We start from the raw sequence: 55,069 nt of genomic DNA, 5'->3' as shown, positions 1-55,069 counted from the left end.
TGCGGCCTGTCCGAGACCATCTCGGCCGGCAACAGCGTCATCTACGCGCCGGTGTCGGGCGGCTTCGAGTCGATCACGAACTACTTCAACCAGGATGGCGTCCTGCACAAGATGACCGGCTCGCGCGGCAGCGTGTCGCTGACTTACTCGGCGCAGAACATCCCGATGTTGAAGTTCTCGTTCCAGGGCCTGTATTCGCCGGTAGTCGACGCGGCAGCGCCGACCGGCGTCGTGTTCACCGCCTACCAGCTGCCGCTGATCGTTAACAACGTCAACACCACCGGCCTGACCCTGCAGGGCTTCGCCGGCCTGGTGCTGTCCGACCTGTCGATCGACATCGCCAACTCGGTGGTATTCCGCTCCCTGGTAGGCGGCAGCGAGCAGGTTTTGATCACCGACCGCAAGCCGGCCGGCTCGATCACCTTCGAGGCCACCACGGTGGCGGCGAAGGACTGGTGGACCGCGGCGCGCAACGCCGCCACCGGCTCGCTGTCGATCACCCACGGCACCGTCGCCGGCAACAAGGTCAAGGTCGACGCGCCGCGCGCGCAGATCACCCAGCCGAACTACAGCGACAAAGACGGCATCGCCATGATCCAGGCCAGCCTGGTGCTGGTGCCGAACGCCGGCAACGACGAGCTCACGCTCACCTTCATGTAATACCCGGCCCCGCGCCGGCATACCGAGCACCGACCAGCCGCCGTCGCCTATCGCGGGCGCGGCGGCGGGCACGGGCACAACCACATCCTCCCGCGAAAAGGAAAACACCATGTTCATCGTCATCACCAACACCGAAGACAAAACCATCAACTGGCCGGTCAAGGTCGAAATCGCCGCCGACAACGGCAAGATCAACAAGTTCGAATTCACCGGTATCTTCAAGCTGCTCAACGACGACGCTCGCGATGCGCTGGCCGCCGAGGCCAAGCAGACCAACCCGGAAAACTTCGACGAGAACGAGCCGGCCAGCGCCTGGAAAGAGCGCGCGGTCGACAGCATACTCAAGACCATGGTCGGCTGGAAGGGCGTCGCCGACGAGAGCAAGACGCCGATCGAGTTCAACCGCGACAACCTGCTGGCCGCGGCGCGCAGCGCGCACGGCGTGAGCATCCTGCGCGCCATCAACACGGCCATGGCCGAGATCACCACCGGCGCCCGCGCAAAAAACTGAAGGAAGCCGCCGCGTTCTGGGCGCGCGGCGGCAAGCCAGATGGCCCCGGCGTGGACGACGACCTGGCGGTGCTGGGCATCGCCGTGCCCGAGCAGGCGAAGTGGGCCGGCGAAGACGACGAGGCGGAAGACTTCGAGATCTACGCCGAGAACGCCCAGTCGGTGTCCGTGTTCACGTCCATGGCCACCCAGTGGCAGTGGACCGGCGGCATGGAATCGCACCGCAGTGGCCTGAACCATGCGGTGCTGTTCATGCACATGGACAAGGTCGGCGTGTCGCGCAAGCGCAAGCGCCGCTTCGAGGTGATGGCCGACGTCCAGGTGATGGAGCGCGCGGCGCTCGACGTGTGGCATGAGGCCGCTGCAGCGCGGCAGGAAGAGCAGCGTCGCAAGGCGGGCAAGTAATCGATCCGCTTCGGCGGATTTTTTTTAGGGAATCCGCTATGCCATCAGGTGCAGTAACCGTCGGCGGCCTGGTCATCAACCTGGCCGCCGAGACCAGCGAACTCAAGACCGGCATGGCCGATGGCGTGCGCACGGTCGACGCCGGCGCCAAGGCCATGATCAACTCGATGGTCGGCGTCACCGAGTCGCACGGCCAGGCCACCCAGGCCGGCGCGCGCCTGGTGGCGCAGCTGCAGGAGGAGATCGCCACCTTCGGCATGACCAGCCAGCAGCTGACCCAGTACAAGGCCACGCTCAACGGCGTGGGCGGCGAGGTCGAGACGCTGATGGGGCGTCTGAACCAGATGAAGGCGGCGCAGGCCGGTTTCACCGACCAGTTGGCGGCCTCCGAAGCCCAGGCCACGGCGCGCATCCGCGACATGGTCGCCGCGTCGATGGCGGAAGCATCCACCCTGAACGATGTGACGACGGCCACCCAAGCCGCCACCAGCGCGCAGGCGGCGGCCGTCAACACCGGCCGCACGCTGGCCGAGACCCAGCGCCTGCAGATTCTCAACATGCAGGGCGTTGCCGCGTCCATGAAGGCGGTGCAGGACGGCACCGTCGCCATGTCCGCCGACACCCAGCGCATCCTGGCGCAGTACGACCCGCTCGGCGCCAAGCTGCGCGCGCTGCAGGCGGACCTGGCGCTGCTGCGCAAGGAAATGGGCAACAGCGTCGAGCCGGCCGCGATCAAGGCGTTCCAGGCGCTGGAAGACGAGATCGCCAAGACCCAGAAGCTGATGGCGCAGGCCGCGGCGCAGGCGACCGCAATGGGCGGCGCCACCAGCCAGCTGACGCTGACCCAGACCCAGCTGATCGACCGCTTCAAGCAGCAGGCTGACACGATCGGCATGACCCGGTCCCAGCTGATGGCCTACCAGGCGGCGCAGGCCGGCGTCACCGAGCAGACGCGGCAGGCGATCGCCGCGGTGAAGGCGCACGAGGACGCAATGAAGGCCGCCGCGAAGGCCAAGGAAGAAGAGAAGAACGCCACTACATTGCTGGCCGGCGGCATCCAGCTGCTGGCCGGCGCCTACGCCGCGCTGAAGGTGGGCGAGTACGTCAAGGACGCCACCATGATGGCGGCGCGCTACGAGACGCTCGACGTGGTGATGGGCGTGGTTGGGCGGACGGCTGGCTACACGAAAACGCAGATGGACGCCGCGTCGGAAGGCGTGGCGAAGCAGGGCATCACCATGACCGAGTCGCGCAACTCGGTTATCAAGCTGGTGCAGGCGCACATTGACCTGTCCAACGCGTCGGCACTGGCGCGCATTGCCCAGGACGCGGCCGTCATCGGCAACATCAATTCGTCCGAAGCCTTCGAGCGCCTGGTGAACGGCGTGGCGCGCGGCAACGTGCTGATCCTGCGCAACATCGGCATCAACGTCAATCTGCAGGCGGCCTACGCGCAGATGGCCGCCTCGCTCGGCAAGAGCACGTTGGAGCTGACCGAGAACGAGCGCGTGCAGGCGCGCCTGAACGCGGTGCTGGAACGCGGTACCGACATCGCCGGCACCTACGAGGCCGCGATGGACACGGCCAGCAAGCAGATCACCTCGATGAAGCGCTACACCGAGGACCTGAAAACCACCTTCGGTGAGGTGTTCAGCGAAACGCTGACGATTGCCGTGATGGCGCTGATCGACGGGCTCAAGGACACGAATGGCGAGATCAGTGAGCTGGCCAAGAACGGCCAGCTGGCGGATTGGGGGCGCGAGCTGACCAGCATATTCGTTGGCATCGCCAACACCGTCGGCAACGCCTACACGACGTTCCAGAAGCTCGATACCTTCGCGCGCCACCTGGACGCGCGCAAGGCTATCAACGCCGACGCGGACGCCCAGTCCAAGGCGGTCAGCGACAGCGGCAACGGCATGGCCGAGAAAGGCGCCGTCGAGCGTGTGCGCCGCATCGAGTCGGTGCGGCAGGCGGCGCTGGCGCAGGAAAACGCCGATTACGTGGCGCACCAGGCCGAGCTGAGCGGGAATTTCGACCGGTTCGAGCGCGCCGCCAACGAGCGTATGGCGGCGCGCCAGGCCAAGCAGAAGAAGGACGCCGACGAGCGCCTGAAGGTCGACCAGGATTACGCTGCCCGTTCGCAGGCGCTGCTGATCGCCAACGCTGGCAAGAGCATCGAGGTGCAGCAGGCTGCGCAGGCGAAGCTGGCAAAGGAGGTGTACCAGGGCACGCCAAACTTCCGCGACAGCGAACCGCGCGAGCGCAAGCCGAAAGTCGATCAGGCCGACAACACTCGCATGCAGGACAACCTCGCGCGCATCCAGCGGGAGGCTGCCGAGGCGAAGCAGGAAACTGAGTACCTGATGAAGCTCGACGACATGCGTCACCGTGCTGGCGAGCAGAGCGATGCGGAGTTCTACGAAAACCGGAAGAACAACCTGGACCTCCTGGCCGGCATCGAAATTGCCATGTACGACCAGGAGATCGCCGCGCTTCGTGCGCACCACAACTCGACCGAGGCCGAGCAGGAAAAGACGAACAAGGCGATCAACGACCTGCTCGGCAAGCAGCGGGCGGCCCGTCGGAAATTTCAGTACGACACCCTCACCGACGAGGAAGAAGCGCGCCTTCGCACGGAAAAGCTGTACCACGACGCCTACACGGCAACCCTCGGCGCCGGCGTTACCAGCATCAAGGCGCTGGATGACCAGATCGAAAAGCAGAAGGAGCACAACGCCGAAATCGGCAAGACCCCGGAGCAGATCGAGCTGGCGAAGCAGGCGCAAGTCGACCTGAACACGGCCCAGCTGAAAAGCGACGCGGATTACCTGCGCGATGGCCTGGTCAAGTGGGAACTTGACGACCAGTCGCGCGCGCTGTTCGAGATCAGGCTGAGCAACCTGGACGAGGAGATTGCACGCCGTAAGACGTTGTCCGGTTTGCTCGTCGACGGCGCAAATGCGGAAGCCGGCAGCAAGGCGGCAAAGGAGGTGGACAAGTATCTGGATCCGACGAAGGCGGACGCGTTCGGCAAATCGCTGAAGGGCGCTATCGGCGGTGCTGCGGACTCCATGGGCAAGCTGATCAAGGCGATGCAGTCGTACGGCGTCGAGCAGGCCAGGAACGACAAGGCGCGCGCCGAGGCTGAGGTGGCTTTCAAGAACAAGACGATCACCCAGGAGCAATATCTGGACGACCTCGACAAGATCAACAAGCGGAATACGCAAAACCAGATGGCCGGCTACGGCAACCTGGCCAGCGCCGCCGCCGGGTTCTTCGGCGAGCACAGCCGCGGCTATCAGAGCCTGATGGCGGTGTCGCAGGTGTTCCACGCTGCCGAGCTGGCGATGACGACGGCCGAGCTGGTGCCGAAAGCGATCAGTGCGGTGCTCAGCCAAGGCCAGGGCGACCCGTACACCGCGTTCGGCCGCATGGCCGCGATGGCGGCAGTGGTTGCCGGCCTGGGCGTGGCGATCGGTGGTGTGGGCGGCGCCAACTCCACCGCAGCCGACCGCCAGAAGTCGCAGGGCACCGGCTCGGTGCTGGGCGACAGCGACGCGAAATCGGAGTCGATCAAGAAGTCGCTCGACTTGGTCGAGAAGAACACCTACCAGGGTCTGGCGATCAGCAGCAGCATGCTGGCGTCGCTGCGCAACATCGAAAGCAGCGTGGCCAGCTTCGCCAGCCAGCTGGTGCGCAGCACCGACATCGCCAACCCGAGCGTGAACCTGAAGGCTGGCGCCGGCTCGACCACCCTGGCCAAGGCCGACATGGTCGCCACCGGCGCCGAGATCGGCCTGATGCTGGGCGCGCCGTTCGTCGGCGCCCTGGTCGGCGTCATCGCCAGCAAGATCCCGGCGGTGCAGAAGCTGTACACATCGGTGTTCGGCGGCAAGCAGAGCGTGTCCGATTCCGGTTTCAGTCTGAACGCGGCCAGCCTGCAGAGCATCCTGGCCGACGGCGCCAAGGCCTTCCAGTACGCCGACATCACGACGTCGGGTGGTTGGTTCCGCAAGGACAAGACCAGCACCCAGTCGAACCCGCTGGACGATGCGGCCAACCAGCAGTTCACGGCCATCATCACGTCCATGGCCGACAGTATCAAGGCAGCGGGCGCCGTGCTGGGCGTGTCCGGCGACAACTTCACCGCCAAGCTGAACAGCTTCGTGATCGACATCGGCCAAGTCAGCTTGAAAGGGCTGAGCGCGGACGAGATCCAGAAAGCCCTGGAATCAGTGTTCTCGAAGCTGGGCGACGACATGGCGCAGTTTGCCGTGGGCGGTCTGGACCAGTTCCAGGCGGTGGGCGAGGGCTACCTGGAAACGCTGGCGCGCATCGCCAGCGAATACCAGGCCGTCGACGTGGTGTTCGCCTCGTTCGACAAGACCTTCGACTTGGTCGGCATGTCGTCGATCGCGGCGCGCGACCGCCTGGTGCAAATGGCCGGTGGCCTGGACAAGTTCACCAGCCAGGGGCAGTACTTCCTGGAGAACTTCTTCAGCGCCGAGGAGCAGGCTGCTTCGCTGCAAAAGCGCATCGCCCCGATCCTGGCGCAGTACGGCCTGTCAGCGGCGGGCGAGGATGCCATGAAGACGTTCCGCGACTTCGTGGTCGGCCTGGACACCACCACCGAGGCGGGCGCCCAGGCGTACACCACCCTGATGACGGTAGCTCCGGCGCTGAAAACGATCGCCGACGCCAACAAGGATGCGCTGCAGGAGCAGAAGGATGCGCAGAAGGAGGTGCTGGACGAGCGCAAGGGCCTGCAGGACAAGCTCGACCAGCTGACCATGACATCGGTCCAGCTGAATGAGAAGGAGCGCGCCGCCCTGGACGAGAGCAACCGCGCCCTGTACGACCGGATTGCCGCACTCAACGCCGAGAAGGACGGCATGACGTATGTGCTGGGCAACCTGGACAACGCCTTGTCGGTGCTGAAGGAAGTAACGAAGCGCACCACCGACGAGCTGACGAAGCGGATCCAGCAGGAAAAGGCGCTGGCCGATGCGATCAAGTCGACGTTGGATAGCATCGACCCGCCCGGTAGCGACGAGGTCAACCGCAAGGATGCCCAGGCGCAGATCCAGGCGGCGCTGGCCACGGCCAAGGCAACCGGCGCGCTGCCAGATGCCGACAGCCTCAAGAAGGCGCTCAGCGTCCTGTCGAAGGATTCGGCGAGCCAGTTCAGCACGTACGCGGATTACATGAAGGATCTGCTGACGACGAAGAACGACCTGGCCGAGCTGGGCGGCCTGGCCGACGATTCGCTGTCGGTCGACCAGCAGCAGCTGGACAGCTTGAACGAGATGCTGGAGGCGCAGGAGCGGCAGATCGCCATCCTCAAGGGTATCGACAGCACCGGCTTGACCATCGCCCAGGCAATGGACGGCTTCAAGCTGGCGCTGGAAGGTGCCAAGGCGAATCCGCTGGTGGCCGCCACCTCGGCGATCAGTAGCGCGTACCAGACCAGTCTGGGGCGCGCGGCGGACGCCGGCGGCATGACGTACTGGCAGAACCAGGCCTTGGGCGGCGTGTCGATCGCGGACATCCAGGCGAGCATTGCTGGATCCACCGAGGCGCGCGTGCGGCAGCTGTACCAGGAGCTCCTGGGCCGGCCGGCCGATGCCGAGGGACTGCAGTACTACGTCGGCACCGGCGCGCCGATCGACACCATCCGCGACTCGATCAAGCAGTCAGCCGAGTACAAGGCGCTGCACCCGTTCGCGATCGGGACGAACTACATCCCAGAGGACATGCCCGCCATGGTCCACAAGGGAGAGCGGATCATCCCGGCAGCGGACAACCGCGCGCTGTTCGCGGCGCTGGCCAGCCCGGCCGGCAACGCGGAGGCGCTGGCTGCCGCGGTCGACCGGCTGACGGCGACCGTGGCGACGCAGCAGGCCACGATCGCGCAGCAGAGCGAAGACATCAAGCAGGCCCGGCGCGACACCAAGCGCATGGCCGACACGCTCGAGCGCGTCACGCGCGGCGGCAACAAGATGGTCACCACCACGGAGGCGAATTAAAGAATGGGATCAGCAGATTTTCGATTGATCCGGCCGGTACCGGTCGCCGGCGATGCCGTCGGCGCCGGGCCGGGCCTGGTGTCCTCGAGCGTGCCGATCAACGAGCCGCCCTACAGCGGCTCGGCGACGTACGGCAAGGGCGCCACGGTGTACGACCCGGCCACCTTCAAGACGTACCAGTCGCTCATCGCCAACAACACCGGCCGCGCCGTGACCGACGACACGGCCTGGACGCCGCTGGGCGCCACCAACCGGTGGCTGATGTTCGATAAGGCAGTGAACAGCCAGACCAGCGCGCCCGAGGCGGTTACCGTGGTGATCAGGCCTGGCGAACTGGTCAACACGGTGGGCCTGCTGAACGTGTCGGGCGCGCGCGCCACGCTGTCGCAGGCAGACAGCGGTTACAGCCAGACGAAGAACCTGCAGCGGCACGACGTGTTGACCTGGTACGACTGGTTCTACGAGGAGCCGATCCGCGAGGGCGACGTGATATTCGACGGCATCCCGCCATACATCGGGTCGAACCTGACCATCACGGTGGAGAGCGCTGGCGGCACGGCGGGCATCGGCTGTTGCATCTTGGGCAAGTCGCGCACGATCGGCCAGACCGCATGGGACTTTACGGGCGGCGTGCTGAGCTACTCCTCGCCCAGTACGGACACCTTCGGCAACGTCACCATGGTCCGGCGCGACAACGCCAAGACACTGAACTTCGAGATCTATATCCAGGCCGGCTTCGAATCCGAGGTCTACCGCCTGCTGCGGCAGTACACCGACGTCGAGATGATGATCATCGGCGCCGAGGATTATTCGATGACCTACTCCTACGGATTCCTGGCGCAGTGGAGCGTGCCGGTCACGAACAGCGGCAAAACCGCGCATATTGAATGGAAGGGACTTGTATGATCGATAATTTGCCGGCGGCGCCGGACCCCGCCAGCGACACCCCGCAGCAGTTCAACGCGAAAGCGGCAGCATTCGTTTTGGCACAAAAAGCCATGGTGGCTCAGATCAATGCCACCACTGCAAACCTGAATTCGATCGCAGCAGGCGGAGCATATGCTATTCCTCTCGTCGGGTGGGGTGACCCGAATACAGTAAAAGATGGTGTTGGCCGCTTTTCAATTCCGGGAGCGCAAAATTCCGTTAGCATTCTGTATTTCAATTCGTTGGATTCTCGTAACGGTAACTTGGCATATGTGCTGACTGAGCTATTTTCTACGGGGTGGTCAACTCCACGGCGGGGGTACATCACTTTTGTCGTATTAGGCGATCCAAGCCGCAGGGTTTCGTACCGTGTCAACGATTATGCAGAAGATGCTGCATACAGCCGACTTACCTTGAGCGTAACTTTTGTAAGCCAACAAGGAGCAGCAATCGCGGCCGGAGAATCGGTCCTGATGATGTGCTCACGAAACGGCGACAAGGGTGCCGCTGGTGACCTCATTGCCCCCATGATCCAGGTGCAGGAGCAAGCCGCCAGCGGAACGAATGCGGGAACCTACACCAACAACCAAAACCGCGCGCTCAACACGGTGCTTGTCAATAGCCTTTCAGGAGCATCGTTAGGTTCATATATCGTGACTATCCCGGCCGGCACTTACGATTTTGAAGGTTGGGCAACCGTGTACACCGGGTCGGTAAATTTCCGTTCTTTCTTACGAAACGTTACCAGTGGGGGCTCGTTCCCTGCAATTGGATCAAGCGAAACAAATAACGGTTCTGGTGCTTCGCTAAAATCTTTTTTCAAAGGGCGATTCACTCTATCCGCAAGCACTCAATTCGCTTTGGGTCTGGCCTTATCTGCAAATGCCAGCGGCGGGCAAGCGCTTAATAACGGAATGGTCGAAGTTTATAGCGAATTGATTTTCAAAAAGATCGGTTGATTATGGAAACCTACGTCACCTACCTGCCTGACGGATCGCTCGACGGCTGCTTTATTCAAGAGCCACCGGAAGAACACGCCGACCGCATGATCCCGGTTGAACCGGCCGTGGCCCTCAACTGGTGCACCTACCGCGCCAACGAAGCGCGCGACGGCGTCGAGCTGGCCCCGCCGGCACCGGCCGCGCCGCCCGAGGTGCTGGACTACACCGCCGCCGTCCAGGCCATGCTCGACGCGAAGCCGAAGGAGCGCCGCTACGACGGCATCCTGTCGGCCTGCACGTACGCCACCTCGACCGTGCCGCGGTTCAAGGCCGAGGGCCAGGCCTGCGTCGAGTGGCGCGACGCCGTGTGGGCGCGCTGCTACCAGCTGATGGCCGACGTCGAGGTCGGGAAGATGCCGCGCCCGACGGTCGACGAGTTGCTGGCCATGCTGCCCGAGTTGATGTGGCCGGAATGAGCCGCGCCTTCCAGATCGCCGTTGCGGTCGACCAGCTGGTCAATGCTGCGTGCGGCGGCTACGCCGACGAGACCATGTCGGCGCGCTGCTGGCGCCTGCGCGCTGTCCGCCCGTACGCCTGGCTGCGGCCGACCATCGACCGGGTGTTCTTCTGGCAGGTCGACCACTGCCGAAGCGCGTACGAATCGGAGCGAGCGCGCTCCCAGCTTCCCGCGGACTACCGCGACACCAACACCACCCGGCCCGCTGATGCGGGTTTTTTTACGCCCGCCCCGAAGGAGCCCGAATAGATGAACCCACAATGGAAAGAGGAGGCCGCGCGCCTCGGCGGCCCCGCCCTGGTGCAGGTACTGGCCGAGCTGCGCGATGGCCAGCTGGAGCTGATGGCGCGCGCCGACATCCTCGACGGCAAGGTGACGAAGCTGGACGCCTCGACCAACCGACTGTTGTCCGGCTTCCCCGCCAACGACGTCGAGGGTCACCGCCGCTACCACGAGTCCGTCATCGAATGGCGTGAGCTGCGCAACAAGCTGGTGCGCGAGGCGCTGACCAAGGCCGCCGGCGCCACGGTGATGGCCGGCCTGGGCTGGGTCCTGATGGCGCTGTGGCAGGCCGTCGTTACCACGGTGAACAAATGATCAATCCCTTCGAAAACAAGGTGCAATCCATGAAAGATCGAATCAAGGCCTGGCGGCAGTCCGCCGGCGTGTGGCTGAATGCCATGCTGCTGGTCGCGTTCCCGTACACCGACCAGATCCTGCAGGGCGTGAGCGACTACCTGCCGAGCTTGGCGCCGTACCTGCCGGCCAACGTCTACAAGTGGGTCGGCCTGGTCGTGGTGGTGGCAAACGTCGTGCGCGCCGCGCGCCGCGCGCGCCCGGCGGCGGCGAAGGAGGTGGCGCATGGCTGATCAAGCCCCGAAGCGTGCCGGCCGCCTGGCGCTCGCCGCGGCGCTGGCCACCGCACTCGCCGTGCCGGCCGAAGGCCTGCGCCAGGTCGCGTACCGCGATCCGCCGGGCGTGCTCACCGCGTGCTACGGCCATACCGGCAAGGACGTCCAGGCCGGCGTGGTGTATTCGCTTGAGCAGTGCAGCAAATGGCTGACGAACGACATGGGCGCCGCGATCAGCGCGGTCGACCGATGTGCGCCCGGCCTGCCCGAGCCGGTGCTGGCGGCGTTCGGTGACGCCGTGTTCAACATGGGGCCGACCATCGCCTGCGACACCAAGAACTCGACGGCCGCGCGCTACCTGCAGCAGTACAGCGCGACCACCTACCGCGACGCCAAGGCCGACGCGCTGATCCTGACGGCGGCCTGCAACCAGTTGCCGCGCTGGGACAACGCGCGCATCGCTGGCGTGCTGGTGCGCCTGCCCGGGCTGACGAAGCGCCGCGCCGCGGAGCGCGACGTGTGCCTGAAGGGGCTGCCGTGATCGCCGCCATACTGGCGCGCCTGGGCGTGTCGCGCTGGGCCGCCATATTGGCGCTGTGCGCCGCGGTCGCCGCCGGCGCGCTGGCATACCGCGCGCACCTGATCGGCGCCGGCATCGCCATGGAAGGGTCGCGCCGCGACGCGATCGACCGCCAACGCGACGCCCAGGCAAAGGCCGAGCTGGACCGCGTCAACGCGCTCGTGCGCGCCGCCCAGGTCGCGCTCGACGACGCCCTGGCGCACCTGGCCAAACTTCAATCGGAGCTGTCCCATGAAAAAGAACGTTCGACTGCTCTGCAGTCTGATCTTGCTGCTGGCCGTCGCCGGATGTCAGTCGCCGTCGCCAGCGCCTGTCCGGCTGCTGCGGCCGAGCAAGGTGAAGGTGCCGCCGCTGCCGGCGTGGATCCGGGAGGCCCGGTCCGAGTTGATCTCGACGGACGAGCTGCAGCAGATCTTGAATGGCTGCGGCAGACCCGGGACGGCGCCATCACTGGCCTGCAAGCCTGCATCGTCGCCTACGACGCCGTGAAAGCCGCAGCGGACGCCCAATAGTAAAAAGGCGTAAACTTCTGACTTATTGGCCATTCACAAATGATCGATGGAAATAGTTTCCCGAGCCGCAGCTCGCACGCAAGGCTTGAAGCGATACTTCACAGGTAGTCCATGCAAAAATGGGCATTTATCGGAACGTCTGGAGGTCAACGGAAGTTGTTGTGAGTGTGCGAGGCTGAGACAGCTTGCGAGATATCACGTGAATATCGAGGAAGAGCGCCGGAAGCAGAAGGTCCGGCGCGACTCAGACCCGAATGCCGCTACCAAGAAGAGGGAGCGCAGGGCTCGCCGTGATCCTGATTATGCCGATAAATCAGCATTTTCGCGGGCGGCGAATGAGGTGCGACGTCAGGCGGAGAGGCAAGGGGAGAGCCAGTATTTTACAGGGCGGCCCTGCGCCCATGGACATCTTGCTAACCGATTCACGAACGGCGGGAAATGCGTAGAGTGCAGCCGGCTCTCTTGCCTCAAGCGGTACAGGGAAAAGCCGATCGAGAGTTTATCCGTAATGCGATTTAGGCGCTCCATGGCCGAAATTAAGCACGCTATGGAACGTAGGATCGAAGAGCGAGCCGAGAAGGCGAGGCCTCGTCGCGAAGCGCATGCGGCCCGGCAATTTGCAATCCAAAGTGGGGCGCTCAAGTACAAAGGCACATCGTGTCTGCGCGGCCATAGCGGCATGCGGTACACGAAAAGTGGAAGTTGCGTTGACTGCTTTGCTGAGATTTCTATGTCAGTTGCAAAAAAGGTATATGACGCAAATTATGCTATCGTCAATCGATCAAAAATTCGAGAGCGGAAGCGTGGTTACCAAGATCGAACTTCCGAGCAACGATTGGCTACTGCCAAAGCCTGGGTCGCCAGGAATAAAGAGAAGGTGCGCGCCACCAAGAAAGCATATAAGGCGCGTCGACGACAGCGGGAGCTGGGCGGCGATCCAACTGCCATGATTTGCGCTTGGCAGCAGACCGCCCGAAAAGTTTGTTACTGGTGTGGCATTAAATGCCCAAAGCTGTACCACGTGGATCACTACGCTCCGTTGGCGAAAGGCGGTAAGCATGAGGTTCGCAATCTAGTCATCGCCTGCCGGAAATGCAATTTAAAGAAGAACGCTCGTGACCCTTATGAGTTCGCTGCGACTATGGGGCGATTGTTCTGAATCGCAGAGCGTCGATCATGCGCCGTTCCAGTGGCAGGGCCATCACCCGCGCCGCTACTTCCACCGGCACGCCGCTGGCAGCCAACATGCAGGACGCCTGCAGCCAGGTGATTGCCGGCAGGAGGATCAGGGCCAGGTCGACCCTGCTGGCGGTGATGAGGTCGGTGCGGGGTGTCATGGGCGCCATCGTACGCGAGGACAGGGCGCAGGATTTGCGCCCGGACAGGCTGCTATACTGGATGAATGTACAGCATAGTTAAGCGCCTTCGCACGGGCGGCGCGCGCCGGCCCGCCAACGAAATCACCGACGATCCAGGCTACGAGGGCGAGCTCCGCGTGGGCGCCACCGGCGCCGTCGTCACCGCGATCCTGATCGAGCAGGACGACGAGCACATGCGCCCGATCATCCCGCCGCTCGAGCATGCGCAGCTCACCGTCATGCGCGTCGACATGATGCTGTTCCACGGGATCGAGCGGGACAAGGAGACGGGCGCCGGTGTCGAGCAAGAATGGTCGGTCCAGATCATCGGATACTGAGCCAAAATCGTCTCCGCAACCACCCCATCAAATCAAGCGCTTCCGGGCAAAAATAATGGCGAAATCCAACTACTTACGGAAACGAAAACGATCCAAGTTATTGATTCTTAATTGATAAGTCTGTAGACTTGAAAACTGCCGACGGGGGAACCCGTTCGTGAGTTCGAATCTCACCGCTTCCGCCAGAATTTATCGATAAGCCCTTGTAAATCAAGGGCTTTTTTTGTTTTCCTTACATGCCAATTCCAGCATCACTCACATGATGCGGTGTCTCCGGCTATGGCACTGCTCGACGTTCGCCTTAGCGTTCGGGTAGGGTAGCGGCATAGTCGGCCAGGCGGCGATTAGCACTCGCAATCGCCGCATAATCTGCGGTAATCAACTCATACCGGGCTGTCGACCACAGCCCGACTCCGCTTGACGACACCGCCCGGTTCCCAAGCCCGCAACCCCTGATCCTTTTCCAGCCTGATGCGATGCACCTTCATCGCATCGATGACATCCTCCGTTCCCGGATCGGCCACCAGCAGCGGCAAGGTCTGCGACGCTTCCAGGAAGAACTGGCGGCGCTGCCCATCGCCCTGGCTCAGGAAGGCATCCTGCCACCATGCGCCGATGGCATCGCCGGCACGCTCCAGCGCCGCCTGCGTCACCAGCCGGTTCGATTTCTGATTGTTCACCTGCCGTGCAGCCGGCATCAGGTTCCACGCGTCCCCGCACGGCCAGGCGGCGAACGGAAAGCAATGGTCCACGTCATACTCGTCGCGCAGGCGCGCACCGGTCCACACGCAATACACCGGCTTGCCGGCAGCGCGCAGGCGCTCGACGGCGGCCCGGGCGAAACCGGTGTCGCGCGCCGGGTCCACCCACGCCAGCAGTACATGGGCGAGGGTGCGGATGTCGGGCCGTCCGTCGTTGCAATAGGCGTCGATCAGCCTGACCCATTCCGCCACCAGCACGGGTTCGATCCACACGTTGTAGTGCGTCAGCGCCTGCCAGATGTCGAGCGGGATGCGGAAGTCGCCCAGGCTCCACAGGAAGATGTCGTCGATCTGCAGCGGCGACGGCGTCGGGATCTGGCGCCGCCGCGTGACCTCGAAGATCGGCTTGTCGCTGGCGGGCCAGCGCAGATAGTTGGCGGGCATGTTGCGGATCACCTGCGCGATCTCGGACAGACTCTGGTGCAGGTGCTTCGCCGTCCGGTCGCGGAATACGGAGCCGATCCGCAGTTCGACCGCCGTCACGGCAAACAGCGAGGTGAAATTGTCGGTGACGAAGGCCGGGCGGCCGGCCGGCATCTGCGGCAGGCTGTGTTCGATGAGCGGCTTGAACATGCGCAGCCAGAACAGCGCGACCAGGCCCAGGGGGACGACCACCGACTCCGCCTCGTGGCGCGCCAGGCCCGCCGCGCTATCGGCGATGCGGGCCAGCACCCGCAGCAGCGCGATCTTGTAGGTCGACGACTTTTCGTCTACCAGGATCAGGTGGCGCAGCAAGGGCAGGGCGCCGAGGCCGTCGTCGGGCAGCCCCAGCACGACGTTGGTCCACCACACCTCGGTCCGTCCCAGCCGGTCCCGGCTGTCGCTGACGTGGACGGTGCGCAGGCCGAATTGCCGGGCAAGACTCGCCAGTTCCGGCAGCGAGACCGGGTGCATGGCGCGTTCGTCGTCGGGCGTGCCGAGCCGCAGGCTGATCGCGATCCGGCCTTGCGGCGCCAGCAGCGTGGCCAGCTTGCGCAGCGCACGCTGGCGCGCCGCCGGCGGGACGTGCATCCAGACTGCGGACAGCAGGATGAAGTCGAAGCGCAGGCCGAGGCGTCGGACGTTGGCGAGGTCGGGCAGGTCGTCCGAAAGCCACCGGATCCGGCTCGAAGGATGGCGTGACCGCGCCTGGGCAAGCATGGCGTCTGATGGTTCGACGGCCACCACATCGTAGCCTTGTGCGGCGAACCAGGCGGCATCGCGCCCGGAACCGGCGCCGACGTCGAGCACGGTGGCGCCCGGCGCCGGCAGCAGGTCGACGAGATTCGCGTGGACTTCCTCGAAGGCGAGCGACTCGTATTGTTCGGCCAGGCGGGCGGCGTGCTGTTCGTAGTAAGTGATGGGAAACATCGGCTGCTGTGCAGTGCTGTTAAGCCAACCCTTATTGTAGTATGGAATTGTTCAAAATCTTGGCTCCGGCACTGCCCAGGTCTGCGCACCGCGCCGGGCGTGATTGGACGACCACATAACTTTTTACTACAACAATTGTTTGTAGTATGGTTGCGTAATAAATAGTTATTGGAACATCTCAATGTCTTATCCAACCGCTCCTGGCAGCATCCCCGGCTTGTCGCGAAACTGGACATTCGTTCCGTCCCCGGTACCGCGCTGGCAGCATCGCCAACACATCGAGAAGTTCTTCCGCCACGCCCAGCGCAAGCCGCGCTGGCACGAAATCAAGCCGCTCGCACCGCGCGACCGATGGGCCGTCTACTTCATGTACTGCCCCGACGGCGTGCTGAGCGGCGTGCACGAATTCACCCTGTCGCGCCTGCGCGATATCGGCATGCCGCTGCTGGTAGTGTGCGCCAGCCCGAGCCCGGAACTGCTGCCGGCCAGGCTGGCCGGCTACTGCGACGCGCTGTTCTGGAAGGACGTGCCGGGCTACGATTTTTCCGCCTATGCGCTTGCGCTGAGCCGGATCAGCCGCGTGTCGCCGGGCGCCGACGTGTTCGTCATGAACGATTCGGTGTACGGCCCCTTCGCAGACCTGCGCGAGCTGCTGGCACAGTCGTCCTGGGACCTGACCGGCTTCACCGCGTCGAGCCAGGTGACCAACCACATCCAGTCGTATGCCTTCCTGCTCAAGGGCGTCGACCGCATGCGCATGGCGAAACTGGCGACCGTGTTCTTCCCGTTTACCGCCTTCAGCGATTCCGGTGTCGTCATCTCGCTGCAGGAAACCCGGTTGGCGCGGGTCGCCGCGCGTTCGATGGACGTCGGCGCATTCTGGTTCGGCGACGCCCGGGACGTGGTCGACCCGACCCTGGTGCGGCCGATCGAACTGCTCGACGCCGGCTTTCCGTTCCTGAAACGCTCGCTGCTCGGCAAGCACCGTTCGTTCATCGAGCGCGATCGCGTGCTGGCGCAGCTCGAGCGCCACGGCCATCCGCTGGTCTAGCGCGCCGCCATCGAAGGTCCATGTCCGAAGTCACCCAGCTCCTCGCCACCGTCAAGCGCCAGCTCAAGCAGCAGGGCAAGACCTACCGCGACGTCGCGGTCGCGCTGTCGCTGTCGGAAGCCAGCGTCAAGCGCCTGCTGACCTCGGAAACGCTGGGCCTCGATCGCCTGGTCGAGATCGGCAACCTGCTCGGCTTCACGCTGGCCGAACTGGCGCAGGAGGCGGCGGCGACGGAAACGCGGCTGCGCACCTTGAGCGCGGCGCAGGAAAAGGAACTGGTGTCCGACATCAAACTGCTGCTGGTCGCGGTGTGCGCGCTCAACCACTGGACGCTGCAGGACATGCTGGGCGTGTACCGCCTGGGCGAAGCCGAGTGCCTGCACAAGCTGCTGCACCTGGACCGCCTGCACCTGATCGCGCTGATGCCCGGCAACCGCATCCGCCTGAACGTGGCGCGCGACTTCGACTGGCTGCCGGACGGACCGATCCGCCGCTTCTTCCGCACCCAGGGACTCGACGATTTCCTCGACAGCCGCTTCGACCGGCCCGAGGAATCGCTCGCCTTCACCCACGCCATGCTGACCGAAAGCGCACTGGCGCGCATGCAGGCGGAGCTGCGGCAGGTGCGAGCGCGCTTTGCCGAACTGCACCAGGAAAGCCTGGCGTCGCCGCTGCCCAAGCGGCGCGGCAGCGGGCTGCTGCTGGCGCTGCGCGAGTGGGAGCCGGCCGGGTTCACGGCGTTGCGGCGTTAGGGGCAATGCGTAACGTCCATCCTACGTACCGCGCATCACGCCTCAACGCCGCACGCTGCGCTTGGACTCCGTGACGTCGATGCGGTAATCCCACGGCGCCAGGCTCTGCTGCGCCTGCTGGCGCGCGCCGGCGCCCGCCGGCGCGTACGCCTGCGCCGCGTTCGACAGGTTCACCGTCACCTGCACCGTGTTGCCGTCGCGCTCGCGGCGGAAGGCGAACACCTTGTCGTTGCCGGTGTCCAGCACCTGCGCGTCGCCGCCGTACTGGCCGTTCCACAGCGCCGGGTTGGCGTGCTTGAGGGCCAGCAGGTCGGTATAGAAGGGGGCGAGGGCATAGTTCTTCCAGTCGACCGGGTCCTTTTCGAAGAACTGGATGCGCTTGTCGAGCACGGATTCCTGGCCGCCGTAGACCAGCGGCATGCCGGGCAGCGTCGCCGCCAGCACCGCCATCGCCTTGAAGGCCGGGCCGTACAGTTCGACGTCGCTGCCGGCCCAGGAATTCTCGTCGTGGTTGCTGGTGAAGCGCATGCGGTAGGCGCCCGGCGGGAATGCCTTGGGCGGATTGGCGAGAAAGGCCTTGAGCGTGCGTGCATCGGCCTTGCCCTTGGCGATGTCCTTGAACAGGTCCTTGGTGTCCCATCCGTAGGTCATGTCGAACGCGTGTTCGTGCAGCTCCGGCTTGTCGGCCTCGGCCAGCATGAACACCGGCTTCACGCGGTCGAGCGCGGCGCGCGCCCCGTTCCAGAACGGGGTCGGCACCTTGCCGGCGACGTCGCAGCGGAAGCCGTCGATGTCGGCTTCGCGCACCCAGAACAGCATCGCGTCCGTCATGCCCTGCCACAGCGCCTTGTTGTTCCAGTCCAGGCCGGTGACGTCGGTCCAGTATTCCGGTTCGGCGCCATCGGTATACGTGACCGGGTAGATCTCGCCCTTGTCGTTCTTCAGGTACCAGTCCTTGTGCTTGACGGTCCAGGGATTGTCGAACGCGGTGTGGTTGGCGACCAAGTCGATGATCACGTGCATGCCCAGGGCATGCGCCTGCTTCACCAGGCTGCGCAGGTCGTCCATGGTGCCGAACTCCGGGTTCACGGCGGTATAGTCGCGCACCGCGTAATAGCTGCCCAGCGTGCCCTTGCGGTTCTTCACGCCGATCGGCTGCACCGGCATCAGCCACAGGATATCGACGCCCATCTTCTTCAAGCGTGGCAGATGCTTGGCGAAGGCGTTGAAGCTGCCTTCCTTCGTGAACTGACGGATGTTGACTTCGTAGATGTTGGCATTGCGCGACCAGTCGACATGGGCCATCGGCACGGTCGGCGTCGCAGGCACGCTGGAGGCGGCTGCAATCGACAGGGCGGGCAGGGCGGCGCAGGCCGCAAGCAGCATTGTAGTCAGGGTACGTCCAAGCTGTCTCTTCATTCTCATTATCCTGTAGTTTAGGTACATCGAGACTCTATGCGATTCCCCGTCGAAAATCCAGAAACAAGTGCGGTCCATGCGTTGCAATCGATGCGTGTCGGAATGGGCCGACAAAAACACGGGACGATCGGGTAGCTTGTCCGTACGATATTGGACAGAAGGGTCCGTTATAGTGAAGGTAACGTAGAGGCGTAGAGAGGATTGCGCCATGAACAAGCTGATCGTTGCAAGTATCGTGTTGGGGAGCTGGGCCACGCTGGCGTGCGCACAGCAGGAAACGGCTGTCGCCGGGCCGGCATCGGCCTGTGCCGATTGCACAGGCGACGACACCGCCGCCATGCCGGCGGCCAGGCACCTGCCTGCTGCTGCGCCCGCAGGCAGTCACGACATCGCGGTCTTCACCGGCATTCCCGAACAGCACGACGCCGGCCAGTACGGCGCGGTGCGCCAGGGGCCGGGCAGCCGGCAGGCGCCGCCGCACCGGACCGCCGACCACCTCGGCGGCCAGAATGCGGGCAGCGCATCGGCGCCTTTCATCCTGGGCAGCCAGTACGATTTCGAATATGTCGCGCGCGCCGACGTGGCCGACCCCGCGCATGGCGTCGCGGCGGCCAAGGGCCGCGAGCTGGTCGACGCCAACGGCAAGCTCGCCAGCGACAGCGTACGCTACTACAGCACGCAGATGGACAACATTTCGACCGGCGGTTCCTGGACCGTCGATTCGCCGGGTGGCAACGGTCTGGCCAACCGCGCCTGGGGCATGACGGTCGGCGCCGACTTCGGCATGCTGTCGCTGCGCGCCGCGCACCAGAATCGCCACGTCGCCCAGACCCGGCTGAACTATTTCGCCGACAGCAACATGGACGCCAAGAACTCGATCCTCGCCGCCAACCTGCACACGCGCTGGGGCACGGCGTACGCGGCCTACGCGGCCAACCGCGGCTGGGGCAACTCGCCGCTGTACAACCCCGACAATCCGTACGGCGCAGGCATGGCCGGCACCTCGTCTACCGACAGCCGCGACACGCTGGTGGGCGTGGCGGTGCCGATGACGCGCTCGACCACCTTCCTGGCCTCGATGGTCCACAAGAACGACCGCGACCTGGCCAACCGCGACGCCAACCAGGTCGCCGTCGGCGCCAGCTACGTGGTGTCGCGCAAGACCGATTTCTATGCGGCGTTGTCGCATACGGTCACCACCAGCAGCGCGGGCCTGCTGCTCAGCGGCACCCGCGCCGGCGGCAGTTCGGCCGTCAACGTCGGCATGCGCCATTCGTTTTGAGCACCCTTAGCGTGGCGACGCGAAAACGCAAAACCGGGTAGCCTGTCACCACGTTATGCAGCTTATTCACAGTATCGATTGGAGATTTTATGACTGGCACGAGTACACTTGATCCGGACAACTTCCCGGAAGCACCCGACCGTAGCCTCGGCAAAGGCCATGGCGTCGATGCCCTCGGCCCGAGCGACATTTCCGACAGCGGCAGCGATGTCGTCGGCGGCCCGGGCTTCGCGGCCAACCTGGACGACGACCAGGTGCTGCACCTGGATACCGGCACCACCTCGGACAACGAGGCAGGCTATGCCCACGACAGCGCCGGCGCCGACCTGGGCGATCCGTCTTTTGAAGGCGACAGCGATTTCGGCGGCACCGGCGAGCGCGCCGCGGCCGGCCGCGACATCCTGGCGCGCGATGGCGCCGATATCGACACCGACCGCATCGAATCGATTCCCGACCTGCCGCTGACCGATGAGGACGTCGATTTCCTCGGCAGCCAACCGCCGCGCGGACCGGCACCGGGCAAGTAAGAATGCGCAAGCGGCGCCGTCGGTGCCGCAACGAACGACAAAAGCCGGACAGCTTGCGCTGCCCGGCTTTTTGTTTCTCATTGCTGGCTGCGTGTCAATTGTAGGGTGGGCGCGGCCGGCAAGGCGGCTCCGCCGTCCACGCGTTCAACGGATGCATGCGTTATTTGAACGCGTGGACGGGAAACCCGGCCACCCTACGAATGCGCGGTAACCACTGGAGTCATGAGCGCTGCGGACGCCGCGTCAGCGCCCACGCTGCCAGCAGCACGCCGCCCGCCAGCACGGTCTTGGTGGCCGCCGGATTCTTGACGGCGGTGAGGTAGGCGCTGTGCTCGACCACCCGGTGCGCAATGCTGGCGCGCTGGCGCAGTGCGTGGCGCGCGTCCGGGCTGTGCAGGGCGTCGCGCCGTGCCGGCGATGTAGGCTGGTCGGCTTTTTGTGCGCCGAAGAAGACGGCGCGCATCAGGCGGTCGGTGGAGCGCGGCAGCAATTGCGAGACGATCGACATGAACTTGGCTTGCCCGCCCACGAACAGGTCGCGCTGCGGATGCTCCGCGGCGTACAGGATGGTCTCTGCAGCCAGCTCCGGCGCATAGATCGGCTGCGGCAGCGTCGGCTCCTTGTCCATGTAGTTCTTGGCGTGCCTGGGGAAGGGCGTGGCGATCGCGGCCGGCTTGATCAGCGTGAGCGAAATCGGCGCCTCGTCCTTTTCCAGCTCCATGCGCAGCGATTCGGTGAATGCCTTGATCGCGTGCTTGGACGCTGCGTAGGTGCCCTGCAGCGGCACCGAGCGGTCCGACACTTCGCTGCCGAGGTTGATGATGGCGCCGCCGCCGTGCGCCCTGAGCAGCTTCACCGCTTCCAGCGAACCCTGCACCACGCCCCAGAGATTGGTCTGCATCACGCGCTGCATGTCTTCCAGCGCCACCTGCTCGTTGGTGCCGTACACGCTGGAACCGGCATTGTTGATCCAGGTGTCGACACGGCCGAAGCGTTCGATCGCCTTGTCGCCGATGCGCTTGACGTCGGCCTGTTCGCCGACGTCGGCGGCCACCGTTACCGCTTCCACGCCGCGCTGGCGCATCTCGTGCGCCAGGGTATCGAGGGCATCGCCGTCGCGCGCCGCCAGCACCAGTTTCGCGCCTTTTTCGGCCGCCATGCGGGCCGTCGCCAGGCCGATGCCGCTGGTGGCACCGGTGATCACGACCACTTGTTCGTCGAGTTTCTTGAGCTTGATGGACATGCTTGTTCCTTTATCAGAAGGCGTTGCGCAGGGACGGGCGGCGCGCCAGTTTCCAGACCGCGAACAGGGCGCCCACGCCGATCAGGGCCGGCACGATCTTGTGCGAACGCATTGCCGCCTCGGTGTAGGCACAGTTCTCGATCACCTTCTGCGGCACGCCGTGGCGCTGGCGCAGTTCGCTCTGCGCATCCGGCGCGTACAGGGCGTCGCTGCGGTCGGGCGTAGCCGGGATCGGCGATTGCTGCTGCTCGAACATCGACTTTTCCATGAACTTGTCGAGGATGCGCGGCATGGCGAAGCCGGCCGCCGAGGCCGCCTTGGCGGCGCCGCCGACGAAGATGTCGCGCTTCTGGTGCTGGGCGGCGTACAGGATGGTCTTGGCCACCAGTTCCGGCGCGTAGATCGGCGCCGGCAGGGCCGGTTCCTTGTCCATGTAGTTCTTGGCGTGCACGGTGAACATGGTATCGATCGCGGCCGGCTTGATCAGCGTGACCGAGATCGGCGCCTTGTCCTTTTCCAGTTCCATGCGCAGCGATTCGGTGAAGGCTTTCACCGCGTGCTTGGAAGCCGAATACATGCCCTGCAGCGGCACCGAGCGTTCCGACAATTCGCTGCCGAGGTTGACGATGGCGCCGCCGCCGTGCAGCTTCATGTGCTTGACCGCTTCCAGCGAGCCGTGCACCACGCCCCAGTAGTTGGTCTGGAACAGGCGCTGCATGTCTTCCACCGGGGTGTCTTCGTAGCGGCCGAAGATGGAGATGCCGGCATTGTTGACCCAGGTATCGATGCGGCCTAAGCGTTCCATCGCTTCCTTGCCGATGCGCTCCACGTCCTTGGGGTCGCCGACGTCGGCGGTCACGGTGACCACTTGCGTGCCCTGGCGGCGCAGTTCGCTCGCCAGCTGGTCGAGGGCGTCCGCGCCGCGGGCGGCGAGCACCAGCCTGGCGCCCTGCTCGGCGGCCATGCGCGCCGTGGTCAGGCCGATGCCGCTGGTGGCGCCGGTAATGACCATCACTTGTTCATCGATCTTGCGTAATTGCACTGCCATGACTTGCTCCTTCGCATTGGATTGGCGTACGACTGGCGTCGCGGCATGCGTGAGCACATCCGGGACGTCAGGCTGATGAATAAGACAATCGTATCCCGATCCCGGATTTCAAGTCATTTTTTACAATATGGTGTAAACAGTATGTTTTTCAAGAACGAAAAAAAACGCCTGGCCGATGAGGCCGGACGTTTCGGGAGAGACAAAAAGGATTATTTCTTGCCTGGCTGATAGATTTGATCGAACAGGCCGCCGTCCGCGAAGTGCGCCTTCTGCGCCTTGGTCCAGCCGCCGGCCACCTCGTCGATGGTGAACAGCTTGACCGCCGGGAACTGCGCGGCGTATTGCTTGGCGTAAGGCTGCACCACCGGGCGGTAGTAATGCTTGGCGGCGATCTTCTGGCCTTCGGCGCTGTACAGGTATTGCAGGTAGGCTTCGGCCACGGCGCGGGTGCCGCGCTTGTCGACCACCTTGTCCACCACCGATACCGGCGGCTCGGCCAGGATGCTGACCGACGGCGCCACCACTTCGAACTTGTCCGGGCCGAGTTCCTTCACTGCCAGCAGGGCTTCGTTTTCCCAGGCGATCAGCACGTCGCCGATACCGCGCTCGACGAAGGTGGTGGTGGCGCCGCGCGCGCCGGAATCGAGCACCGGCACGTTCTTGTACAGCTTGGCGAGGTAGTCGCGCGCCGAGGCTTCGGTGCCGCCCGGCTGGCGCAGCGCATAGCCCCAGGCCGCCAGGTGGTTCCAGCGTGCGCCGCCGGAAGTCTTCGGGTTCGGCGTGATCACGGACACGCCCGGCTTGACCAGGTCGGCCCAGTCGCGGATCTGCTTCGGGTTGCCCTTGCGTACCAGGAACACGATGGTCGATGCGTACGGCGTGCTGCGGTCGGCCAGGCGCTGCTGCCAGTTACGGGCGATCAGGCCGCGCTCGGCGATGGCGTCGATGTCGTAGGCCAGCGCCAGCGTGACCACGTCGGCCGACAGGCCGTCGATCACCGAACGCGCCTGCTTGCCGGAGCCGCCGTGCGATTGCTTGACGGTGACGTTATCGCCGGTCTTGGCTTTCCACTGGCGTGCGAAGGCCTGGTTGAAATCCTGGTACAGCTCGCGGGTCGGGTCGTAGGAGACGTTGAGCAGGGTGATGTCGGCGGCGAAGGCGGCCGGTTGGGCCAACAGGAGTAGGGCAGCGAGGGCGGAAGCGATTTTTTTCTTGGACATCGTTTTCTTTCGGACAGGGGCGAAGCCCGGATCGTGCGTCCGGGGCAGGAACCCATAGGGTAGGGGCCTGCCCAACGAAAGAAAACGAATATAAACGATGATCCTTATGCGCTTTATGGATCGTGAAAAAGGATCAATGGGCTTTCGACAGGATCAGCAGCCAGCGGCGCAGCAGCAACACTTCGACATGGCCCGGCTCGACGCCGGTATCGCACTCGATGATCGGATTGACCGCGTAGAAGCGCTTGCGGAAGTCGCGCGTTACCAGCATTTCGCGGCGGCCGAAGCGCATCATGAAAGCGGTTGGAACGTGTTGCAAGCCGAAGGAGCTGTTCAGAGTGGTCATGACGATCCCTTTTCGAGTAGTGTTGGTCGAGTGCTTAAAGAATATCATAAGTACTGTATAAAAAAACAGGTACTGTATAAAAAACCAGTCTGCATAGAAATTGTTGTTTTTTGACAAGGTCACGAAAAAAATCGATGGACAAGCCGCCGCAAGCCAGTGAAAACGTTGATGAACGCACTCTTGAACCCGACCCGTTGCCGGCCCGCTGGCGCCGTTTCGTCGCGGCGCGGCTCTCGCCCGAGGGCGAATTCGGCCTCTATCTCACCGTCGGCCTGGCCCTGATCCTGTTCGCGGCGCTGGCCTTCGGCGAACTCGCCGAAGATGTCGTCGATGGCGATACCATCACCGTGCTCGACGTGCAGCTGGCGCACTGGTTCCACATGCGCGCCACGCCCGGCTTTACAAGGGTCATGTTCTTCATCACGCACTGGAACGGCATCGTCGGCTCCGGCATCATGGGGGCGCTGCTGGCGCTGTGGCTGTGGCGCCGCCGCGCCCGTTACTGGCTGATCGTCTGCCTGATCGCGGTACCGGGCGGCATGCTGCTCAACGTGGCGCTGAAGAACGTGTTCCAGCGCGCCCGTCCCAGCTTCGACGAGCCGCTGGTAAGCCTGGCGACCTACAGCTTCCCGAGCGGGCACACGGCGGCCGCCACCGTGTTCTACGGCCTGCTGGCCTGCTACCTGCTGCGCGGCGCCACCTCGTGGCGACGGCGGGTGGCGGTGGCGGCGGCGGGCATGGTGGCGCTGGTGGCGCTGTCGCGCATGGTCTTGGGCGCGCACTACCTGTCCGACGTGCTGGCCGCCACGCTCGAGAGCTGCGCCTGGCTGGCGGTGTGCATCACGGCGGTATCGGCGCTGCACCGCCGGCGCCTGGCGCGCGGCAAGCCGTCCTGGAGCCGCCCGCGCCATGGCGAAAGGAGCGCGCCATGAATTTCGCGGCCAGTCCCCATTGCGCGCCGGGATGCAAGCCGGTCAGCGTGATCGTCAACGCCGGCGCCGGCAGCGGCCACGACGAGGCGGGCGCGGTGGAGTTGCGCGCCCTGCTGCAGGCGGCCGGGCTCGACGCCGAGGTGACCATGGCGGCCGGCGGCGCCGAGCTGGTGGCGGCGGCGCGGCGCGCCTGCCAGGACGGGGCGCGCCTGGTGGTGGCCGGCGGCGGCGACGGCAGCATCAATGCGGTCGCCTCGCAGCTGCTGGCCGACGATACGCCGTCCGGCATCCGCTTCGGCGTGCTGCCGCTGGGTACCCTGAATCATTTCGCCAAGGACCTCGGCATCCCGCTCGACCTGGAAGGCGCGATCCGCACCCTGGCCACGGGCGAGCCGGCGCGTGTCGACGTGGGCGAGGTCAACGGCCGCGTGTTCCTCAACAATTCCAGCCTGGGACTGTATCCGGACATCGTGCGCGACCGCGAAAAGCAGCAGCGCCGCCTGGGGCGCGGCAAGTGGCCGGCGGCGCTGTGGGCCACGCTGGCGGCGCTGCGCCGCTACCCGTTCCTGTCGATGCGCCTGGAGGTGGACGGCGCGCGCCTTGCGCGGCGCTCCCCATTCGTGTTCATCGGTAATAATGCCTACACGATGCAAGGCCTGGCGATCGGGGCGCGCGAGCGCCTCGACGCCGGCCTGCTGAGCCTGTACGTGGCGCAGCGCCCGACCCGGCTCGGCCTGCTGCGCCTGGCGCTGGATGCGCTGCGCGGCCGCCTGGGCGGATCGCGCGATGTCGACGTGCTGCATGCCGCCGCCTTCGAGATCGACACGCACCGCGCGCGCCTGCACGTGGCGACCGACGGCGAGGTGACGATCATGGCGCCGCCGCTGCGCTACCGCAGCCGTCCCGGCGCGCTGGAAGTCATGGTGCCGCGCCGCGGCGCGCCCTGACGCCGCGCCGACCCTATCACCACAACAATGGAAACGGAAACATCATGCGAACACTCGTCCACCTCTCAGACCTGCATTTCGGCCGCGTCGATCCGGCGCTGCTGGACCCCTTGCGCAACCTGATCCACGAACTCGCGCCGGACGTGGTGGTGGTCTCGGGCGACCTGACCCAGCGCGCCAAGAGCGAACAGTTCGAGGAGGCGCGCGCCTGGCTCGACACCCTGCCGGGACCGCAGATCGTGGTGCCGGGGAACCACGACATCTCGCTGTACAACGTGTTCCGCCGCTTCGTGCTGCCGCTGGAACGCTACAAGCGCTACATCACCGACGACCTCGATCCGGTGTATATCGACGACGAGATCGCGGTGCTGGGCGTGAACACGGCGCGCTCGCTGACCGTCAAGGATGGGCGCCTGAACAAGGAGCAGGTGGAAAAGATCCGTACCACGCTGGCCGGGCTGGACCCGAAGATCACGCGCGTGGTGGTGACCCACCACCCGTTCGACCTGCCGCCGGGATCGGAAGACGACGACCTGGTCGACCGCGCCGGCATGGCGATGCAGGCGTTCTCGGAAGTCGGCGTCGACCTGCTGATGGCGGGCCACATGCACGTCAGCCACGCGGCCAACACCTCGGCACGCTACAAGATCAGCGAATACGCGGCGCTGGTGGTGCAGGCCGGCACCGCGACCTCGACGCGCGGGCGCGGCGAGGTCAATTCGTTCAACGTACTCCGCATCGAGAACCAGCGCATCGAGGTCGACCGCTATGGCTGGGACACGGTGCACGGCAAGTTCCAGCTGCTGAACACGGAAAAATTCCTGCGCAGCGGGAACATCTGGTCCGAGGCGGTGGACGGTATGCTGGCGGCCGGGATTTGACGCTCAAATCCAGTATCCCGCCAGGCTCGACGCCCATTCACGGATGCGGTCGCCCCACGGCCGGTGGCGCCACTGTTCCAGCGTCACCTCCCTGGAATCCTTCAAATCCTCGTTGAAGGCGCTTTCCATGTCGCGCCCGAAGGCCGGGTCGACCACCACCACGTTCAGCTCGTAGTTGTGGATGAAGCTGCGGCGGTCGATGTTGGCCGAGCCGATGGTCGACCAGGCGCCGTCGATCACTGCGGTCTTGGCATGCAGCACCGCGATCTGTAGTTCGTGGATCTTGACGCCGCCCTTGAGCAGCTTGTCGTAGAACGCCTGGCCGGCATAGCGGATCATGCCGTGGTCGGACACGCCCGGCAGCACCAGCTTGACGTCCACGCCGCGCTGGGCCGCCGCCACCAGGGCATCGACGGTCTGCTGGTCCGGCACGAAGTAGGCGGCGGTGATGTGGATCGACTTCTTCGATTCGCCGATCGCCACCAGCAGCGATTTGTAGATGGCGTAGTCGGACGCCGGCTCGGTCGACAGCACCCGCATCAGCTTGTCGCCCGCCGGCGCCAGCGCGGGGAAGTAGTCGGCCTTGTTGAGTTCGCCGCCTTCCTGGCGCGTCCACAGTTCCACGAACGAGTACTGCAGCGCGGCCACCGCCGGGCCTTCGATCTTGATGTGGGTGTCGCGCCAGCCGACCTCGTCTTCCGCCACCTTGGCCTGCTTGTGCTTGGAGCGGAACAGCGAGCTGTTGGCGTAGGTGCTGCTGATGTTGATGCCGCCGGTAAAGGCGATGCGGCCGTCGACCACCATCAGCTTGCGGTGGTCGCGGTTGTTGAGGTCCCAGTTGCCCTTGGCCTTGGCCGGGTTGACCGGATTGAACACCACCACGCGGATGCCGGCGTCGCGCATGCGCTGGAAAAAGGCGCCCGGCGTGGCCAGCGCGCCGACCGCGTCGACCATCAGGTTAACCTGCACGCCCTGGCGCTGCTTCTCGATCAAGAGGTCGGCGAACTCGATGCCGACCGGATCCTGGTCGAAGATATAGGTTTCCAGGTTGATCGAACTGGTGGCGGCGCGCGCCGCCGCCATCATCTCGCGCATGGTGGCGGGGCCGTCGAACAGCAGCGACACGCGGTTGCCGGCGATCAGCGGGATGCCGGTGGCCTGTTCTTCCAGCGCCGCCAGCGACTTCAGGTCGGTGCTGGCGTTGGCCCAGCGCCTGGCCACCAGGGCCGAGGCCTGCTTCGGCGGCAGCTGCCCGCGCGGGGTCTCGATGGTGGGCGCGGCCTTGGCCGGCGTCCCCGGGTCGACTTCCGGCAAGGACTTGCAGGCGGCGAGCGCGCACAGCATGGCCAGCGCCGCCAGCGAGGCGCGCGGGGGTGCAGGCAAGCGCGCTTGCCTGCGCGGGTGGGCGGCAGCGACGCCGGAACGCGGGAAGTCGGGGAACGGCATGGTTATTTGTATCCTCTCGGGTTGGCCGGCTCGGGCAGGGCGTCATCCGCATCCCGTGGGCCGACGAAGAAATCCAGCGGCGCGCTGCGCAGGCGCGCGCCCAGTGCGCGCAGCAGGCGGATGCCGTGGCGGAAGCGCACCTTGCGTGCGCGCAGCGCCACCCACAGCGCCAGGCTGAAGCTGACCGTCAGGTTGACCAGGCCGATCAGGGCGATGCCCAGCACCGTATAGCCGAGCGTCTCCAGGTCGATGCGCTGGTCCAGGCCGACGAAGCCGATCGCCAGGTTGGCCGACGAAAACGTCACGTGGCGTACGTCGAGCGGCAGGCCCAGCAGGTAGCCGACCGTGCCGGTCACGCCCATCAGGATGCCGAACACTGCATTGCCCATCAAGCCGCCCAGGTTGTGTTCCAGATAGCGCCCGAAGCGCTGCAGGCGTTCCTGCCCCAGCAGGCGGCGCAGCCAGCGCAGCTGCTGCACCCGCAGCGCCATGCGCGTGTACAGCGCCTTGTTGTCGTAGTAGCCGGATACCAGGCCCGACACGAACAGCCAGACCGCGGCGATCGCGGCGTGCAGCAGCGCCAGCGAGTGCCAGGGATGGCTGTCGGCGATCAGGTGGTGCGCCTTTTCCGGCGTCACCAGGTGCTGGCCGAACAAATACCAGTAACCGAGCGCCAGCAGATAGGCCATCGGAATCACGGTCGCCAGGTTGCCGAGCACAGCCACGATCTGGGTACGGAAGACCTTGTTCACAAGGGTCGCCATGCTGTCGACGTCGACTTGCCGCCGTCCGCCCTGCTGGCTGCTGTGCAGCGCGGCGGCGATGCGCGCCGCGGTCATGGCCGGCTGCTTGGTGGCGATGGTGAAGTGCAGCACATGCACCAGCATGAAGCCGAAGGCGTAGTTGACGCTGTACAGCAGCGCCTCGATCAGCGGCGCCTTGTGCATGTAGGAGATCAGGATCTTGATGATCGCCATGCAGCCGATGACCAGGCCGGCGCCGGCCGACGAGCCGAGCATGCCGCGCAGGTCCGCGCGCCGCTCGGCGATATAGTGCTCGCCGGTGCGGCTGGCGTTTTCGGTGACATTGCGCGCCAGCAGGTCGACGTTGTCGCGCATCAGGCCGCGTATCTGGTACTTGGTGTTGTGGGCTTCGGCCAGCTCGTGCGCCAGCGACACCGCGGCGATGCGCCGCATCGAGGCCGGTTCATCGGATGCCGTGACGGCCGCCTGCGCCAGCGCCGCGTTCTGCTGCGCGGTCGCCTTGGGCAGCAGCGCCGCTTCGCGCGCCAGCGCATGCAGGTCGAGCGTCGGCGCAGCCGGCAGGTTGCCGCTGACGTCGACCAGGAACAGCAGCTTGCGCAAGCGGTCGATGCTTTGCGTGATCGCCACCAGCAGGTAGGTCAGCGCCACCGTGGTGCCCGAGGACAGGGCGCCGCGGCGGATCTTGAGCACCACGTCCTCGCACTGGTCGAGCATCACCAGCAAATGGCGCGCATCTTCCATCTGCGCGATCTCGCCGGCCATCAGGCGCGCGTATTCGTCGAGGTAGCGGTTGGCCTCGATGTTCTGCATCAGGAACGGCGAATCGACTTCCTCGATTTCCATGTGGGCGTGGATCAGGCGCGGTTCCAGGCCTTGCGCGCACACGCGGCACGACAGCGTGCGGATCGCGTCCAGCACGCCGGTCAGCGTCACCTGGCGCGCGCGGTCGGTGGCGTGGTCTTGCAGATCCGCTTGCGGCGGCCTGGCGGCGGCGATCACGTCGAACAGGTCGAGCCAGTCGCCGTTGGGCACCATGCGCAGCCACCGGTAATCGTCTTCGCGGCACAGCACGCGGTCGAGCGTGTCGGACAGGTACAGCTCATCCAGCGCCGGCGGCAGGATGCGGTAGGCGATGCGCCGCCTGAGTTCGGTGAAGAAGCCGTCGTTGGACAGGATGCCGACGTCGGAATACAGGCTGGTGTGACGGCGCGTCTGCAGCAGCGTGGTCAGGTAGCTGCGCAGCGCCCAGGCTTGCTCGGGATTGCCCTTCAGCAGTTGGCACAGCGTGCGCACCTGTTCGCCGGCATAGGCATAGTCGCGCGGATTGCGGGGACGCAGCTTGTCGACCGTATCGACCAGCAGGTCGATACGGTCGCTGTGCGGATCGATATATTCGAGTATGGCAAGCATCAATAGAAAACGGGAAAGCCGGAAGATTGCTCAAAGACCGAGTCTATCCGGGCCGCCTGGACCGGACTGTACGGCAACGTACTGAGCAGGATGAAGGATGGGACAGCGCGACAGCGGGGCAGCGCCGGACGACAGCGACCCTTCGGGGCCGGCAACGCGACAATTCGGGGTCAGAGCACAATTTCTGGCAATAGCCTCGAAGACATTTCGATGGTCTACCGTGCAATTGCTGCACACGGCGGCATGGCTGGTGCCCGAAAGTGCTCTGACCCCGAATCTAACCCCGAATACCGGGACCGTCTTATTTCGTCTTCGGCAACGGCGCCGGGCGGAGGCTGCCGCAGTCGGCGGCCAGCCAGCGGCCGCTGACGTCGGTGTCCAGCGACTGCTTGCCGCTCTCCTGGCTGTCGACGTGCACGTGGGCCTGGTAGCTGGTGTCGCTCGCCATGGTGATCTCGCCGGCGCCGCTGATGCGCGGCTTGCTGCAGGTGAAGGCGATGCGGCCCTTGTCGGCGGCCAGGCGGGTGTAGGTCTGGCGGCAGTCGCCTTGCTGCACCGGAAACTCCTTGCGCTCGATCATTTCGCGTGTCATGCACACCCTGGTGCGCAGGTTGCCGTTCTGGCCCAGGTCGGCCTGCACGCCGTTCTGCCGCATCATCCGTTCCAGGCCGCCGCGCTGTTCGGGCGACATGCTGGCCAGGTGCTGCTGGACGGCGGCCAGCGCCGATTGCACCTGCGGATCGGCCGAGCTGATGGTGCTGGACATTTCCCACAGGCCCGGTTTGAGGTCCTGGGCCAGCGCGGGCAGGGTGGCCGCGCCGCCGCAGGCGAGCATGGCCAGAAGCGCCAGGGGATGTTTCATGTCGTTCTCCTCGATAATGATGCGCTCGTCGCGAATGGACGCATGGTACATGGCATCCGGCAAACGCGTTGAGCGTCAAGCTTTTCTCGCCGCCGGCGCGCACGGCCATGAAAAAAGCCGCCCGGCTTGCGCGGGGCGGCTCGGTCCGGCCAAGGCCGGCAGTTCAGGCGGGGATTACTTGAACTTGTACGACGCGCTCAGGCGGAAGTAGCGGCCCATGCCGTTGTGCAACTGGCTGTTGAAGCCCAGGTTGGTTTCGCGCGGATCGTACGGCGCCTTGGTGTCGAACAGATTCTTGATGTTGGCCGACAGGGTCCAGTTCTTGAAGCCGGTGTACGAATAGGCGGCGCCGAAGGTCAGCCATTCATCCACTTCGCAGTTCGGGCTCACGCCCAGGTAGCCCGGCAGGCCGCCCTTGGTGACGTCCGACGGCGTGTTGGCCGGGTTGCCGTAGTAGCAGAACGGGACCGGGTAGGTGCGGGTATTGTCGTAGCGGCGCAGCAGCGAGACCGACGACACGTAGTCGGCCGACAGGCTAACCGTGTGCACGTCGCGGCTCCAGGTCGAGATCAGGTTGAAGCGGTGGCGCGGGATGTCGCCGACCGAGGTCGCCCAGTCCGAAATGCCGCCGTTGGTGCCGACCAGGTTGTGCTCGACTTCGCCCGGACGCTCGGCGCGCTTGTAGGTCAGCGCGTAGGTGTAGTTCAGGCGGGTCGACAGGCGGCCCATCTCGCCCAGGTTCAGGCGGTGCGCGACTTCGAAGTCGATGCCCGAGGTCTCGGTGCTGCCCTGGTTGACGAAGGTGCGGTTGATCGCCAGCAGCTGGCCCGAGTTCGGGATCACGGCGCCGTTCGTGCCGACCAGGTTGTTGCTGTCGCGGATCGCCAGGCCCGGATACAGTTCCGGGTGCTGCGCCACATAGCTGGCCGACAGCAGGGCGGTCTCGTTTTCCTTGCGAATCTTGTAGTAGTCGATCAGGATGTCGAGGTTGCGGGTCGGGTTGATGATGGTGCCGAACGAATAGCTCTTCGAGGTTTCGTTCTTCAGGTTGGCGTTCGGGGTCGAGATCGACGAGACGCTGCGCGAGCAGTCGAGCGAGTCCGCGCCGGAAACCGGATTGCGGCCGTCCGGGCAGCGGATCGGGTCGACGAAGCCGTTGTTGAACGACTGCACGCCGCCCGGCGACACCTGCGACAGGGCCGGTGCGCGGAAGCCTTCGGCATAGGTGCCGCGGAAGGTGATCTTGTCGGTCGCTTCCCACTTGGCGCCGACCTTCGGCACGAAGCTCTTGGCGTTCGGGTACTTGTCGTAGCGGCCGGCGAAGTCCATCTCGAAGGTCTTGGTGAACGGCGTGCGCAGTTCGACGAAGGCCGATTTCACGACGCGGCGGCCGTCCAGCACCGAGTTCGACAGGCCGATGATGTTGCCCGCGGCCAGTTCCGGATCCGAGGTCAGGCCGATCTTTTCCTGGCGCACTTCGCCGCCGAAGGCCAGGCCGATGTCGCCGCCGGCCAGCTTGCCGACGGTGGTCGAGGCCTTGGCATCGAGCTGCATGACTTGCGAGTAGCCGGTGTTGTCGACGTCGCGCACGGCGTTCGGATCGGCGATGGTGGCGGCCAGGGTGCGGTTCTGGCTGGCGATCAGGTCGATGACCGGACGGTACAGGTAGCCGTGGCCCAGGTCGTCGCGCTCGGTGCGGTTGTACAGGAAACCGGTTTCCCAGTCGAAGGCGCCGGCGGTGCCGCGCAGGCCGGTCAGGAAGCGGTACGACTTGTTGGTGTTCTCGGCGCCGCCGTCGCTGTTGACCATGCGCAATACCGGTGCTGCGCGGTAGCCCGGGAACGGGTTGTCCGGGTGGCCCGACGGCAGCAGCAGCTGGTAGGTGGTCGGCAGGCCGCCGACGCGGAACACGGTGGTGGCCGAGGTCGACGACAGGGTCTTCGGCAGACCGACGTATTCGCGTTCGATGCGCGAGAAGCCGAGTTCGGTGAACGAGGTGACGTTGTCGCCCAGCTTGGCGGTGAACTTCGACAGCAGGTTGATGTCGGTGCCCTTGCTCTGCGCTTCGTAGTAGTTCCAGATGTCGAAGTTGCAGAACTGGCGGCCGGTCAGCATCGAGCTGGTGGTCAGGCCGATGCCGTACTGCGGGCCGCCGGTGATCACGTTGCCCTGGCAGCCGGCGGTGCTGTTGCGCACGTACTGGCCGTTGGCGGCGCTGGTCGAGAAGTTGGCGCGGCCGGCGTTCAGCTCGCGGAACACGAACGGGTTGCCGGAAGCGTAGCTGCCGTAGTCGCTCAGGCGGTAGTTGATGGCCGACAGCGGGCCCTGCTCAATGTCCTTGACGTCCTTGATGCCGGTGTGGCCGCGCTTGGCCAGGTCGATGCTGATGAAGCCGTTGTAGCGGTCCTTCTCCAGGTCGCCGAAGCCGATGATGCCGCTGACGCTGTTGCGCTTGAATTCGTTGTCGTCGTTGGCCGAGGTCGAGGCCGAGATCTCGGCGCCCTGGTAGTCGTCCTTGGTGATGAAGTTGACCACGCCGGCGATCGCGTCGGAACCGTACACGGCCGAAGCGCCGTCCTTGAACACTTCGACGCGGGCGATGGCCGAGACCGGGATGTTGTTCAGGTCGTAGACCGAGGACTTGCCGTTGTTCGGGTCGGCGTAGGCCGAGGCGGCGATGCGGCGGCCGTTCAGCAGTACCAGGGTCGAGGAGGTACCCAGGCCACGCAGCGAGGCGGTCGACACGCCCTTCGAGAAGCCGTTGTCGTTCTGGATGTCGTTCGAGGTACCCGAACCGAAGGCCGGGATATTGTGCAGCAGCTCGGCCACGGTGTTGGCGCCGGTGGCGGCGATTTCCTTGGCGTTCAGGACCGAAATCGGCGACGAATCTTCCTTGTCGGCGCGCTTGATGTTGGAGCCGGTCACATAGACTTTTTGTACCGGCTGTTCGGCCTGTGCGAAGACGAGGGCGGGCGATGCCAGGGTGAGGGCGACAGCGAGGACGCTGCGCTTAACTGCGAATTGCTTAGTCAAAATCTCTCCGATTTATTGATGCGACCCCGGCCGTCTTCTGGACGAACGGCGTGGGCCTTGCTGTGGTACCCGGCCGTCAAGACAGGCCGAGGCCGGCATCAGACCATTTCTGATAAGAAAAAGTCAAATCGGTGTGAGATTTTGTGTGAATATTACAACGGGTATACATACAGGTAATGACACCATGCACTTTTATGGGGAGCGGCATGAACCATGCCGGAATGGCAGGGCTGCATAGTGTTTTCACCGAAAAGCCGAAGTCGAGCGCGACAAATGGCTGGTTTGCATTCGCGTGAAGGAAATGGTATCCCTGCCCGTAATGCTGCCGGTGCGCCGCGCCAGCTACGCATGAGCACGGGAATGCGGCGAAATCTGCTGATGAAATTGATACTTTAGTGCAAGAATTGCAGGAGATTCTCACAGAAATGTTAAATGGCGGTCCTGTCCTGCAGTGACTCCAGCTCCATTTCGGGCAGGGGGAGACGTGGCCGACGAGGCGGCTTCGCCGTCCACGTGTTCGACATGCACCGGGACAGCCGGAGAATCCGGCGGTACGGTACGCGTGGACGGGCAAACGCTGCGTCTACCGGTCAGCCCTGGCGCTGCGGTTCGTTGACGTAGATTTCCACGCGGCGGTTGCGCGCGCGGCCGGCGGCATCGTTGTTGGAAGCGATCGGTTCGCGCGCGGCGCGGCCTTCGACGGTGATCCGGTTCGGGTTGATGCCGCGGCCGGCCAGGTAGTCGCGCGCGCTGGCGGCGCGGTCGAGCGACAGCGGCTGGTTGATCTGGTCGCCGCCGGTGCTGTCGGTATGGCCGACGATGGTGACGAAGGTGGCCGGGTTCTCGTTCAGGGTGCCGGCGAAGCGGTCCAGGATCGGGCGGAAGTTCGGCTTGACGTCGGCGCGCCCGGTATCGAACGAGATATCGCTCGGGATCTCGAGCTTGAGGCGGTTGTCGGCGGTCTGCGAGACCTGCACGCCGGTGCCGCGGGTGGCTTGCTCCATCGCCTGGCGCTGCTGTTCCATGTGCCTGGACCAGACGTTGCCGGCCACCGCGCCCGCGGCGGCGCCCAGCACCGCGCCGCGCGCGGTCCGCCCGCCGCCGCCACCGCCCGTGGCCGCCCCCAAAATCGCGCCCAGGCCGGCGCCGACGCCGGCGCCGGTGGCGGTGCCGCGCTGGGTGGCGTTCATGTCGGCGCAGCCGCTGGCCGCGAGGGCCAGGACGGTCGCGCACAGCGTCGATTGGATGAATGTCTTGTGCATGATGGTCTCCTTGCAAAAAGAAAAAAAATATCCGTTTCGGTGTCACGCCACCGGTTAGAGGGGCGCGACACCGAAACGGATCGCCTGGGACTTGCGGGGTGTGCGGATACGGTCAGGCAGACTAGATGCCTCGGCCACTGATCAGGCGCACCAGGATCATGATGACGGCAACGACCAGCAGGATGTGGATGAAGCCACCGATGGTATAGGAGGTGACCAGGCCAAGCAGCCACAGGATGATGAGAATGACGGCGATGGTGTAGAGCATGATAGTGTCCTCGTTGGTTTGAACCGGCCTTGCGTTTGCCGTAGAGCTAGTATCCATCCGCCGCCGGCCCCGCTCCGTACGATGCCGTACATTAGGCGATATTTTTTTGTTCTTTTCGCAAGCCCGGGATCCAGCCCATGTAGCCCATCAGGCCGGTGAGGCCGATCAGGCAAGTCAGGATGCCGCCGCCGATCAGGAGCACCACGTCTTGCGCCGCCATGCTGCCGCTTTCGGCATGCGGCATGGCGGCAGTGCTCAACAGCCCGAATCCGGTGACCACGACGCCCCAGAGAATGATGCCGATCCATGCCAGGCTGTTCATGTGAATCCTTGTGGAAAAGTTAACCGCTGTTTCCGCGGCACAACTTTATTGTCGGTTGACTTGCTCATCCATTCCGTGCGCTGGCACACATTGTAAAAAAGAAAAAATCGAGCGAGTCAGTGGCTGTGATTGCCATCGATGTCCTTGTCAACAACACCATGTTCCGTGCGTCACCGTACATACTTGGCTGGGCGCAGCCGGTACGCTGGTTCCAGGATGTTTGCAGATGTATCCGGACGCCGCGATCGGGCAGGCGCGCAACGCATGGCGATGGCGCGCGGCGCCGCATGGACGGCGGTCCGGAACCATGAAGTCAACCGTGAGGCTCCGATGAATTCTCCCGCTCCGCCGATGGCCGTCGAGCACAGTGCCAACCTGCTGCTTGCCGCGCTCCCATCCGAGGAGCTGGCCGGCATGGCGCAGGCGCTCGACCAGGTGCAGGTGGAGATCGGCGCCGTGCTGTGCGAGCCGGGCGACCCGATCCGGCACATCTATTTTCCGCACGATTGCCTGGTCTCGCTGATGGCGGTGGCCGAGGGGCGCATGACGCTCGAGGTCGGCCAGGTCGGCCGCGAAGGCATGCTGGGCGCCACCGTGGCGCTCGGCCACGACACCATGCAGGTGCGCGCCGTGGTGCAGCGCGCCGGCATCGCCAGCCGCATCGATGCCGATCACCTGCGCGCCGAGTTCGCCCGCAGTCCGGGACTGCAGCACGTGCTCTACCGCTATACCGATACCCTGCTGGCGCAGGCGATCCAGATCGCGGTCTGCAGCCGCTACCACGTCCTGGAGGCGCGCCTGGCGCGTTCGCTGCTGGTCACGCGCGACCGCCTGCAATCCGACAAGTTCCACCTGACCCACGAATTCCTCGCCCATGCGCTGGGCGTGCGCCGCGTCGGCGTGACCAAGGCCGCCAGCGCGCTGCAGCAGCAGGGCCTGATCAACTACAGCCGCGGCAACATCGAGATCCTCGATCCCGAAGGCTTGGCTGCTGCATCCTGCACCTGCTACGAGATCGTGCGCGAAGCGGGTGCGGCCACGCTCGTTTCCGCCATGGTTTGATGCACCTCGAGCCAGGGCGCCCGCCTGTCGTCCCCTACAGGCTTCCACAAAAAAAACGCCCCGCACGAGCGGGGCGTTTTCACGAGGCCGGAGGGCTTAGTGGGTCTGCTTGACCTGGTTGCCGATCACGCCGCCCACGGCTGCGCCACCCACGGTACCGACGGCGCTGCCACCGGTCAGGACACCGCCGACCACTGCACCGGCGCCGGCGCCGATGGCAGTGTTCTTGTCCTGCTGCGACATGCCGGCGCAGCCGGTCAGGCCCAGGGCCACGGTTGCCAGCGATGCGGTCACGATGATTTGCTTAATGGTTTTCATGATCAACTCCTTATTGATGGGGATTGCCTGTTTTTACTTATAGCGGAACGGTTGCGCGATTACTTCAGGCGCAGGTCGTTCTTGACCGATTTCACGCCCTTGACGCCGCGTGCCACCGAAGCGGCGGTCGCCACGTCGCCGGCCTGGCCGACGAAGCCGCTCAGCTGGACGGTGCCCTGGTAGGTCTCGACATTGATCTCGCTCGACTTCAGACGCGAATCCGCCAGGATGGCGGCTTTCACGTTGGCGGTGACGCCGGCGTCATCGACGTACTGGCCGACGGTTTCGTGCTTGCCGCCATCGGAGGCGCAGCCGGTGAGCGAGCCCAGGGCCAGGAAAGCGCAGATGGTGGCGGTGGTAGCGAATCGTTTCATTTTGGTATCCTTTTCTGGATTCAGTTTGTTTTTCGGGATGGGCGGTCTCACGACCAGCGCCACGATGAGTGCAGATTACCCGTTCCCGTCATGGCGCTCTGTACGACAAATAACATTGGCAAGACGATATCTTCAATCGTTTGCACCCGCGCTCATCGCTTGGCGCTCTTGCCCGGCGGCGGCGCCTGCGGTTTGGCATGCGCCTGGGCCAGCAGCGCATTGCACGGGCTGTCCTGGCCCGGACCGGTATTGATCAGCGGGATCAATGCCGCTACCGGCGCCGCCACGGTGGCAAGCACCGCCGCTGCGCCGCCCTTCAGGGCCAGCACCTTCTTGTCGAGCGACAGGTCCGGCTTCTTGAAGGTGCCGCGCACGAAGAACGGGGTGCGCAGGGTGAACAGGCGCAAGCCCTTGGTTTCCGGCTTGATGCGCAGGTCCATCTGTTCGTTGGCCATGTTGACCGAACCGTTGATGTCGACGATGGCTTCCTCGGTATCGAGCACGAAGGTGCGGGTGTGCGCCACGCCATCCTTCACGCCCAGGTCGGCCGCCAGGCAATTCAACTGCACCGGCTTGTCGCCGAACAGCTTGGTGATGATGACGTTGCCCACGTTCAGGCCGGCTTCCTCGAGCAACAGCTTGCTGACCACGCCCTGGCTGACCAGGCCCTTCACCTCGCCGTTGGCGTTGGCCATCATGGCGCCCACCGAATCGCCGGTGGCGGTCAATTTGGCCTGGCCGTAGATGTCGCCGGCAGTGGCTTGCTGGATCTTTTCGACTTGCGGGAACAATTGCTTGACCTTGATCTGGCGCGCGGTGACGTCGGCGGTGGCCTTGATCGGCGCGGTGCCGCCGGCGCTGCCATCGAGCTTGATGGTGGAATTGACGGTGCCGCCGGCCAGGCCGAAGTTGAGCGGGTCGAGCGTCAGTACGCCGTTCTTCATGATCAGGTGGGTCGACAGCTTGTTCAGCAGGTTCTTGTCCTTGACGATGCGGTCGGCCGCATAGCGCACGTCGGCATCGAGCGTCTTCCATTTGTCGGTGTTGAACTTTTCCACCGGCAAAGCCTTGCCGGCCGGCTGCACCGCCGCCACGCCGCGCGCCTTCTTGCTGGCGTTGGAATCGGCGCCGACCACCGGGCCCAGGTCGGCAAAGCGCAGCTGGCGCGACTTCACATTGCCGGTCAGCTTGTTGCGCGGCTTGCCGGTCTGGAACTCCAGGCGCCCGGCGATGTCGGACTCGCCCACCTTGCCCTTGAAGTCGTCATACACCCAGCGGCTGTCGTCGCCGAGCGAACCGGTCAGGTGGCCTTCGGTCGAGAACGCCGGGGTTTCCGGCAGCAGCACGCCGGTGAAGGCGTACAGGCGCGCCATGCTGGCAGCCGCCAGCTTCAGGCGCAGGTCGATCGCCGCCAGCTTGGCCGGACGCGTCACGGTGCCTTCCAGGGCGATGCGGTTCGGACCCGAACGCACGTCGGCCTGGACCGGGAAGGGCGTGTCCTGGTCGGTCAGCGACAGCACCTTGCCCAGCTTGCCGCCGCCATCCACCGGCGCACCGTTGTACTTGCCGTCCAGCGTGAAGGCGATGCCGTAGGTCGGGTCGTTGGCCAGCGTGTTGACGTTGGCGGTGACGTCGGCCTTGGTGACCGCATCCTGCACGTGCACCACGCCCTGCGCCAGCACCAGGCGCTCCAGGTCGAGCTTCCACTTCGATTCCTTTTCCTCGTGCTTGAACACCCAGTTGTAGTGGGTCGCATCGGTACGCAGCAAGTCCACGCGCGGACCGTCGAAGCGCAGCACGGGAATATGGATGCGGTGGCCGAGCAGGGCGAACGGATCGAGCGAGAACGAGAACTGGTGTACGCTGGCCATGTCCTGCTGCGGCAGGCCGGCCGGGTTGCCGACGTGGACGTCGTCCGCAACCAGATGCGGCCATGGGATGTGGTCGCGCCAGGTGCGTTGGGCCGGCGGAATGCTGGCGGCCGGGCGCTCCCAGTGCACCGCCAGGTTGCCGGCGATGGCGAACGGCCGGTCGATGGCTTCGCTCACCTTGGCATTGAGCCAGGGCTTGGCGCGGTTCCAGTCGAAGGTGAGCAGGATGATGATGGCGATGAAGGGAATCGCCACCAGCACGCCGGCGATGCTGAGGGTGATTTTTAGCGGACGCGACATGGGCGTGCGCCGATGGGGCTGTTTGTCTGTCATGACAGTCCTCTGTTGGTAGCTGGGGTTGAACGAAGATTAACGTAAAGGGGGTGTCGTCAATGTGCGGTGGCGCACCGTGAGGATGCCCGCAACCGGCCAGTCCACCGTCAATGTGCGCCACCGAACCGAACGCAGGTTGCGAGAGGGTTATAACGTTACTAACACATTCCTATCGGATTGCTTGAACGGGAGAACAGAATGAATCAACGATCGATCAACCTGCTGGTACGCGTCGCCGCCGCCGCTGCGGTGCTGTCGCTGAGCGCCTGCGCCAGCTCGGAAAAGACCCCGGCGACCGCCGCCGTCGCGGTGTCGCACAATGCCGTCGAGAACGCGGTGTCGGCCGGCGCGCCGGAACTGGCGCCCCAGGAAATCAATGCGGCGCGCGACAAGATGATGCGCGCCAACCAGGCGCTCGCCGCCAAGGATTACAAGACGGCGCGCGAGCTGGCGGTGCAGGCCCAGGCCGACGCCAAGCTGGCCCAGAGCAAGGCCGCATCGGCCAAGGCCACCGCCGCCGCCGACGCGCTCAACGCCGACCTGCGCGTGCTGCGCCAGGAAGTCGACCGCGCCAATTCCGGCCAGTAAGCATCCGTAAAGCAGGCGCCGCGAATGGCAATGCCATTGCCGGCATGTCGCATAACAAGAATCGCGCCGTACAGGTGCGCACGAAAGGACCAAGATGAAAGCGCGTTTATTGAAAATGACCTCGATGCTGATCGGCAGCGGCGTGTTCCTGGCCGCCTGCAGCTCGGTGCCGACCACCACGCCGACGCTGGACGAGGCACGCGCCGACTTCGTCGCCGCCAACAACAATGCCCAGGTGTCGTCGTACGCGCCGCAGGAATTCCGCCAGGCCAGCGACGCGCTCGACCGCGCCAACCAGGCCGCCGCCAAGCGCGAGAGCCTGGACACCATCGATCGCCTGGCCTACGTCGCCAAGCAGCGCATCGCCACGGCGCAGGAAGTGGCGAAGGCCAAGTCGGCCGAATCCGATATCGCCAACGCCAGCCGCGAACGCGACCGCGTGCAGCTGGAAGCGCGTACCGCCGAGGCCGACCGCGCCAAGCGCGAAGCCGCCGCCGCCCAGGCGCAGATCGCCACCGCCCAGGCACAGGCCGCCGATGCCCAGGCACAAGCTGCCAATGCCCAGGTGCAGGCCCAGGCCGCGCAGCAGCAGGCCGCCCAGCTGGCCGAACGTTCGGCGCGCCTGGAAGCGCTGCTGGTCGAGCTGCATGCGCAAAAGACCGAACGCGGCATGGTAGTGACCATCGGCGACGTGCTGTTCGCCACCGACCGCGCCGAACTCACCGCCAACGGCATGGCGAGCGTGCGCAAGCTGGCCGACGTCATGACCCAGAACCCGCAACGTACCGTGCTGGTCGAAGGATTTACCGACAGCACCGGCAGCGCCGCCCACAACCAGGACCTGTCGGAGCGCCGCGCCGGTTCGGTGGCGCAAGCCCTGATCGGCCTGGGCGTGCCGCGCGACCACGTGGCCATGCGCGGCTACGGCAAGGACTATCCGGTGGCGTCGAACGATACGGCAAGCAACCGCCAGCTCAACCGCCGCGTCGAGATCGTGCTGTCGAACGAGGGCGCGACGATCCCGCCGCGCGCCGCGCAGCGCTGATCGCACCCCCATATTGATTCAGATTTTTACTAGAGGAAGCATTACCATGGAACAGAACGCCAAAGAACTCTCGAGCGGTTTCGACATCAACGCCATCCGCCAGGCTGCCGCCAACCTGGAAGACGGCGCCGTCACCGACGGCTACGCCGCCGACCGCGAAGCCGTGGTCGCCATGCTGAACGCCGCGCTGGCCACCGAACTGCTGTGCGTGCTGCGCTACAAGCGCCATTACTACACCGTGAGCGGCCCCAACATGGGCGACTTGAAGGCGGAATTCCTCGAACACGCGCAGGAAGAGCAGGAACACGCCGACCGTATTGCGGAACGCATCGTGCAGCTGAACGGTTCGCCGAACTTCAACCCGGCCACGCTGACCCAGCGCAGCCATGCCGAATACGACGATTCGGAAGATCCGCAAGCCATGATCCGCGCCGACCTGATCGCCGAACGTGTTGCCATCGAATCGTATCGCCAGATGATCGAGGCGATCGGCGACAAGGATCCGACCACCAAGCACATGCTGATCGAGATCCTGGCCACCGAAGAAGAGCATGCCGACGACATGCGCGACTTCCTGGTCTGAACCGCAGCGCCATTTATCCACCATCCTCACCATTACCAACTACAACAGGAGTACATCATGCTGAACAACCTGCGCGCCAAAGCCAACGCCTATTCCGCCAAGGACAACCTGGACGACACCCAGGATGACGTCAAGTCGCTGGTCAAGAATGCCCAGTCGCTGCTGAACGCGGCCGCTTCCCTGACCGGCAACAAGGCCGACGAGCTGCGCGAGCGCGGCATGGACCTGCTGGACGCCGCCCTGGGCAGCGCCGGCAAATACCAGGATCAAGCTGTCGTCAAGGGCAAGGAACTGGCGCACACGGCCGATGTCTATGTGAAGGATAACCCGTGGCGTACCGTCGCCGTGGCTGCCGGCGTCGGTTTGCTGCTGGGTGTCATCGTAGGCCGTAAATAAGAGCGGTCGGGGGCAGCCATGGAAAAACAAGATACCGTCGTGCATAGCCCCGGCCTCATCGGTGGGATCACCGGCCTGGCGAAGAACCTGTTCGGCCTCGTGGTGTCGCGTGTGGAACTCGCGGCACTCGAACTGTCGGAAGTGCGCAACCATGTGATCGAACTGATCGCCATCTTCGCCACGGCGGTGCTGGCGACCTGGTTCGCCCTGGCCTACGGCACCGCGACCATCGTGGCGCTGGCCTGGGACGAAATGGGCTGGAAGATCCTGCTGGTGATGTTTCTGGTGTTTGCCGTCATTACCGCGATCCTGGTGGGCAAGGGACTTTCGATGCTCAAGCAGGGCAAGCTGGCTTTCCCTGAAACCATGAAGGAATTGCGCAACGATCGTGAAACGCTGATGTAAGGCATCCTGCTTGCCATCGCGCGAGGCTCAACGAGGAGAACATATGGACAAGAAGGATCACGATGGCATGTCGCACGCCGAGCGCAAGCGCGCATTGCTGCGCGACGGCGAGTTCTACCGGGCAGGCGCAGCGCATGCGCGCGCCCAGATCAAGCACGACGCGAAGCCCGAGGTCATGCTGCATTCGGCGCTCGACCATGCAACCTGGGCATTGCGTGCGCGCGCCGACATGCTGCTCAAGCCGACCGGCGCCAGCATCACGTCGCTGGCGCCCTACGTCTTGCCGGCGCTGAGCTTCATCCGCAGGCGCCGCCTGGTCAAGCCGGCGCTGGCTGTCGCCACGCTCGCGGGCGTGGCCACATGGTACGTGCAGCGCAAACGTGCGCAGCAAGTGGCCTACTGAGGTTAACATGACATGGAGCGTGGCCGATGCGTCTTTGTACCGGCACCGCGCTTCAACGAATATGGTGGGGCTTGAGCGGCGTCGCAATCCTGGATTGGGCGCCGTCTTTTTTTGCAGGGCATCGGCCAAGCCGGTATCCGCCGCCATGCGCCGATGAAAAAAGCCGGCGCTGGGCCGGCTGCTTCGGTGATGCGTCGCTAAGCGTTCCCGCCACGGCACAGGGCGTGGACGATCCACGCTCCCGTGCCTGCGCTCAATAGCGGTAGACGCGGCCGTCGACGATGCGCACGCGGTTGCCCACGCGCAGGTCATACACACTGTCCTGGGTCACGCTGCGGTATTCGCCATTATCGAGGCGTACATTGACCGAATACATTTGCTGGCCTTCCGCTGCGTTGCGGTTCGATTCGACCCGGTTGCCGATGGCGGCGCCGGCGACGCCGCCGGCCACGGTGGCTGCCGTACGTCCGCCGCCGCTGCCGACCTGGTTGCCCGCTAGTGCGCCCACGAGGCCGCCGACGATGGCGCCGGCGCCGCTGGTGCGGCCTTCGCCGTTGGTCACCTGGATCGATTCGATCGTGCCGTAGCCGGCGGAAGCGGTGTTGTCGTAGCCGCTGCGGTAGCCGTCGTTGCTGCCATAGTAGGGCTGGGACGAATTACTGGCGCAGCCACCGAGGAGCGCACCGGCCGCGAGCACGGCGGCAAGGGTGTGAGATGCTTTCATGACTTGTTCTCCTGGCAAAGATGTATGGACAGGTTAGGGCGCGCACCACTTGAGGTCTGTGCGATGACGCACTGATTTAGAGGAAGCTCGAAACCCATTTTTCATTATCTATTTGCCTATGTACGCCAGCGAACAGAGTTTGTCTGTACAGCAGCGTAAAACGTCCATGACGCATCGATCGATACAAGATCGGGCACCAGCAGGCGCTCCCCGCGCCAGACTCTTTCCGAGCTCAACCACCACCATGTACAACAAGGAGCACACCATGAACATCAGCAAACGCGTCGCCACCGCCATCTTCACCGCTACCGTCGCCTTCACCATCGTCGGCTGCTCGTCGACCCCGTCGCGCGAAAGCACCGGCGAGTACGTCGACGACGCCGTCGTGACCGCCAAGGTCAAGGCTGCGATCTTCAACGAGCCGAGCCTGAAATCCAGCGAGATCAATGTCGAGACCTACAAGGGCGACGTGCAGCTGTCGGGCTTCGTGGCCCAGCCGGATGATGCCAAGCGCGCTGCCGACGTCGCACGCGGCGTGAAGGGCGTGACCTCGGTTAAGAACGACGTCCGCGTCAAGTAAGCTGGGCTCGTCGTAACGACGTACGCAGCGCGCCGCACTGCCGCGCACTGCGAACGCAGCGGCAACGCGGCGCCATGTGGACGACTGCACATTTACGCGCCGGTTGCCGGCCTTTGCCGGTACACTGCATCGGCAGCCGCCGCCGGATTCCCCGGCATGGCGGCCCGTACCTTTTGGTTCGGACCCTTTTCAGGTAAGACTATGCAGCTCGCCAAACCCGGCCCGGCTTCCGCCGCGGCGCCAGATTCCGCGGTTCCCATTGCCTCCGGCGCGGATCCAGGGGCAGCGGCGCATGACGCCGGCCTGGTGTCGGCCGCGGGGGTGCCCACCGGCGAGGAGCTCGGCGCCCAGCATGGCAGCCTGCGCCTGCCGATGCATGTGAATGCGCGCGGCCTGTCGCTCGGCGTCATCGCTACCGTCGCTTTCGTGTTCGGCCTGCAATGGGCCAAGAATTTCTTCGTGCCGCTGTTACTCGGCATTTTCATCGCCTATACCCTGAGCCCGGTCGTGCGCTGGCTCGAGCGCTGGCACATCAAACGCATCGTCGGCGCCACGCTGGTGACCGGCCTGATCCTGGCCGGCATGGCGCTGACCGTGCAGCGCGTGCAGGGCGAATTCTTCAATATCGTCGACGAATTGCCGGCGCTGACCCACAAGGTCACGCGCCTGATCACCCGGGCGTCGGATGGCCAACCCTCGACCATCCAGCAGATGCAGGCCGCCGCCGCAGAGATCGAGCAGGCGGCCGCGAATGCCGGCGCCGATGCGCGCCGCGCGGCGCAGCGGCGCTCGGCCGCCGCCGCGGCCCAGGCGGCCACGCCCGGTTCCAGCAATTTCCGCATCATGGACTGGCTGCTGGCCGGCTCGGTCGGCCTGGCCAGCTTCGTGTCGCAGGCAACCATGGTGGTATTCCTGGTGTTCTTCCTGCTGCTGGCGGGCGACACCTTCAAGCGCAAGCTGGTCAAGTTGACCGGACCGTCGCTGACGAAAAAAAAGGTGACCGTCCACATCCTGGAAGACATCAATACCTCGATCCAGAATTACATGTTCATGCTGCTCGTCACGAATGTCTTGCTGGCGCTGCTGATGTGGGTAGCGCTGCGCATGATCGGCCTGGAAAATGCCGGTGCCTGGGCCATTTTCGCCGGCGTGGCGCACGTGATGCCGTATTTCGGTCCCTTGCTGATCACTTCCGCCACCGGCCTGGTCGCCTTCCTGCAGTTCGAATCGCTGCGCATGGTGATCCTGGTGTCGGCGGTGTCGCTGGCCACCGCGACCCTGGTGGGCATGGTGGTCACCACCTGGATGACCGGCAAGATCGCCAAGATGAATCCGGCCGCGGTGTTCGTCAGCCTGCTGTTCTGGGGCTGGCTGTGGGGGATGTGGGGCTTGCTGCTGGGGGTGCCGGTGGTGGTGGTGATCAAGGTGGTGGCCGAGCGCGTCGAGGGCATGGAAGTGATTGCCGAACTGCTCGGGGAATAAGACCCGGACGCCTGTCTCTGCAGACCAGGGCGGCTTCGCTATCGCTGGGGCGTGTGGCCAGGCGGCCTGGCCAAGTGGATGCCGGGCTGCCCATCGGACAGCCCGGCGTCGCGCCCGCAGGCGGTATTCAATGCGCCGGCGATGGATTTGCCTGGGTACCGGAATTCGACCCCTTGGCGCCCGGCACATCCTTCTTGCGCAGGCTGCCCAGTTGCAGCGCGTACTGGCGCGCAAACTCGGCGCCCAGGAAGAAAATCTGCGCCGAATAGTACACCCACAGTAGCAGGGCGATCAGCGAGCCGGCCGCGCCGAAGCTGTTGGTGGTGCCGCTGTTGCCGATGTACAGGCCGATCGCGAACTTCCCAAGGAAAAACATGATGGCGGTGCCGAAGGCGCCGATGGTCACGTCATGCCAGGAAAGCTTGATGCGCGGCAGCAGCTTGTAGATGGCGCCGAACAGCACCGAAATCACCAGGAAGCTGAACACATAGGCGACCCAGCCGAGGATGACCGAGGCCGAATGCCACATGCCGCCCAGGTATTTTTCCACCACGGCGAGGGCGGCCGATACCACCAGCGAAGTCATCAGCAACAAGCCGAGGGTCAGGATCAGGCCGAACGACAGCAGGCGCGTGCGCACCGTGTCCCACCAGCTGGCATCCTTGGGCGCCGGCATGCCCCAGATTTCATCCAGGCTATCCTTGAGTTCCGAAAAGGCGCTGGTCGCACCCACGATCAGCAGGACCGAAGCGACGATGGTCGCGAACCTGCCGCTTTCCTTGTTGCGCGCCCCGGCCAGGATGGCCTGGATGGTCTCCGCGCCTTGCGGCCCTACCAGGCCGCGCAATTCGTCGATCAATTGCCCTTGAGCCGCTTCGTGACCATAGAAAAAACCGGCGATGGCGATCACCAGCACCAGGATCGGCGCCAGCGAAAACAGCGAATAAAATGCCAGCGCCGCGCCCTTGCTGGCCGCGCGGTGGTCGAGCCATTCCATCACGGCGCAGCGCATGACATGGACGACCTGGCGCGAAAACGGTAACCAGTTACTGACTGCCATTACGCTTCCTCCAAAAAAACAAACGCGCCCGGAGGCGCGTTTACGGGCCAACGCCCATTCGATCGATGCCGTTGCCGGCATCGCCCGGCAGGGACTGCCGCGAGGGGCAGTTCCTGCCTACCTGCCGCGATTACTGCACGCGGCGTTCGATGGTGATCTGCTCGACTTCGACGCGACGGTTCGGTGCCAGGCAAGCGATCAGGTCCGAGCGCTTCTTCTGGTTGCAATCGGTGGCGACCGGGTTGGACTTGCCCTTGCCGTAGGCTTTCAGGCGGCTGGCGTCGATGCCATGGCTGACCAGGTAGTCACGCACGGCGTTGGCGCGGCGCTCCGACAGCTTCTGGTTGTACTTGTCCGAACCGAGGCGGTCGGTGTAGCCGTTGATGTCGACGTCGGTGATCGAAGCGTCGGCCTGCAGGGCGGCGGCGATCTCGTCCAGCTTAGGCTGCGGCTGGTTCAGGGTCGCGCTGTCGAAGGCGAACAGTTCGGTGGCCGACATGCTGACCTTCTCGAAACGTGCCGGCGGCGGCGGCGGAGCGACCGGTGCCGGTGCCGGTTCCGGCGCCGGTGCCTGTGCCATCGGTTCCGGCATCGGGGTCATGGCCGGGGCCGGCTGCGGCGGCGGGTTGAAGGCGTAGATGGCGCTGACCGAAGCGTACTTCGTCAGGGCTTTCGAGAAGCCGTACTGGTCGTCGTCGCGCAGGTTGCTCTTCACGGCGCGCACGTCGGCTTGCAGCGACCAGCGGTCGTTCAGGCCAACCTGGAAACCGACGCCGGCAGTAGCGTACGGCGACCAGCCGGACACTTTGCGGATCGGGTTGCTGACGTGATCACGTTCGCCGCCGACACCCAGCAGCAGGAACGGACGGAAGTTCTGGCGCGACAGCATCAGCAGGGCGTCGACACCGACCAGGGTCTGGCGGTAGTCGTACGGACCGTCGCTGGCACGAGCGTGGGTAGCGCCGATCTGGATATCCCACAGCGGATGCACTGGCTTACCAAATTTCAACCCGCCGCCCCAGTCTTTGTCGTCGACGCCGAAATCCGCATCGGTCTTGATACCGACAACGGTCGGCGCAATGTACCACGACGGATTGACGACCTCTTGAGCCAGCGTAGCGCCAGCCGAGCAGAGGAGGGCGGCAGCCAGGGCGATCTTCTTCATATTATTCACAGGTAACTCCCATAAGTTGTAAAGGTACTGGACATCGCATGCCTTGCAGTGATGTTGATGTCAAGCTTACAAGTCGTCTACACAATTGGTCCGTGCGCTAGCGCACCTAAAGTCGGCTTGTGTGGAAATTTTACAACGAAATCGATGGTAGTTTAACCAGATGGTTGTTTCTGAGTGTTACTTGATGCACGCAATTGTCTGATTTTGACCCGAGTTTGTAGCGAAATTGTTGGATTGATATTTGAAATTTTGCTTTATGGAATCGGTAAAGGCTGAAAGTTTTCTCAGGATCGTCTCTACATTAGGTTCAATTGATACGTATCAAAATGAATTTTCAAAGTTTTCGAAAAAACGTCTCAGTCAACCCATGGCGCATCAAAAACGACATAAGTGATCTCTAAAAGCATGCATTGCGCATTTTTCTATGATTTTTAGAAATTTTTAGAAATGTTGGATGGCGCACAGACCGTGAATGATGACACAGGCAATCTTGTGACCAGTTAAGTGGAACCGTCGTGTTGTCAGAAGGTCATAGGACAGACGGCGCTCCAGGCCTCACCAGAATACTGTCCATTTTTACGGAGTAACCAATATGCATGCAGCGACTCACCACAATGCGGTGCAAGGCGACCTCAACGCAGTGCACACTTCCAGCAATTCCGCACTGATCGAACGTGTCCCGCCGCAGCCGACCGAACGCGCTCCCATTTCCCTGGCGCCGATCGAACGTGTGCGCTCGACCTCGGCCACCCAGCGCCGTATCGAAAACATGCAGAAGCTGATTGGCGAGCTGCAGACCCACGAAATGCTGGCCGACGAAATCGCCTGGTTCCTCAAATTCTCGCCGTCGGGCGCCCGTAAGTACATCCGCGACCTGCGCGAAGCCGGCGTGATCGAACTGGCGCGCTATATCGAAGGCACCGCCACCTACCTCGGCAAGGCCGTGTACCGCATCTCGCCGGACCCGGACCGCGTCAAGGCATTCTTGGGCGCCATCTGCCAGCCGAAGCGTGAAGGCGCCGCGCCGCGCAAGGAACGCCCGGGCCTGCGCGAGCAGAGCATGGCCGGCACCGGCCGCCACTTCCATATCCTGGCCGACGACACCCACTATGCGATCCGCGTGAACCGCAGCCCGGTCGCCCGCGATCCGCTGGTTGCCGCCCTGTTCGGCCCGGCCCCCGGCCAGCCTGCCAAGTAATCCGTTATACGGCCGCACTGTGGCCGGTACGCGACGCCACCCGCCATCACCGGGTGGCGTTGTCTTTTCGGGCGCCGTATCTTCATAATGGCGTTGAAAAACTATCAATGGCGCCGATATGTGGCCCGTGCGGCGCACGGGCCGCTTGTCCATGGAGGGAAAACGATGTTGCCGAACGCAGAATCATTGATAGGAAAACCTGTTCCTCAAGTCACATTCAAGGCGCGTCCAGATAACCAGTGGCGCGACATCACCAGCGACGAGCTGTTCAAGGGCAAGAAGGTGGTGGTGTTCGCTTTGCCCGGCGCCTATACGCCGACCTGCTCCACCTCGCACCTGCCGCGTTATAACGAACTGGCGCCGCTGCTGCGCCGCAACGGCGTGGACGACATCATCTGCATTTCGGTCAACGACGCCTTCGTCATGAACGAGTGGAAGGGCGGCCAGGAGGCGGAAAACATCACCATGATCCCGGACGGTAACGGCGATTTCACGGCCGGCATGGGCTTGTTGGTCGACAAGCGCGCGCTCGGTTTCGGCCAGCGCTCCTGGCGCTACTCGATGCTGGTCAAGGATGGCATCATCGACCGGATATTCATCGAACCGGACAAGGAAGGCGATCCGTTCGAAGTGTCCGATGCCGATACCATGCTGCGCCATATCAATCCGCAAGCCACGCCGCCGGAACCGGTGGTGGTGTTCTCGAAGCCCGGCTGCCCGCATTGCGCGCGTGCCAAGGCCGTGCTCAAGGCGAGGGGCATCGTCTTCACCGATATATCGCAGGACCACAAGATTACCGCCAGCGTCCTGCGCGCCGTGTCGGGACAGATGACCTGGCCGCAAGTTTTTGTTGGCGGCACGCTGATCGGCAATGCGGATGCGGTCGAAGCGCACTTCGCAGCACCGGACGCGCCTGCCGCCAAGGCAGAGGCGTGAGTCCGACAGCACGGTCGACTGCCGGGAGTGCCGCATGGAAGCGCTGATCTGTACTTGCCTTGCCATGGTGCTGTTGCTGGCCTGGCTGGCGCCGCGCTGGCGTCTGCGGCGTGCGCTGGCGCAGCCCCTGAGCGCAGCGCAACTGGCGATCGTCGAACGCAATATCGCGCAATACCGCGGCATGCCGGCCGCACGCCGCGAGGAATTGCAGCGCCTGGTCAAGCAGTTCCTGCACCAGAAGACCTTCGTCGGGTGTGGCGGCCTGGAAGTTACCGAGGACATGCGCGTGATCATCGCGGCCCAGGCCTGCCTGTTGCTGCTGGGGCGTCCGAGCAAGGTGTATCCTGGCCTGTATTCGGTCCTGGTGTATCCGGGCGCCTTCCTGGTGCCGCGCAACCAGGTCGACGCCGCCGGCGTGGTCACCGAAACGCGCCAGGACCTGCTGGGCGAATCGTGGGGCGACGGCCGCGTCATCCTGTCCTGGGAACACGTACGGCGCGCCGGCAACGAGCTCGGCGGCGGCCACAACGTGGTGCTGCACGAGTTCGCCCACCAGCTCGACAGCGAATCCGGCAGCACCAATGGCGCGCCTTTCCTGGGCGACCCGGAACGCTATCGCACCTGGTCGGCCACCCTGGGACGCGATTTCGCGCTGCTGCGGCGCGAAGCCTGGTGGGGCTACCAGGGTGTGCTGGATCCCTACGGCGCCACCGATCCGGCCGAGTTCTTCGCAGTCGCCACCGAAACCTTCTTCGAGCAACCGCACGCGCTGGCGCAGCGCCACGGTGATCTGTATTCGGAATTCCTGGCCTATTTCCGGGTCGATCCGCGCGACTGGATGGCGCCGCCGCTGGCGGATGCGGAACCGGCGGCGCCGCATGCGGTCTATGGACAATGGCAATAGCGGTGCCGACGGGCATGGACTGCGTGCGTTCGCGTACAGAGCTGCCGAGTTCCCTGGCGCATGCTGTATGTACCCGCCGCGCAGCATCGTCGCGGCACCACCTTCGTAGCGGAGGAAGTCCATGTCCATCATCATCGCAGGCCATTTCCAGCTCCAGGACGAGGTCGACCGGGCGCGCCGGGAACTGGTCGCCGCCGGTTTTCCGAACGAACGCATCAGCGCCTTTTATCTGAGCCAGCCGGGCCAGCACGACATGACGCCGATCGGCGGCGACCACCTGCATTCGCCGGGCGCCAAGGAGTCGCCGGAAGGCGTGGTGCAGGGCGCCAGCGCCGGCGCCGCCGTGGGCGCGGTGGCCGGCGCCGCCACCGCGCCGCTGACCGGGCCGATCGGGGCGGTGGTCGGGGGCCTGGTCGGCGCCCATGTCGGTTCCCTGTTCAGCTTTTCGAAGATGAAGGACCCCGGCGAGAAGGAAGAGGGCGGGCGCGCGCCGGTCGAGAACCGGCCGGCCGGCATGCTGATCGCGGTGGCGTTCGACGATCAGGCCATCCAGCAGCAGGCGGTCGACCTCCTGCGGCGGCTCGGCGCCCACCACATCGAGCGCGCCCAGGGCAACATCGTCGACGGCGACTGGGCCGATTTCGACCCTTCCACAGTGCCCGACATCATCCACTGATCCCGCGGTCGCGGCGCAGCGACGCGCCGGACATCGTCTATACCATCTACGGAGGCGCGCTCTTGCGGCGTCTCCGCAAAACTGCTTGGCGAGCTCATCTACATTTGAGCTTGATCAAGGTCGACCTCGTTTGCCGTCCTAGACTCGATGGCTCATGCGGCGCATCGGCGCCGCTACAACCACGACAGGACAATCGACCATGCGAGACGACAAAGTGGCTTTGGTGACCGGAGGAATGGGCGGCCTGGGGACGGCGATCTGCCGCCGCCTGCACCGGCAGGGTTTTCGGGTGGCGGCCACCTATTCGCCCGGCAATCCCACACCCGAGGCCTGGCTGGCGGCCCAGCGCGACGAAGGTTACCGCTTCGCTGCCTACAAGGTCGATGTCGCCGATTACGTGGATTGCGAATGGATGATGCAGAAGCTGCAGGCCGAGATGGGCGGACTCGACGTGCTGGTCAACAATGCCGGCATCACGCGCGACCGCAGCTTGCGCAAGATGGAACAGGCGGACTGGCATGCCGTGCTGCGCGCCGATCTCGACAGTGTATTCAACATGAGCAAGCAGGCGATCGAGCCGATGATGGCCCAGCGCTGGGGCCGCATCGTGAATATTTCGTCGGTCAATGGCCAGCAGGGCGCCTTTGGCCAGGTCAATTATGCGGCGGCCAAGGCCGGCATGCATGGTTTTACCAAGGCGCTGGCGCTGGAAATGGCGCGCCACGGGATCACGGTCAACACGGTGTCGCCCGGCTACCTGCGCACCAGGATGGTGGAAGCGGCGCCGCCCGAGGTCTTGAACGGCAAGATCCTGCCGCAAATTCCGCTCGGCCGGCTGGGCGAGCCGGACGAGGTGGCCGGCCTGGTGGCGTACCTGGTGTCGGACGAGGCCGGCTTCGTCACCGGCGCCAATCTCGCCATCAACGGCGGCCAGCACATGGCCTGACCGGCGCCGGCGGCACGCTCAGGCGGCCGGTGCAGTCGGCGCGGCGTGCGCGCTGACCACATCGAGCTGGGCCTTGAGGCGCTCGAGCGCCACCAGGATCGGCGCCACCTGGCCGGTGGCGGCGGCCGCGGCCAGCCCGAGCAGGCGCGCCACCAGGGTGATGCCGTCGCCGATGCGGGTGATCTGCGTGATCCTGGCGGCCGCGTCCGCGGTCAGCTGCACCAGCTTTTGCTGCGGCTGGCCGAGCGCAGACACGATGCAGGCCGCCGCATCGGCATACAGGCGGTTGGCGCGCTGGCGCAGCTCGATCTCGGCATCGAGCAGGGCGCGCGCCGCCGCCTGCTCCGATTCCGGCACCTCGCCGCCGGCGTGGCGCCGGATGTCCTGCATCACGCGCGCGTGGATGCTGTCGGCGCAGGCGGACAGGCGGTCGGCCAGTTCCTCGACCTGTTTCGCCGTCGACAAGGCGTCGGCGGGGGATGCCGGCGCCGGTGTCGGCAATGCGCCGCCCGAGGCCGGCGTGGCTTCCCCAGGCGCCGGCGTGGACGAAGGCTGCTGCACGCCGTCCGTCGTTGCAGCCGCGCCGCCGTCTTCCCGCGCGTCGTTCGATGTGCTTGCCATGGTGTTCTCCTTGAGCTTCAATCGGACAGTGCGTCACGGAGGTTGCGCAGGTCGCGGCCATAACCGAGCAGCAGCTTGCGCACCTCGTCGCCGGACAGGTTGTTCAGGTTCTCGCGCATCTTCTGGTGGCCAAGCGCCACCTTGGCCAGGCCCTGCAGCGCCAGGTCGTAGCGCTTGTCGACCAGCTTGTATTCGGTCGACTTGCTCAGGTAGTGCACCTTGGCCAGGGTCACCAGCATGCGGTCCTGGTTCCTGGTCGAAAACGGGATCTCGACGTCGAAGATGCCGAGCACCGTCTTCTTTTCATTCTCGTTGGTCTTGGCGTACAGCCGGGTGAGCGCGCTCATCGCCTCCAGCAGCACTTGCACGTCGGCATCCCCGTCGCGCACCATGGTCGCCACGCTGCAGTTCTGGTAACCGGAGGCGATCACCCGCGTCAGCAGGCGCGTCAGGCCGGTGTAGGCGGCGATGTGGCGCTGTTGCAAGCCGGATTCGGTATTCGCCTTGAGGCCGTTGCCGAGGTCGTCGATGCGGTCGGACAGGTCGTAGCGGCCGTCGCCGGCCAGCACGCTCAGCGTCTGCATGTACAGCACCACGCTTTTCTGGATACTGACGAAGTCGTCGTACACGGCGCGC

Annotated in this window: 57 protein-coding genes (2 of these 57 only partly in view); 35 read left to right on the top strand and 22 right to left on the bottom strand. The window is 64.7% G+C overall.

Annotated features, from left to right (window positions below):
* The 13 genes from HH212_RS26160 to HH212_RS26100 form a co-directional block, all read left to right on the top strand.
* Positions 1 to 660, top strand: partial view of a phage tail tube protein gene (locus tag HH212_RS26160; protein WP_170205124.1) — the 3' portion only. The gene continues 279 nt to the left of window position 1, outside the view; the window shows 660 of its 939 coding nt (coding positions 280–939); its start codon lies off the left edge, out of view; it ends in the stop codon at positions 658 to 660.
* 109 nt (positions 661 to 769) lie between these two features.
* Positions 770 to 1,171, top strand: coding sequence for a hypothetical protein (locus HH212_RS26155; protein WP_170205123.1), 402 nt, complete (start codon positions 770 to 772; stop codon positions 1,169 to 1,171).
* 50 nt (positions 1,172 to 1,221) lie between these two features.
* Positions 1,222 to 1,575 (top strand): DUF1799 domain-containing protein, encoded by a 354-nt coding sequence (locus HH212_RS26150; protein WP_170205122.1) that lies wholly within the window; start codon positions 1,222 to 1,224, stop codon positions 1,573 to 1,575.
* A gap of 38 nt (positions 1,576 to 1,613) precedes the next feature.
* Complete coding sequence (locus tag HH212_RS26145; protein ID WP_170205121.1) at positions 1,614 to 7,604, top strand: hypothetical protein; 5,991 nt, start codon at positions 1,614 to 1,616, stop codon at positions 7,602 to 7,604.
* Between the two features lie 24 nt (positions 7,605 to 7,628).
* Positions 7,629 to 8,510: a hypothetical protein gene (locus HH212_RS26140; RefSeq protein WP_170205120.1), complete on the top strand. Its 882-nt coding sequence runs from the start codon at positions 7,629 to 7,631 to the stop codon at positions 8,508 to 8,510.
* A complete protein-coding gene (locus HH212_RS26135; protein ID WP_170205119.1) occupies positions 8,507 to 9,490 on the top strand; it encodes a hypothetical protein in 984 nt (327 codons plus the stop codon). Before HH212_RS26140 ends, HH212_RS26135 begins: the two co-directional genes overlap by 4 nt.
* Before the next feature lie 2 nt (positions 9,491 to 9,492).
* Positions 9,493 to 9,948 (top strand): hypothetical protein, encoded by a 456-nt coding sequence (locus HH212_RS26130; protein WP_170205118.1) that lies wholly within the window; start codon positions 9,493 to 9,495, stop codon positions 9,946 to 9,948.
* A complete protein-coding gene (locus HH212_RS26125) occupies positions 9,945 to 10,238 on the top strand; it encodes a hypothetical protein (protein WP_211172424.1) in 294 nt (97 codons plus the stop codon). Before HH212_RS26130 ends, HH212_RS26125 begins: the two co-directional genes overlap by 4 nt.
* Entirely contained in the window at positions 10,239 to 10,586 is a 348-nt protein-coding gene (locus HH212_RS26120; protein WP_170205117.1) for a hypothetical protein, read from the top strand.
* Positions 10,587 to 10,615: 29 nt separating this feature from the next.
* Positions 10,616 to 10,858, top strand: coding sequence for a hypothetical protein (locus HH212_RS26115; protein WP_170205116.1), 243 nt, complete (start codon positions 10,616 to 10,618; stop codon positions 10,856 to 10,858).
* Positions 10,851 to 11,381 (top strand): glycoside hydrolase family protein, encoded by a 531-nt coding sequence (locus tag HH212_RS26110; RefSeq protein ID WP_170205115.1) that lies wholly within the window; start codon positions 10,851 to 10,853, stop codon positions 11,379 to 11,381. Before HH212_RS26115 ends, HH212_RS26110 begins: the two co-directional genes overlap by 8 nt.
* Positions 11,378 to 11,932 carry a lysis system i-spanin subunit Rz gene (locus tag HH212_RS26105; protein ID WP_170205114.1) on the top strand — a complete coding sequence of 185 codons (555 nt, stop codon included), beginning with the start codon at positions 11,378 to 11,380 and terminating at the stop codon, positions 11,930 to 11,932. Before HH212_RS26110 ends, HH212_RS26105 begins: the two co-directional genes overlap by 4 nt.
* A gap of 526 nt (positions 11,933 to 12,458) precedes the next feature.
* On the top strand, positions 12,459 to 13,091 hold the full coding sequence (locus tag HH212_RS26100; RefSeq protein WP_170205113.1) for an HNH endonuclease: 633 nt from the start codon (positions 12,459 to 12,461) through the stop codon (positions 13,089 to 13,091).
* Here the strand turns inward: HH212_RS26100 and HH212_RS26095 are convergent.
* Complete coding sequence (locus tag HH212_RS26095; RefSeq protein ID WP_170205112.1) at positions 13,072 to 13,269, bottom strand: hypothetical protein; 198 nt, start codon at positions 13,267 to 13,269, stop codon at positions 13,072 to 13,074. The two genes, HH212_RS26100 and HH212_RS26095, sit on opposite strands and share 20 nt — an antisense overlap.
* Before the next feature lie 65 nt (positions 13,270 to 13,334).
* Here HH212_RS26095 and HH212_RS26090 point away from each other — a divergent pair, with 65 nt between their 5' ends.
* Positions 13,335 to 13,628 (top strand): hypothetical protein, encoded by a 294-nt coding sequence (locus HH212_RS26090; protein ID WP_170205111.1) that lies wholly within the window; start codon positions 13,335 to 13,337, stop codon positions 13,626 to 13,628.
* A gap of 383 nt (positions 13,629 to 14,011) precedes the next feature.
* Here the strand turns inward: HH212_RS26090 and HH212_RS26085 are convergent, their stop codons facing one another.
* On the bottom strand, positions 14,012 to 15,739 hold the full coding sequence (locus tag HH212_RS26085) for a class I SAM-dependent methyltransferase (protein ID WP_170205110.1): 1,728 nt from the start codon (positions 15,737 to 15,739) through the stop codon (positions 14,012 to 14,014).
* A gap of 181 nt (positions 15,740 to 15,920) precedes the next feature.
* Here HH212_RS26085 and HH212_RS26080 point away from each other — a divergent pair, with 181 nt between their 5' ends.
* Both HH212_RS26080 and HH212_RS26075 read left to right on the top strand, forming a co-directional pair.
* Positions 15,921 to 16,790 (top strand): hypothetical protein, encoded by an 870-nt coding sequence (locus HH212_RS26080; protein ID WP_170205109.1) that lies wholly within the window; start codon positions 15,921 to 15,923, stop codon positions 16,788 to 16,790.
* A 20-nt stretch (positions 16,791 to 16,810) separates the two neighbouring features.
* Positions 16,811 to 17,542: a transcriptional regulator gene (locus HH212_RS26075; protein ID WP_170205108.1), complete on the top strand. Its 732-nt coding sequence runs from the start codon at positions 16,811 to 16,813 to the stop codon at positions 17,540 to 17,542.
* Between the two features lie 42 nt (positions 17,543 to 17,584).
* Here the strand turns inward: HH212_RS26075 and HH212_RS26070 are convergent, their stop codons facing one another.
* Positions 17,585 to 18,961, bottom strand: coding sequence for an alpha-amylase family glycosyl hydrolase (locus HH212_RS26070; protein WP_170205107.1), 1,377 nt, complete (start codon positions 18,959 to 18,961; stop codon positions 17,585 to 17,587).
* A 208-nt stretch (positions 18,962 to 19,169) separates the two neighbouring features.
* Between HH212_RS26070 and HH212_RS26065 the strand changes: the two genes are divergently transcribed.
* Positions 19,170 to 20,243, top strand: a complete 1,074-nt coding sequence (locus HH212_RS26065; RefSeq protein ID WP_170205106.1) for a porin — start codon at positions 19,170 to 19,172, stop codon at positions 20,241 to 20,243.
* Between the two features lie 89 nt (positions 20,244 to 20,332).
* Positions 20,333 to 20,770, top strand: coding sequence for a hypothetical protein (locus HH212_RS26060; protein WP_170205105.1), 438 nt, complete (start codon positions 20,333 to 20,335; stop codon positions 20,768 to 20,770).
* A 220-nt stretch (positions 20,771 to 20,990) separates the two neighbouring features.
* Here the strand turns inward: HH212_RS26060 and HH212_RS26055 are convergent, their stop codons facing one another.
* The 4 genes from HH212_RS26055 to HH212_RS26040 form a co-directional block, all read right to left on the bottom strand.
* Positions 20,991 to 22,013 carry an SDR family oxidoreductase gene (locus tag HH212_RS26055; protein ID WP_170205104.1) on the bottom strand — a complete coding sequence of 341 codons (1,023 nt, stop codon included), beginning with the start codon at positions 22,011 to 22,013 and terminating at the stop codon, positions 20,991 to 20,993.
* Between the two features lie 13 nt (positions 22,014 to 22,026).
* Complete coding sequence (locus HH212_RS26050) at positions 22,027 to 23,061, bottom strand: SDR family oxidoreductase (RefSeq protein ID WP_170205103.1); 1,035 nt, start codon at positions 23,059 to 23,061, stop codon at positions 22,027 to 22,029.
* Between the two features lie 209 nt (positions 23,062 to 23,270).
* Positions 23,271 to 24,281, bottom strand: a complete 1,011-nt coding sequence (locus HH212_RS26045) for a sulfate ABC transporter substrate-binding protein (protein WP_170205102.1) — start codon at positions 24,279 to 24,281, stop codon at positions 23,271 to 23,273.
* Positions 24,282 to 24,414: 133 nt separating this feature from the next.
* A complete protein-coding gene (locus HH212_RS26040) occupies positions 24,415 to 24,627 on the bottom strand; it encodes a hypothetical protein (RefSeq protein ID WP_170205101.1) in 213 nt (70 codons plus the stop codon).
* 134 nt (positions 24,628 to 24,761) lie between these two features.
* Here HH212_RS26040 and HH212_RS26035 point away from each other — a divergent pair, with 134 nt between their 5' ends.
* From HH212_RS26035 to HH212_RS26025, 3 genes are read left to right on the top strand one after another with little or no spacing between them, the layout of a single operon-like run.
* Positions 24,762 to 25,559, top strand: a complete 798-nt coding sequence (locus tag HH212_RS26035; RefSeq protein ID WP_170205100.1) for a phosphatase PAP2 family protein — start codon at positions 24,762 to 24,764, stop codon at positions 25,557 to 25,559.
* Complete coding sequence (locus tag HH212_RS26030; protein ID WP_170205099.1) at positions 25,556 to 26,506, top strand: diacylglycerol/lipid kinase family protein; 951 nt, start codon at positions 25,556 to 25,558, stop codon at positions 26,504 to 26,506. Before HH212_RS26035 ends, HH212_RS26030 begins: the two co-directional genes overlap by 4 nt.
* Positions 26,507 to 26,550: 44 nt before the next feature.
* On the top strand, positions 26,551 to 27,387 hold the full coding sequence (locus HH212_RS26025; protein ID WP_170205098.1) for a metallophosphoesterase family protein: 837 nt from the start codon (positions 26,551 to 26,553) through the stop codon (positions 27,385 to 27,387).
* 3 nt (positions 27,388 to 27,390) lie between these two features.
* Here the strand turns inward: HH212_RS26025 and cls are convergent, their stop codons facing one another.
* The 7 genes from cls to HH212_RS25990 all read right to left on the bottom strand — a co-directional run bounded on the left by cls (position 27,391) and on the right by HH212_RS25990 (position 36,754).
* Positions 27,391 to 28,731 (bottom strand): cardiolipin synthase, encoded by a 1,341-nt coding sequence (cls, locus tag HH212_RS26020; protein ID WP_170205718.1) that lies wholly within the window; start codon positions 28,729 to 28,731, stop codon positions 27,391 to 27,393.
* A 104-nt stretch (positions 28,732 to 28,835) separates the two neighbouring features.
* On the bottom strand, positions 28,836 to 31,007 hold the full coding sequence (locus tag HH212_RS26015) for a site-specific recombinase (protein WP_170205097.1): 2,172 nt from the start codon (positions 31,005 to 31,007) through the stop codon (positions 28,836 to 28,838).
* Between the two features lie 301 nt (positions 31,008 to 31,308).
* The gene (locus HH212_RS26010) at positions 31,309 to 31,869 is read right to left on the bottom strand and encodes a DUF3617 domain-containing protein (protein WP_170205096.1); all 561 of its coding nucleotides are present in this window, start codon (positions 31,867 to 31,869) and stop codon (positions 31,309 to 31,311) included.
* Between the two features lie 174 nt (positions 31,870 to 32,043).
* The gene (locus HH212_RS26005; protein WP_170205095.1) at positions 32,044 to 34,902 is read right to left on the bottom strand and encodes a TonB-dependent receptor domain-containing protein; all 2,859 of its coding nucleotides are present in this window, start codon (positions 34,900 to 34,902) and stop codon (positions 32,044 to 32,046) included.
* 590 nt (positions 34,903 to 35,492) lie between these two features.
* Positions 35,493 to 36,164, bottom strand: a complete 672-nt coding sequence (locus tag HH212_RS26000; protein ID WP_170205094.1) for a YiaD family glycine zipper/OmpA-like lipoprotein — start codon at positions 36,162 to 36,164, stop codon at positions 35,493 to 35,495.
* Between the two features lie 121 nt (positions 36,165 to 36,285).
* Positions 36,286 to 36,432, bottom strand: a complete 147-nt coding sequence (locus tag HH212_RS25995; protein WP_170205093.1) for a lmo0937 family membrane protein — start codon at positions 36,430 to 36,432, stop codon at positions 36,286 to 36,288.
* A 91-nt stretch (positions 36,433 to 36,523) separates the two neighbouring features.
* A complete protein-coding gene (locus tag HH212_RS25990; RefSeq protein WP_170205092.1) occupies positions 36,524 to 36,754 on the bottom strand; it encodes a hypothetical protein in 231 nt (76 codons plus the stop codon).
* 330 nt (positions 36,755 to 37,084) lie between these two features.
* On the opposite strand from HH212_RS25990, the gene HH212_RS25985 reads away from it, so the two are divergent.
* Positions 37,085 to 37,816, top strand: a complete 732-nt coding sequence (locus HH212_RS25985) for a Crp/Fnr family transcriptional regulator (RefSeq protein ID WP_170205091.1) — start codon at positions 37,085 to 37,087, stop codon at positions 37,814 to 37,816.
* Between the two features lie 96 nt (positions 37,817 to 37,912).
* Here the strand turns inward: HH212_RS25985 and HH212_RS25980 are convergent, their stop codons facing one another.
* The 3 genes from HH212_RS25980 to HH212_RS25970 form a co-directional block, all read right to left on the bottom strand.
* Complete coding sequence (locus HH212_RS25980; RefSeq protein WP_170205090.1) at positions 37,913 to 38,134, bottom strand: YMGG-like glycine zipper-containing protein; 222 nt, start codon at positions 38,132 to 38,134, stop codon at positions 37,913 to 37,915.
* A gap of 59 nt (positions 38,135 to 38,193) precedes the next feature.
* Positions 38,194 to 38,508, bottom strand: coding sequence for a BON domain-containing protein (locus tag HH212_RS25975; RefSeq protein ID WP_170205089.1), 315 nt, complete (start codon positions 38,506 to 38,508; stop codon positions 38,194 to 38,196).
* 152 nt (positions 38,509 to 38,660) lie between these two features.
* On the bottom strand, positions 38,661 to 40,712 hold the full coding sequence (locus HH212_RS25970) for an AsmA family protein (protein ID WP_229217479.1): 2,052 nt from the start codon (positions 40,710 to 40,712) through the stop codon (positions 38,661 to 38,663).
* A 198-nt stretch (positions 40,713 to 40,910) separates the two neighbouring features.
* Between HH212_RS25970 and HH212_RS25965 the strand changes: the two genes are divergently transcribed.
* The 6 genes from HH212_RS25965 (at position 40,911) to HH212_RS25940 (ending at position 44,132) form a co-directional block, all read left to right on the top strand.
* Positions 40,911 to 41,300 (top strand): DUF4398 domain-containing protein, encoded by a 390-nt coding sequence (locus tag HH212_RS25965; RefSeq protein WP_170205088.1) that lies wholly within the window; start codon positions 40,911 to 40,913, stop codon positions 41,298 to 41,300.
* Between the two features lie 94 nt (positions 41,301 to 41,394).
* On the top strand, positions 41,395 to 42,345 hold the full coding sequence (locus HH212_RS25960; protein ID WP_170205087.1) for an OmpA family protein: 951 nt from the start codon (positions 41,395 to 41,397) through the stop codon (positions 42,343 to 42,345).
* A 46-nt stretch (positions 42,346 to 42,391) separates the two neighbouring features.
* Positions 42,392 to 42,928 carry a ferritin-like domain-containing protein gene (locus tag HH212_RS25955; protein ID WP_170205086.1) on the top strand — a complete coding sequence of 179 codons (537 nt, stop codon included), beginning with the start codon at positions 42,392 to 42,394 and terminating at the stop codon, positions 42,926 to 42,928.
* Positions 42,929 to 42,985: 57 nt separating this feature from the next.
* A complete protein-coding gene (locus HH212_RS25950; RefSeq protein WP_170205085.1) occupies positions 42,986 to 43,324 on the top strand; it encodes an ElaB/YgaM/YqjD family protein in 339 nt (112 codons plus the stop codon).
* 18 nt (positions 43,325 to 43,342) lie between these two features.
* Complete coding sequence (locus tag HH212_RS25945) at positions 43,343 to 43,729, top strand: phage holin family protein (protein ID WP_170205084.1); 387 nt, start codon at positions 43,343 to 43,345, stop codon at positions 43,727 to 43,729.
* A gap of 43 nt (positions 43,730 to 43,772) precedes the next feature.
* Entirely contained in the window at positions 43,773 to 44,132 is a 360-nt protein-coding gene (locus HH212_RS25940) for a hypothetical protein (RefSeq protein ID WP_170205083.1), read from the top strand.
* A gap of 253 nt (positions 44,133 to 44,385) precedes the next feature.
* Here the strand turns inward: HH212_RS25940 and HH212_RS25935 are convergent, their stop codons facing one another.
* The gene (locus HH212_RS25935) at positions 44,386 to 44,856 is read right to left on the bottom strand and encodes an outer membrane lipoprotein (protein ID WP_170205082.1); all 471 of its coding nucleotides are present in this window, start codon (positions 44,854 to 44,856) and stop codon (positions 44,386 to 44,388) included.
* 265 nt (positions 44,857 to 45,121) lie between these two features.
* On the opposite strand from HH212_RS25935, the gene HH212_RS25930 reads away from it, so the two are divergent.
* Positions 45,122 to 45,436 carry a BON domain-containing protein gene (locus HH212_RS25930; protein ID WP_170205081.1) on the top strand — a complete coding sequence of 105 codons (315 nt, stop codon included), beginning with the start codon at positions 45,122 to 45,124 and terminating at the stop codon, positions 45,434 to 45,436.
* A gap of 201 nt (positions 45,437 to 45,637) precedes the next feature.
* Positions 45,638 to 46,918 (top strand): AI-2E family transporter, encoded by a 1,281-nt coding sequence (locus HH212_RS25925; protein ID WP_170205080.1) that lies wholly within the window; start codon positions 45,638 to 45,640, stop codon positions 46,916 to 46,918.
* Between the two features lie 127 nt (positions 46,919 to 47,045).
* On the opposite strand, the gene HH212_RS25920 is transcribed toward HH212_RS25925, so the two are convergent.
* Positions 47,046 to 47,978 carry a YihY/virulence factor BrkB family protein gene (locus tag HH212_RS25920; protein WP_170205079.1) on the bottom strand — a complete coding sequence of 311 codons (933 nt, stop codon included), beginning with the start codon at positions 47,976 to 47,978 and terminating at the stop codon, positions 47,046 to 47,048.
* A 130-nt stretch (positions 47,979 to 48,108) separates the two neighbouring features.
* A complete protein-coding gene (locus tag HH212_RS25915) occupies positions 48,109 to 49,143 on the bottom strand; it encodes an OmpA family protein (protein ID WP_170205078.1) in 1,035 nt (344 codons plus the stop codon).
* A 601-nt stretch (positions 49,144 to 49,744) separates the two neighbouring features.
* On the opposite strand from HH212_RS25915, the gene HH212_RS25910 reads away from it, so the two are divergent.
* The 5 genes from HH212_RS25910 to phbB all read left to right on the top strand — a co-directional run bounded on the left by HH212_RS25910 (position 49,745) and on the right by phbB (position 53,812).
* Complete coding sequence (locus HH212_RS25910) at positions 49,745 to 50,350, top strand: winged helix-turn-helix domain-containing protein (RefSeq protein ID WP_170205077.1); 606 nt, start codon at positions 49,745 to 49,747, stop codon at positions 50,348 to 50,350.
* 165 nt (positions 50,351 to 50,515) lie between these two features.
* On the top strand, positions 50,516 to 51,286 hold the full coding sequence (locus HH212_RS25905; RefSeq protein ID WP_170205076.1) for a glutathione peroxidase: 771 nt from the start codon (positions 50,516 to 50,518) through the stop codon (positions 51,284 to 51,286).
* 34 nt (positions 51,287 to 51,320) lie between these two features.
* A complete protein-coding gene (locus tag HH212_RS25900; protein WP_170205075.1) occupies positions 51,321 to 52,190 on the top strand; it encodes a M90 family metallopeptidase in 870 nt (289 codons plus the stop codon).
* Positions 52,191 to 52,311: 121 nt separating this feature from the next.
* A complete protein-coding gene (locus HH212_RS25895; protein ID WP_170205074.1) occupies positions 52,312 to 52,866 on the top strand; it encodes a glycine zipper domain-containing protein in 555 nt (184 codons plus the stop codon).
* A gap of 199 nt (positions 52,867 to 53,065) precedes the next feature.
* Positions 53,066 to 53,812: an acetoacetyl-CoA reductase gene (phbB, locus tag HH212_RS25890; protein WP_170205073.1), complete on the top strand. Its 747-nt coding sequence runs from the start codon at positions 53,066 to 53,068 to the stop codon at positions 53,810 to 53,812.
* A gap of 18 nt (positions 53,813 to 53,830) precedes the next feature.
* Here phbB and HH212_RS25885 read toward each other — a convergent pair whose 3' ends face one another.
* Positions 53,831 to 54,433: a hypothetical protein gene (locus HH212_RS25885; RefSeq protein ID WP_229217478.1), complete on the bottom strand. Its 603-nt coding sequence runs from the start codon at positions 54,431 to 54,433 to the stop codon at positions 53,831 to 53,833.
* A 17-nt stretch (positions 54,434 to 54,450) separates the two neighbouring features.
* Positions 54,451 to 55,069, bottom strand: the 3' portion of a protein-coding gene (locus HH212_RS25880) for a hypothetical protein (protein WP_170205072.1). 260 nt of this gene lie beyond the right edge of the window; 619 of the gene's 879 nt are visible here — the last part of the coding sequence; its start codon lies off the right edge, out of view — the gene reads right to left on this strand; its stop codon occupies positions 54,451 to 54,453.

It is taken from the genome of Massilia forsythiae, from assembly GCF_012849555.1.
Taxonomy (GTDB): domain Bacteria; phylum Pseudomonadota; class Gammaproteobacteria; order Burkholderiales; family Burkholderiaceae_D; genus Telluria; species Telluria forsythiae.
The sequence above is the reverse complement of the archived record's forward strand: the minus strand, read 5'-3'. Positions and strand labels throughout refer to the sequence as shown.

Excerpts from the sequence above, each read along its gene's own strand:
- HH212_RS25975 (WP_170205089.1), bottom strand. The coding sequence starts at position 38,508 with ATGAAACGATTCGCTACCACCGCCACCATCTGCGCTTTCCTGGCCCTG.
- HH212_RS25885 (WP_229217478.1), bottom strand. The coding sequence starts at position 54,433 with ATGGCAAGCACATCGAACGACGCGCGGGAAGACGGCGGCGCGGCTGCA.
- HH212_RS26135 (WP_170205119.1), top strand. The coding sequence starts at position 8,507 with ATGATCGATAATTTGCCGGCGGCGCCGGACCCCGCCAGCGACACCCCG.
- HH212_RS26055 (WP_170205104.1), bottom strand. The coding sequence starts at position 22,013 with ATGTCCATCAAGCTCAAGAAACTCGACGAACAAGTGGTCGTGATCACC.
- HH212_RS25910 (WP_170205077.1), top strand. The coding sequence starts at position 49,745 with ATGCATGCAGCGACTCACCACAATGCGGTGCAAGGCGACCTCAACGCA.
- HH212_RS25995 (WP_170205093.1), bottom strand. The coding sequence starts at position 36,432 with ATGCTCTACACCATCGCCGTCATTCTCATCATCCTGTGGCTGCTTGGC.
- HH212_RS26045 (WP_170205102.1), bottom strand. The coding sequence starts at position 24,281 with ATGTCCAAGAAAAAAATCGCTTCCGCCCTCGCTGCCCTACTCCTGTTG.
- HH212_RS25940 (WP_170205083.1), top strand. The coding sequence starts at position 43,773 with ATGGACAAGAAGGATCACGATGGCATGTCGCACGCCGAGCGCAAGCGC.
- HH212_RS26070 (WP_170205107.1), bottom strand. The coding sequence starts at position 18,961 with ATGAAGAGACAGCTTGGACGTACCCTGACTACAATGCTGCTTGCGGCC.
- HH212_RS26080 (WP_170205109.1), top strand. The coding sequence starts at position 15,921 with ATGTCTTATCCAACCGCTCCTGGCAGCATCCCCGGCTTGTCGCGAAAC.
- HH212_RS25965 (WP_170205088.1), top strand. The coding sequence starts at position 40,911 with ATGAATCAACGATCGATCAACCTGCTGGTACGCGTCGCCGCCGCCGCT.
- HH212_RS25990 (WP_170205092.1), bottom strand. The coding sequence starts at position 36,754 with ATGAACAGCCTGGCATGGATCGGCATCATTCTCTGGGGCGTCGTGGTC.
- HH212_RS25935 (WP_170205082.1), bottom strand. The coding sequence starts at position 44,856 with ATGAAAGCATCTCACACCCTTGCCGCCGTGCTCGCGGCCGGTGCGCTC.
- HH212_RS25930 (WP_170205081.1), top strand. The coding sequence starts at position 45,122 with ATGAACATCAGCAAACGCGTCGCCACCGCCATCTTCACCGCTACCGTC.
- HH212_RS25945 (WP_170205084.1), top strand. The coding sequence starts at position 43,343 with ATGGAAAAACAAGATACCGTCGTGCATAGCCCCGGCCTCATCGGTGGG.
- HH212_RS25980 (WP_170205090.1), bottom strand. The coding sequence starts at position 38,134 with ATGAAAACCATTAAGCAAATCATCGTGACCGCATCGCTGGCAACCGTG.
- HH212_RS26035 (WP_170205100.1), top strand. The coding sequence starts at position 24,762 with ATGGACAAGCCGCCGCAAGCCAGTGAAAACGTTGATGAACGCACTCTT.
- HH212_RS26110 (WP_170205115.1), top strand. The coding sequence starts at position 10,851 with ATGGCTGATCAAGCCCCGAAGCGTGCCGGCCGCCTGGCGCTCGCCGCG.
- HH212_RS25985 (WP_170205091.1), top strand. The coding sequence starts at position 37,085 with ATGAATTCTCCCGCTCCGCCGATGGCCGTCGAGCACAGTGCCAACCTG.
- HH212_RS26030 (WP_170205099.1), top strand. The coding sequence starts at position 25,556 with ATGAATTTCGCGGCCAGTCCCCATTGCGCGCCGGGATGCAAGCCGGTC.
- HH212_RS26145 (WP_170205121.1), top strand. The coding sequence starts at position 1,614 with ATGCCATCAGGTGCAGTAACCGTCGGCGGCCTGGTCATCAACCTGGCC.
- cls (WP_170205718.1), bottom strand. The coding sequence starts at position 28,731 with ATGCTGTGCGCGCTCGCCGCCTGCAAGTCCTTGCCGGAAGTCGACCCG.
- HH212_RS25915 (WP_170205078.1), bottom strand. The coding sequence starts at position 49,143 with ATGAAGAAGATCGCCCTGGCTGCCGCCCTCCTCTGCTCGGCTGGCGCT.
- HH212_RS26065 (WP_170205106.1), top strand. The coding sequence starts at position 19,170 with ATGAACAAGCTGATCGTTGCAAGTATCGTGTTGGGGAGCTGGGCCACG.
- HH212_RS26130 (WP_170205118.1), top strand. The coding sequence starts at position 9,493 with ATGGAAACCTACGTCACCTACCTGCCTGACGGATCGCTCGACGGCTGC.
- phbB (WP_170205073.1), top strand. The coding sequence starts at position 53,066 with ATGCGAGACGACAAAGTGGCTTTGGTGACCGGAGGAATGGGCGGCCTG.
- HH212_RS25905 (WP_170205076.1), top strand. The coding sequence starts at position 50,516 with ATGTTGCCGAACGCAGAATCATTGATAGGAAAACCTGTTCCTCAAGTC.
- HH212_RS25895 (WP_170205074.1), top strand. The coding sequence starts at position 52,312 with ATGTCCATCATCATCGCAGGCCATTTCCAGCTCCAGGACGAGGTCGAC.
- HH212_RS26095 (WP_170205112.1), bottom strand. The coding sequence starts at position 13,269 with ATGACACCCCGCACCGACCTCATCACCGCCAGCAGGGTCGACCTGGCC.
- HH212_RS25900 (WP_170205075.1), top strand. The coding sequence starts at position 51,321 with ATGGAAGCGCTGATCTGTACTTGCCTTGCCATGGTGCTGTTGCTGGCC.
- HH212_RS26010 (WP_170205096.1), bottom strand. The coding sequence starts at position 31,869 with ATGAAACATCCCCTGGCGCTTCTGGCCATGCTCGCCTGCGGCGGCGCG.
- HH212_RS25970 (WP_229217479.1), bottom strand. The coding sequence starts at position 40,712 with ATGACAGACAAACAGCCCCATCGGCGCACGCCCATGTCGCGTCCGCTA.
- HH212_RS26000 (WP_170205094.1), bottom strand. The coding sequence starts at position 36,164 with ATGCACAAGACATTCATCCAATCGACGCTGTGCGCGACCGTCCTGGCC.
- HH212_RS26040 (WP_170205101.1), bottom strand. The coding sequence starts at position 24,627 with ATGACCACTCTGAACAGCTCCTTCGGCTTGCAACACGTTCCAACCGCT.
- HH212_RS26025 (WP_170205098.1), top strand. The coding sequence starts at position 26,551 with ATGCGAACACTCGTCCACCTCTCAGACCTGCATTTCGGCCGCGTCGAT.
- HH212_RS26115 (WP_170205116.1), top strand. The coding sequence starts at position 10,616 with ATGAAAGATCGAATCAAGGCCTGGCGGCAGTCCGCCGGCGTGTGGCTG.
- HH212_RS26125 (WP_211172424.1), top strand. The coding sequence starts at position 9,945 with ATGAGCCGCGCCTTCCAGATCGCCGTTGCGGTCGACCAGCTGGTCAAT.
- HH212_RS25955 (WP_170205086.1), top strand. The coding sequence starts at position 42,392 with ATGGAACAGAACGCCAAAGAACTCTCGAGCGGTTTCGACATCAACGCC.
- HH212_RS26100 (WP_170205113.1), top strand. The coding sequence starts at position 12,459 with ATGGCCGAAATTAAGCACGCTATGGAACGTAGGATCGAAGAGCGAGCC.
- HH212_RS26060 (WP_170205105.1), top strand. The coding sequence starts at position 20,333 with ATGACTGGCACGAGTACACTTGATCCGGACAACTTCCCGGAAGCACCC.
- HH212_RS26120 (WP_170205117.1), top strand. The coding sequence starts at position 10,239 with ATGAACCCACAATGGAAAGAGGAGGCCGCGCGCCTCGGCGGCCCCGCC.
- HH212_RS26050 (WP_170205103.1), bottom strand. The coding sequence starts at position 23,061 with ATGGCAGTGCAATTACGCAAGATCGATGAACAAGTGATGGTCATTACC.
- HH212_RS26075 (WP_170205108.1), top strand. The coding sequence starts at position 16,811 with ATGTCCGAAGTCACCCAGCTCCTCGCCACCGTCAAGCGCCAGCTCAAG.
- HH212_RS25920 (WP_170205079.1), bottom strand. The coding sequence starts at position 47,978 with ATGGCAGTCAGTAACTGGTTACCGTTTTCGCGCCAGGTCGTCCATGTC.
- HH212_RS26155 (WP_170205123.1), top strand. The coding sequence starts at position 770 with ATGTTCATCGTCATCACCAACACCGAAGACAAAACCATCAACTGGCCG.
- HH212_RS25950 (WP_170205085.1), top strand. The coding sequence starts at position 42,986 with ATGCTGAACAACCTGCGCGCCAAAGCCAACGCCTATTCCGCCAAGGAC.
- HH212_RS26085 (WP_170205110.1), bottom strand. The coding sequence starts at position 15,739 with ATGTTTCCCATCACTTACTACGAACAGCACGCCGCCCGCCTGGCCGAA.
- HH212_RS25925 (WP_170205080.1), top strand. The coding sequence starts at position 45,638 with ATGCAGCTCGCCAAACCCGGCCCGGCTTCCGCCGCGGCGCCAGATTCC.
- HH212_RS25960 (WP_170205087.1), top strand. The coding sequence starts at position 41,395 with ATGAAAGCGCGTTTATTGAAAATGACCTCGATGCTGATCGGCAGCGGC.
- HH212_RS26015 (WP_170205097.1), bottom strand. The coding sequence starts at position 31,007 with ATGCTTGCCATACTCGAATATATCGATCCGCACAGCGACCGTATCGAC.
- HH212_RS26090 (WP_170205111.1), top strand. The coding sequence starts at position 13,335 with ATGTACAGCATAGTTAAGCGCCTTCGCACGGGCGGCGCGCGCCGGCCC.